This is a genomic window from Pseudomonas sp. GW823-FHT02C02, assembly GCF_058797635.1.
Genome location: NZ_JBXAJV010000009.1, coordinates 57672 through 115342, shown reverse-complemented (window position 1 = coordinate 115342; position 57671 = coordinate 57672). Strand labels below are relative to the sequence as shown.

Below are 57671 nucleotides of genomic sequence, written 5' to 3'. Positions count from 1 at the left end.
GCCTTTGAGCCAGGCTTCAACGGCAGCGCGTTGTTCGGCGCTGACCGAACCACGCTTCTGTAGGCAAACCAGACCGTAGTCGTCGCCGCCAACATAGCCCAGACCGTTAGCTTCCATGGCTTCTTTCAGGAACGCGTCGAGGAATGCATCGATTGCCTCGTCAGCCAAATCTTCCTTGAAGTCCAGGTTCAGCTCGAAGCCCAATTCCTGGAACTCGTCTACACAGAGCTTTTTGCGCAGACGCTGGGAACGGTTAGTGGCCATTGAAACAATCCTCTTAAGTAATAACGCCGCGCATCTTACCAGCTAAGCGGCACCTCTGCCTGATTGAGTGAGGCGCTGGCCAAGCGAAGCAGTTGCTCCATCGAATTTAAGCTTCCCAATTTTAGAGGATGGCCAGTTGCCGTCGCCGCAGATGCTCATGGTCACCTGCGCAAAGACCGCGTTGGCAACGGTTTTCGAAGTGAGCTATGAAAGCGCAACTCAGCTCAGTCCAGATGATTCAGTGGGTGCAATCGAATTAGCTCCCGCAGGGGATGCGGGGAGAATACTCAATTCTGCGTTTTGTACGGTGGGCGGCCCCTCCTATCATTTTCAGCGGTACCGCATAGCTGAAATCAGTTAGAACCCTATTTCAGCTAGCTCCATTCGAATCCTTTCAAACAAATGATCCTTGTTGGCATGCTCGTTTGAAGTGAGATAGCCGGCGAAGATTATGCTCATTGGATGAACCCCGAGCACATCTGCCATCTGCTCGATTTTGTCAATTGAAGCACTACCTCTTCCTGCTTCGAGGTTGCTTATGTAGGGCTGGCTTGGACCTAAGCTTTCCTGGGGAATGTCTCTCTTAAGTCGAAATGACTTGATGGAGGTACCAATAGCCCGCTTGAGTTCCAATCGCATAAGTACTTCTCGCAAAAGGAACGATAAGGCCGGTCAAAGCAATTTTGTTCTATACTCTTCACAGTATAATTTGGCGTCTTATGGTGTTTTTTGACCGGGCTGGGCGTTATTTTCTACAGAGACTGCGAGATTTATACGTCTATGGAAACGAAATCATCATGCATGCCCGTCTGCATCGATTTGCCGGAGCGCACGTTGCTTGAAGACAGTACTTTTTTTGTCCGCTTGCGAACGCTGGATGAGCTGGATGCATTTTGGAGTAACCATCGGCACAGATTTCTCTACGCCTGTGAGGGGAAAAGCTTCAGCAATCCGACCTTTTTACGCGAGTATGAATGGGTGTTTAGCTCTACAAAGGCAGCAGTGGTTCGCACGGTTTTGCGGTGGGGACAGTCAGGAATCGACTGCGAGTTCTATGAATGGGCTAAACATGATCCTCAAATGCACGAAATTTTTTTCGTGGACCGCGATGCCAACCGCGACTCCATGATCGAAAAGGGCATTTGGTTGGAAAAGAATGAGAAGGATTTTCGCGCTGATTGCATTCGTCGAACTGCCGAGACATACCGCGGATGGTGGCGCTTTTGCAATCTGCCCAAGGGGTACAGCCCTAACGAATGGCTTGCTAGCGGCCGGGGTTATGAGGAGTTTATTGACCCTCAGATGCCTTGTCAGGAGGTTGCGACCGCACTACAGGAGCAGACTTTCGATGATTGGCGGCAATCCGATTTTTGGGAACTCGAAACCCATAATAGTGAAAGCATCGATCAGCTTATCCAGTATTGGAAGAATGAGCGTGCGAAAGGCGAGGGCTATTATGGTGACGAAAACGAGCCCCTTTAGACCCATGAGCTAAGCACGACTGCACGTTTTGATGCGCACTAGAACGCTTCAAACATGAACGCACGCTCTGGGGTAGCACGACTCCCCTTACAGTGAGCACTTTTCCCGAAGACGTCTTTGCAGCCCTTTTTGGGTAAGAGCGGAGCTGAGGCCAAGGACGAGCGCACCATGAATTAGATACAGCGCTGAGTCCTCGGGCACAACGGGAGCACGTCATGTGACTGCTGGGGCCCAATCCAAGGGCGTCGGAAAGATGCATTGAGGTCAGCAACAACTTGCGCGCGCACAAGAATTCCGCTGATGTCATTTGCATGAGGCTGCAGTATTTTGGAGCTTATTACTGCCTGAAAGGGCGCCACGTCAACTGTAAAGGTGTTGGCCGGAATTTGTGAGCGGTCCGGTGAATCACTGAGCTCCATTCCTGACGGGTACCGCAAGATGACTGATCAGCCTTTAAAGTTCGGGACCTACCAGTGGTTTGAAGAAACCTCAGAGGAGCTTCCACTCAATGCGAGTGAGATCGAAGTGCGTTTGGCCATCGCCGAATTCGTAATTCGACGGGTTGCCGGAACTCCGGCAGGGGAAGAAGTTTTCAAGGGGTTGTTAAAGCTTTTTGAGAATCGGTATCCCCATCACAAACTGCTTTCGCATTATTTGCTCAGCCCTGGCTACTCAGCGTCGAACACGGATGACGTTGAGCCAGAGGCAGAGAAAGTCACTTTGGGGTTCGGCGCTCTGGATGAGAGGCTGGTCAATAACCTGCGCCATCGTGATGGAAGCCTGGAGCCACCCGGCCCGCTGGCGGGAGTAGGTACAGATCGCCCGTCTAGTGGCAATCGCCGTCGAAAACCATAGAATTCGCAGTATTGACAGTGACATATACAGATCGATAGACGATGAACTCTCGTTTCAGGCTGTTTTGAATGAGTAAGTCACGCACCCATTGTGGCGTTTTGTGGAGAGGCACAGGTCGCTTCCGATCCTCACTCCGGCATCATCATTACCGCGAGGGTCATCTTGATGAATTCTCCATCTCGGTCGATCACCACCAGGGCGCTGCGTACGATACGCATCAATTATGATCAGCCGCAGCTCCTTGAAGTGTAAAGCGGGAAGGTTGGCGCCATGACTGCCATAGAGCAAGCTGTAGACGCACTGCAGAAGGCCAGGAAGGTGGTCTTTTTCACCGGCGCTGGCATCTCCGCGGATAGCGGCATTCCCACGTACCGCGAAAAACTTTCTGGAATCTGGGCAGGATACGATCCGAGGGACTTAGATACGGCCAAGGCCTTTCGGGAAAACCCAGCGTTGGTATGGGGATGGTATCTGTGGCGGCGTCTCCGTGTTGCTCAAGCAAAGCCCAATGCTGCACATCTTGTGATACCGCGCATGATTAATTCAGAACGCCAAGTGTCTGTTATCACTCAAAATATTGATGATCTCCATGAGCGAGCAGGCTCGCTAAATGTGGTGCATTTGCATGGCAGTTTGGCAATGCCCAAGTGCTTCGCCTGCCATCGGCCAGCGGTTGTGTCACCCAGTCAATCAGTAGTGCCGGATGAAGGCGCTCTGATCGACCCTCCTAGATGTCAGCGGTGTAACGGGAAACTGCGTCCTGCAGTGGTCTGGTACGGAGAGGATTTACCAGCTCAGGCTTGGAAAACTGCAGTGCAGTTGGTGAAGGATTGCGATCTGCTGGTCTCAGTCGGCACCTCCGGAATCGTCATGCCTGCCGCAGGCCTTCCCGATCTTGCGTTGGCGTCGGGAGCTTCGGTCATTCATGTGAACAAGGTCGACGTTGCAATGGGTGAACCGAGGGAGTTCATGCTGATGGGGGCTGCCGCTGAAGTACTGTCGATGCTGCTCGAAAGGATAGAGACGGGGGGGGGCCAGGAAGCTTGAGCTTTGAAGCCGCGTTTCGAACACGTGTTCCTGGTCTGTCCATTAGCCCCTTCAGGCGTCAGAAGGATGTTTTGGTGGCCGCTTACGACGCAGGTTTATAGGGAATTATAGAGCGATTATAGAGCGATTATAGGTGACTGAACCTGGTCGTCTTGTGTTGGACTGACGACCTCAACGCGTGGAGCCTTAAATGACGATGCCATTTGAACGGAGCAGGTCCGTCGCACAAACTCATGCTTTCCTGACGGAACTTGCTCGCGACACAGAAGTGCCCGAGCGCATTAGACAAAACGCTCATTTCCTTTTACGCCACTTTCCCACTAAGCACGATGTGCTGCAGGCTGGTCGAATTGAAGAGCAAGCGAAAAAAATAGGGGTAGGTACATTTGGCCCCGTTTTTTGCTCTTCAACTGAAGACTGGTAGGTATGCGAAGCCAGCTGGCTACGACTTCCGATTAGTTGCAAATATGCCTGGAGCATAAAATGTTCCAGGTATTCCCGATGGCGGTCACTTCCCGAGCTTCTTCGGTGATCGGTTAAAAGGAATGATCGACGACTGGTTTAAGGCTCATGAGTGACAATCCCAAGTCAGCATAAGGCTGTCCAATTAAGCCAAGGACTTCAAGATACTATTGTGCTGGGTACGTGAATGGCGGTAGGGACATTGCTTGGGCTCTCTGGACTAACACCAAACACTGACTCTTAGCGCGTGTGATCGCATTGTAGAGCAATCGCCGCTTCTGCATCTCATCTCCACTTATGGCCGCAGGCCAAAGGACGAGGACTAAATCAAATTCTCGATTTTTGGCGCCATGAATGGTCAAAAGGCGAACCCCAGCCCCGTCGTTCCCAACAAACCGTCGTTGATTTGAGAAAACCTGGAGAATCGCCGATTCCATCTCTTCACGTGAAAAAATCGCCTGACCTTTGGTCCTTCGCTGCCTATCAAGCAGGTTTATGAAGTCTAGTTTGATACTACGAGGTTGATCTGCAATCAATGCTCGGGCTTCGGCCAAGCTAGCTTGGGCAGGTAAAGCGAGCGTATCGATAAGCGCTCTAGAACGTACTGATTCTGGTTGTTCTAAGCTCACACGGTGGGGACCATTCTGTCTGCTAGTCGTCCGAGACTCCACCCATTGGCGAACTTGATTAGCAAACGTACCCATTGTCGGGGTTATGATAGCGACTCTGTTTCCCGCTCTATTCCAGCTGATAGCGTTAGAAATCCAAGTACCTGCCATTCCCGCATTCGGAGTGGCTACCACTTTGAAATTGCCCGCGCTTAACGGAGCCTGCCCGGATCGAACCGCTCTGGCGGCTGCGAGCAGGTACCGGTCGTTTGTTCGCTGCGCCTGCTCCAACACCACTTCATTCCCCACAGCTGCAAGCCATTCGCACGCCGCATTCGGGCGCAACTCTTCCACAAGACACTGAAATTCGTCCGATGCAACAAGCAGCGCTACGTGCGGCGCTAGACTTTGGACGATGGCTAGACGGCTCGGCGTTAGATCCTGTGCTTCGTCCACCACAACCACCGGAAACGTCGCTGCTACCCAGCGAGCAACTTCGTCTCGTGCGATCAGAGTCGACGCTAATTCGCAGACTCGTTCATAGGCTCCTACATCTGGAAACTCCTCCCCCAGATGGGCTAGTAGAGCTCTCCACCTACAAACAATCCGCCAGGCGAAGCTATCAAGCGTAGTGCAGTCATAGCGGCAATTGAGTCTGGCAATTCCTGCGAGTCGGTCATCAAGACGTCGCCTAGACCCATGCATGAATGTGAGGGCAAGGACTTTCTGGCCGTCTTGCAACGGCCGATCTTCCAAATGTGCGGAAAGCGTAGCCATTAGCTGGTACGTCTTTCCACAGCCGGCGGCTCCTGAAAATGATCTTATGTTCATTCGTGGAACACCCACGCACCATCGGCGGCTCTGGCAAAATGCTGATTAGGGACAGCAGAACAGGTATGTGCTAAAGCACTAAATAGGTCGGAAGCTCTCCTTCGACATAGCTCAGAGTTTACGATCGCGTCCGCCACCGCTTCGTAGCAGATCACGTCCATTTTCTTGAGTTTCAAGTGAGCCACAATATCGTCAACATCGGCCGGCGGCTCGTTGGGGATGTCGCGTAGAGCCAAAAGAATATGTTCGTCATCGGCTCGCAGAATCCAGCCGATGACGTCCTCGATCATCTCGTTCTCTTTCCACCGAATTATTACTGGCGGAGGGGACGCACTTGCCTGCAAACCTACTGTATATCGTTGGCCGTCGCCGTCCCCGTCTACTAGGCAGCAGACACGATTGTGCGAGCGAGACAATAGCTCATAGATTTCGACTACTTTTGCGTCCTCGGTAGGTACCACGCCAACCTGCAGACCGAACATAGCATCCATGCTGGAGGACCAACCTTCCGTCAGCATCAGAGGGCGAAGCACTGTCTTCAAAAGTTGGAAATCTGCGCGTCCCTCAGGAACCAGGACGCACGGATGCATGAGCGCAGAGAGCACGTCTACACGGCTTTGCTGAAAGAATCTGCGCTGCCAATTTTGCGCTTGCGGCGGTAGCCGCTCAGGCAAAAACGGTAGCGCCGACAGCTGGCCATTTTCGTTTCGTAGAATCAAGACAGATGTCGGATCGGACACCGCTGCAATCATTGGTGAGTGGGTGGTGATGAACGTTTGAGTAGATAAAGCCTGCACTCGTTGGACAAGCTGTTGCTGGCCTGCAGGCGGGAGGTGCAGCTCAGGCTCCTCCAGAGCCATCAAAAACCCTTCGCCAGCTTCTGCCCGACCTCTGCCTAGTTCCAGTAGCAAGAGTAGGCCTTGCAGCGATATCAAACCACTTCCTTGCCTGGCTGCGGGAACACCCAAGCCATCTCCAACTGCAAAGTGTGCTGCCACCGAATCCAGCAACGAACGGCTATCAGTGCTGGTGACCCTTAGCTGTACTGCAGGTGCGTTGGGTATGCATTTCGAGAGTTCAGTATTTACGTTACTGATCAACGCGCTAATCTGCTCATCTTCTTCGATGGGCGATCCTGGTCTTCTAAGGCGATCCCTCTCCGCGATTATTGCAGATGAAGGCTGCGCAGCAGCTGCCTGCAGTGTGCGCCGGAATAGTTCACTTCCCCAAGAAAATACCTTGTCCCAAGTTCGACTAGCCCTAACAAGGTAAAACCCCATCTCCTTGATGAGTTTCGAGGGCACCCCGACCGGAGCATCGTCTGCAAATGGATCTATTGGATGATCATGGTCATGAAAGTATCTGACCATCTCAACCGAAAGCGAATCTTGATCAAAATAGGCTTGTGCGCCGATCTGGCAGCACAACTGCGTTGCTCGTGCAGTTCGTACTGGGCTCACTTCGCCAGTGCTTTCGTCAAGCCATTTCGGGACCCCTCGACCGTCTCGGAACCACTCCATGTGGTCAACTGGGTCCTGAGATGCAAAACCGGTGACAGTCCCTACGAGTTTAATTCGGTCTGCCGGCTGTGGATCCGATCCGTAGAAATCATGCTCCGTTAACTCTCGCACCATACGCTCGCGCCCGAATAGCAATGTCAAAGCTTCGATGACAGTGGTTTTGCCGGTATTGTTCGCTCCAATTAGGACAGGATGTTGCTTAAACTGAATCCTGCCTTGACGAATTCCACGGAAGTTTTGGATCTCCAATACTGCGACTTTCATTCAAAATCCTTTTTTTGGGCGGGCCTGATTACCGAATTAGGGTGAGCATCATCTTCAGCACGTATGAGTCTAGATTGCTTCCCTTGCCACCCGCTGTTTGCGCCGTATGATTTCTCCATCATTTGGAATAGGAAAAAGCGTTGTGCGCGGCAAGAGCGACGTTCAGTCCAAACCTGAGCTGGCGCAGACCATGAGTCTTTTCGCAGGAGCGTTATCTGTGTTTGTGATAGCACACACCAGCATTGTGGTGGCTGAAGTCGCTTTACGACACTGCTAGGCCGACTCTTTCTGAATGCTCACAACAGCTAAACGGATAGCGTAGTGGATTGCTAGTGACTTCCCTCAACAGCTAGCTGGCGCGAGCTGTTGAGACTATTCCCTTGCTCATTCGTCGATATCAATTTCGAGAGCTCTTAACACAGCAACAAGGGTATGGTCACAACCTTCGGCCAGGTGGAAGAAGTGGGTGCGGAAATTTCCATGGGTGGTGCGGGCTTCCCGAATAGCGACAGCTTTCTTTTCGTTGGTTGCATGTCCCCGGATCTCATTACGAAGCTCATGGAGCTTTCTCATCGGCGCCAAGATTTGCTTAGCGTCCTCTGCGCTGATTGAGCTTCCCACAAGAATTTCGTACAACAACTTGAGCGAGCGCCAGGTTGGCTCCAGGACGCGGCCTTTAGTTTCAGCCACCTTGCGCAGGGGCTTGTCGAGAAAGCCTTCTAACAGACATTGATCGAGAGCCATGATTTCGTCACCCCATTCCTTAGGCGAGTCTGTGGCTGGAGCAAGTACGCTATCGATCAGTTCCTCACCGCGAGGGTTCCACCAGGCAGGCTTTTTCTTGTCGAGTGTTCGGATCTTGTGCTTGAGTGCATCCAATGGGTGATATTCGGTGTACCAGTCGCCCTCGATGTCCGTTCGATGCGCCCGCTCGGAGATGGGAGCCTTAGGCCATTCGTTGAAGGCTTTCCAGTACAGTTGTTCATCGTAAGGGAGCTTCGATAGATCCCAGATGTACGCATGAACCTGGCCGGCCTCATTTATATCGTAAGATTTAAGGTACCAAGTCCCTCTGCACGAAATGCTCCGGTCTTCTAGCGTGTACTTCTCAGGATCGCCCTTGAAGCGATTAAGAACCTCAACCCTGAAAAAAGCGGGAGATATCTGCCAGGGAAGATCGCTGTCCTCAAAATAGCTGACGATGTGCTCGGGGCTGCAAGAGGCCTCGACCTGGAGGTCATTCTTACGGTCATAGATTTTGAAGACCACGTACTCACGATCTGGATCACCGTCGAAATCTTTGCGCCACGCCTCTTCTTGTTCTTCAACCGTGGCCTTAGTCCTAACCACCATGGCTCCATGCGCGAAGCTCGCCTTCCCGGTCGATCCACCATGGTAAAACAGGTCTGGCTCGTCTCGGTTGTATCGAGTAGCGCCCTGCCAGCCGTTGAAACTACCCGTCACGTAACGAGTAAAATCAAATTTCATGACCAACGCCATGTCTGCTAGGGCCATGTAATTGTCCAAGTCCTTACGAAGGATCGTGACAACTTCCCGGTCCTCCACCTGGTCGGGAATTTGGAGAGTCAGGATTCTGATGACATCTTCGATGTCGCCATTATCATTCAGGCGGCAATATGCCTTTCGTTCATTCACATAATGAATGTCGAGGCAATGTACGAGCTTTTGGCTAATTTCGATCGGTGTTGGCCCGGTATGAACCCCCTCAAGACGTCGCCGAATGACCAGAGGTTCACCGCCTGCTAAAGCAGACCCGCTGTCCTCTGGAAAGGGTGCCTCAATGTAGACACGATGTCCTTCCGCGGAACACCAGGACCTCTGGATGCACCAGGTAACATCGGTAAACAGTGAGAGATTTTGAAGCGCGTCCCCATCGGGGGGAGTGACATTAGCGGTCGGTGCGAGTGCCCCGACGATGAGAAGGAAAGGGGCGCTAACGTAAATCACAATCTCGTCTGATTCCGAATTTGCTGTCATGTACTGCACAGCTTGCTCGGCACTGTTGTACCAAGGGTCACCTTGGTCCTCTGGAGCCGTCGCCAATGCAATCAGAGGTTTGGTATCGAAACGACGCATTTCCACTCCCGCAAGCCTAATTGAAGAGTTCAGGGGTTGGCCCGGTAAGCCTGATCGTGCAAAAAAATGATCGCAGATGCCGTCATATTCAGCGTGTACTTCGCCACGTGCTCGGGCACTACCTTCTGCACCTCACCCGCACCATGCGAAGTGCTCAGTTTGTTGCGAAGCGTGCCGACGGTCATCAGTGGCTGCTCCCAGAAGGTATCCATCTCAGTTTTCTGCATGATGGTTCGAATGAGTTTTGAGGTTGTGTCTCCTTGGGCATACCCGAAGCCTTTCTGTCCGCAGATCACCTTCATGACGCTTTCGTAGCTGCTGTTGCACTTGGTGACGCAGTCGCCGAATTTTCCATGCCGAAAGTCTTCCAGAGCTGCCATGAATTCGGAGTTCGCATTGAGGAATGCAGGCTGACGCAATAGCTTCAGAGCGGGCTCGATAGCCGTCTCGTGTATAGCTTGGCTTTCCTTTGGAATGACCTTCGCCTGTTCACGGATTCCGGTGAACTGCGTAAGGGCGCCTCGGTACATTTGTTCCCGGGTTTCCCATACCGGTTTGGTAACGAAGTAGGGAAGATCATCAATGCTCAAAAATTCGTTCAAACGATCAATCACTGGCTCGTGGTGACCGCCTAAGTAATGCCATCCTTCCTTATGGACTAGGTATTCAATGGCATCAAGGAAGTGGGGGTCGCTGCAGGTATGCAGAAACTCGAAAGCGTCATCGGCGTAGGAAAGATTGTTCTTTTCAGAGAGTTTTTGGCGTCCGAGCAGGTAGGAAAGCCGGTCATGAAGAAACTCTAGGGTTTCGACCATGCCCGGACCAACGTCCCGAATGAGCATGAACGTCCTTTGCCGGAACTGCTGAGTGAGCTGTTTTTTCGGCTTAATCTGGTTTTCCCTTCGTCGAGAAAAAACGCTGAAGATATTCCCTATCACTACGACACCTCGAGGCCGCTCAAATTATGGAATCATAGACACTAAGGCTGTCGTATGGCCATCACCTGCTCATCGTCGTCAACCGTTGGCTTGTTTTTTTCCGAAGTAGGCCGAAAGGAGGTCCAGCGGTCTGTCGGTGACGTCTCATCATCTTTAGATCATTTTCCAGCCATATGGGGAGGGAACAGAAAGCATCTGTTTTTGACTGATCACCGCCTTTCACGAAGGGCTTCTAAAGCCTCAGAAGCGACACGTCGAGCATGGTTTTTAGGCGTCGCCAACTAGCTCACCAGTTCCTGTCTTCAATCTGATGCAGGCTGTTAATCACCACCTGAGCTGCATCCAGTGCGCCTTCCATGTAGCCATTGTGCTCCAACGAAGCCTCGGTACCTGATAGCGGGACTGGCGTTCTCAATTTCATAAAAAATACCAAGAAACCTTGGCGGGGAATTATTGATTAAAAATTCTTACAGCAGAATCAAATACTGTATAAAGAATTATGCAGGGTGAGTCGCCTGCCCATTCATGCCCTATAAAAACAAAAATGGTACCCACGATGTCATTCTTGAAAGGCTTCTCAATCGGCGCCAAGCTCCTTGTGCTTCCCGGTTTATTTGTGCTCGCTCTACTGGTCGTCTCGGTGCTGGCCTACCGCGGGCTGGCCAAGCAACAAGCGGTGATCGAGGAGATCGACCAGTTGCGTTTTCAGCAGTACCGCCAAGTACTGGAAACCGCTGCGGCATCGCAGGCAGCGATGGTCGGCGCTTATGCCGCCGGCGCACGCATCCTCGAATCTAATGGGCGAGCGTCCGCGGAGGACCTTGAGTCGTATCTTGAAGATATGCAGGCCAGTGTCGACGACATGCGCGCAGGGCTAGACAAGGTAGCCCTTGAAACCCGTTTGGGTGACGAGGAGAAAGCGCTCTACCAAGCCGTACAGGAACAGGCCGCCGTAGTCGGTGAGGGCCTTGCCGATTTCAAGCGCACTGCCATAAATGACCAGATCCAGGCGGCATCGCTGTTGGGGCGGGTACGCGCTGACAACAATGGTCTACAAGGTCAATTCAACCGTCTGTTGGGCCTGCAGGCGGAGCTGACCTCCGGGGCATTCGCCGAGGCGGGCGCCACCCAACGGCAGGTCTCACGGATGCTCGTTGTGGTCTTGCTGGGTGGCAGCGTACTGGCGGTGTTGGTGAGTCTACTGTTGCGTGCGCAGATCATTCGGCCCATCCGGGAAATCGAGCAAGCGTCGATCGACATGCGCGATGGCGATCTGACCCGACGGGTGCGGGTCATGGGGCGAGATGAGGTTGGTCACACTGCGCTGGCATTCAACGAACTCATTGATAGCTTCCAGCAGGCCATGCGCAAGGTGGCTGGCGTCGCGGCATCGGTCGGCTTTTCCGCGGAGGAGTTAGTGGGCGCTTCGGCGCGTGTGGCGCAAAGCTCTACGGCACAGGCCGGTGCGGTGGGCGCAGTGTCGACGACCATTGAGAAGATGAGCGACGGGATTGCGGCTATCTCCAGTCATGCCGAGAGCCTGCGCAGTTGCGCCGAAGCCAGCTTGCGCGGTGCGCAGGACGGGCATTTGGCGCTCGCGCGACTGCTCGAGAAAATCGACAGCGTGCGGCATGCATTCTCGGCTATCCGCGGCTCGGTGGGCGATTTCGTCGAGAGCACTACGGCGATCACCGCCAGCATCGGCCAGGTCAAGGACCTCTCCGCGCAGACCAGCATGTTGGCGCTCAACGCAGCGATCGAGGCGGCGCGGGCCGGCGAGAGCGGGCGCGGCTTCAGCGTGGTCGCCGACGAGGTGCGCAACCTGGCGCAACGCTCTGCGCTGGCAGCAAACTCGATCAACCAGTTGACGGTGAAATTGGAGAGTCAGTCCGGGGTTGTTGACGAAGCCCTGCGTGCCGGTACGGTGGCATTGGACGACAGCGGCCGGCTGCTGAGTGAATTGGAAAGTACCCTGCAACAGGCGACGGAACTGGTCGGCGACTCAACGCGCGGGGTGGACAGAATTGCCGATGCGGTGAGCGTGCAAAGCGAAGGCGGGCGGGGCATCGTCGCCAACGTCGAGCACATTGCGCGGATGGCCGGCGAGGGCGATGCAATCACCCATCAGGTGTCCGGCGCCGTGGTGTCTTTGCGCGAGCTGTCCGATGAGCTGAATCTGGCGGTGGGACGTTTTCGCTTCGAAGTCTGACGGCGATTATGAGGGTTTGCTGGCTTGAAGCTTCGGCGTTCTGAAGATCAGCAACAGCGGCATGATCGCGATGGACAACAGCATCAAGAGCTTGAAGTCATCCAGATAAGCGACCCAACTGGCCTGTACGGTGACCATGCTGTCGAGCGCTGCGCGGCCGGCGGCGCTTGCTGGATTGAGCTGGCTGCTGGCGGGCCAGACATTGAGCAGGTGGTTGAACGGCGTCACATAGGCACCGATTTCGGCATGGTTGATTTGGGTGTTTTGCGCCAGCAGTACCGTCACTATCGAGATGCCGACGCTGGAGCCAACATTGCGTGAAAGGTTGTAGAGGCCGGTGGCTTCGCCGCGCAATTGTGGGGGCAAGGTGGTGAAGGCAATGGTGGTCAGGGGAACGAATAACAGGCCGAGGCTCGCGCCCTGGATAAAGCCGACGTAGATGATGGTGTCGATGGACACTGCCGGGGTCCAGCCGGTCATCATGTACATCGACCAGGCAGACAGCGCCAGGCCGCAAAACAAGATCCAGCGGATATCCATCTTGCCCATGATTTTCCCGGCCAGGAACATGCTGAGCATCGTACCCAGGCCCCGCGGACCCATCACCAGTCCGGCGGTGAGCACCGGGTAGCCCATCAAGGTTTGCAGGTAGGGTGTCATCAATGCCAGTGACGCCAGATACGTAATGCCGATGATGAAGATAAACACGACAGACACCGAGTAATTGCGGTCCTTGAACAGTTTCAAGCTGATAAAGGGCTTGTCGTGGGTAAACGTGTGGACGATGAAAATGTACGAAGCGATGGCGGCCACCAGCGCCTCCAGGATTATTTCCCCTGAGTCGAACCAGCCCAGTTGTTCCCCGCGGTCGAGAAACAATTGAAACGACAGGATAGCCACGCTGAGAGAACCAAAGCCCAGCCAGTCCAGGCGTGCGGTTTTGTCGACCGGGGTTTCCTGGATGAAACGCATCATGCCAATAAAGGCGAGCAACCCGATAGGCAAGTTGATGAAGAACACCCAACGCCAGCTGAGATGTTCCGTCAGCCAGCCGCCGAGCATCGGACCCAGCACGGGACCGACCATGACCGATACTCCGAACAAGGCCACTGCCGCGCCTCGGTCTTTGAGCGGGTAAATGTCCAGCAGTATGCCTTGCGACAGCGGCACTAACGCCGCACCGGCCAGCCCCTGCAGCAGACGAAACAGGATGATCTCCTCCAGGGAACGGGCGACGCCGCAGAGCACTGACGCCAGTACAAAACCAAAGATCGACCACAGCAAGACGCGCTTGCGACCAAAGCGTCTGGCCAGGAATGCCGAAGGCGGGGTCATGATGGCGGTGGCGACGATGTAGGAGGTCAGCACCCAGTTAATCTGATCGGCACTGGCCGACACGCTGCCTTGCATATAGGGCAGGGCGACGTTGGCGATGGTGGTGTCCAGGGCTTGCATCACCACTGCCAGCACCACGCAAAGTGTGATCAATACGCGCAGCGGCGAAGGCGGCAGAGGCCCGGTCACTTCACTCATGATGGCGGGCGAGCAAGTCGGCCAATGGTTTCGGCAGGCCGCGGGCGGTGCCGGTGTCGATCTCTACCACGGCACTCATGCCGTGGCGCAACGCAGGTTTTCCCGCCGCGTCGTCAATCCGGATCCGCACCGGAATACGCTGCACGACCTTCACCCAGTTGCCGGTTGTGTTCTGCGCCGGCAGTAGCGAGAAGCTGGAGCTTGACGCCGGGCTGATGCTTTCGACGGTGCCATGCCACGTGACTCCGGGGTAGGTGTCTACTTCGATGGTTGCACCTTGGCCGGGATGAGCATGGGTCAGTTCGGTTTCTTTTGGCGAGGTGGCAACCCATAAGTGTTCGCTGGATACCAGACTGAAGCCCGATTGCGGTGGTTGCAGGTAAGCGCCCACTTGTAACGAGTCAACGTTGGTGACTACGCCGTCGAACGCAGCGGTCACCACGGAGTTGCGCAGGTTACGTTCGGCCTCATTCAGTGCCGATTGTGCTTGCAGGTAGGCGGGGTGTTGCTCCAGAGGCCTGTCCAGCCTTCCACCCAGTTGGGCCAGAGCCGTCGCAGCCAGGGCCTTGGCTACCGCAACCTGTTGACGGGTATTGTCGAGGTCCTGACGGGCATCGTCGTAGATTGTTTTTGATACGGCGGCAACACTGACCAGCTTTTCCAGGCGTTGAAGATTGGTCTGGTAGTAGGGCAGGCGTGCTTCAGCCTGGGCGATTTCGGCCAGTGACTGGTTGTAGCTGGCCTTGAGGTAAAGGATCTGGTTACGCGCGCTTTCCAGTTGCGCGCGGGCACTGGCCAAGGCGATTTCAAAGGGTTCTGGCTTCAAGCGAAACAACACTTGGCCCTTGCTCACGACTTGGTTGTCGCTGACCTCAATGGCCGCCACGATCCCGGCCACATCGGTCGAAACGCCCACCCGTTCGGCCTGAACGTAGGCGTTGTCGGTACTGACCACTTGGCCACCCAACACATACCAGGCGCCACAGGCCACGACGATGATCGGCGCCAGCAAAAACAGGCCGACGCGCCAGCGTTGCCGTGCCGCGCCGGAGGTTTCTGGCCCATGACGATCAAGAGCTGGAGCTTCAGGCGTCTGTGCTTCGGGTTTCGCCAGTGGGTCGAGTGGTCGGGTTTCTGCCCGTACCGCATGGCGCTGCACTGTGGACTCAGCCATGGGTCACCTCGCCCGCCTCGAGGTCAGCGAACTCATCCACCGGCTGACAGCAAGCCGTCAGCAAATGTTCACGCATGCGGTCGAGGTACTGCAGCAATTGATCGTGCTCCTGAGAGGAAAAATCGGCCATGGTTTCCACTCGGGTCTGCTCGCCAATGGTGCGCATGAATTGCAGCAGCGGGTGGGCTTGCGGGGTGAGAAATAACAAGGAAAAACGGCGGTCGGTGGGGTGGTTGCGACGTTCGATCAAACCGCGCTCCTGCATTTTGTCCAGCAAGCGCACCAGCGTGACCGACTCGATTTCCAGCAAGTCGGCCAGGCCTTTCTGATGAATGCCCTCATGCGTGGACAGTTTCGCCAGAACTTGCCATTGAGAGCGCGTGAGTCCGGCTGCGCGGGCCCATTGTTCGAAGCGTTTACGCATCAAGCGGGCAACGTCATGGAGGACAAAACCGAGGGTGGATTGGGTCATCGTCAGCGCACCTGAAGTAAATGAGCATGCTCATGGTGATCAGGCTTATAGGTTTTCTGTCGAACCTTTTCAAGAAATAAATGTGCATAAAATTAAATAATGTTCATATTTATGTGGGTAAATTGATTTATCTGGCTCCATATTCATTTGTTTGTAGCGTTTTGAGTGTTTTCTGGGCTGTTAATACGGTTCTGCGATGATGAACATAAAATGTTTAACTGTTTATTTTATGGTTGCCATCACAGCGTTGTGGCGCTACCGTTGGCGTTGCTTGCATGACAAACAACTGCCCAAAAAACACAACAACAATGAGGCAAACCGATGACAACCCCTGGCTGGTGGGCCATGGCGCTTTCCGAGGCTGTGAATGATCAAAAGCCATTGGCCGTGGCCTTTGGTGGCGAGGAACTGGTCCTGTTCCGCAACGCAGCCGGGCAGGCGTTTGCTCTGGAAGACCGTTGTCCACATCGGCGTGTGCCGTTGGCGCTGGGACGAGTGGTCGAGTCTGGTTTGCAATGTGGTTACCACGGCTGGACCTTTGATGGTGCCAGTGGCGGTTGTACAAAAATTCCCAACCTGCACGATGATGAACGCGTGCCGCCGCGTTATGCCGCACGGGCTTTCCAAGTGAGCGAAGCCAATGGTTTCGTCCATGTGTGGTTGGGAGAGGGCGCACCGCAAGGGGAGCTGCCCAGCAACGATTACCAGCCAAGCGGTCGCGAATTTACCGGTTCCACCATCGTCAACATGAGTCACGATCAGTATCTGGCGGCGATGCTCGACGGCCCGGAATGCTTGCTCGGCTTTACCCATGTGCGGTTCACCGATTTCTTCCTTGGCGATCTGCGCAGCGAGCAGGGGCGCGTAGTGTTGGAGCGCGGCGCGGTATGGTCCACACAATTTCTGCCGTCGCAGTTTGTAGTGGATTACCCTTTGATTGTGCGCACCGCCGTACCCCTGAGCGGCGGCAGTATTCGGGTGGATTTGCTCAACGAAGAAGAGTTGCCGCTCATTACCCTGGTGATCGCAACCGGGGCTAACCGCCGTGGCACCACCAGCCTATGCTGGCGTGGTTTTGTGCATGAGCAGGTGCCGGCCCGTGCACCGTTGCGTTGGCGTTTTGCCCGCGCGCGCAAACAGGCGCCGTTCCAGGTGAAAAACCTGATTGACGGCGTAGCCGTCGCGGCCCTGCTGCAAGCCCCATCCCGCGACCTGCGAGCCTTGCGCCAGCCGCATTTGATTCCCGCAAGCGCGGTCGTCTGAGCACAGGAGAACTAACTATGCATGCCGTGCCTTACTCTACCGAAACTCCGTCGCGCAAAGTGCGGGGTGACTGGACACCGATCAACTACGACCTGCGTGACACCTGGTTTCCGGTATCCCACAGTCGTGACCTTAGTGCACAGCCAATCCGCCGGATCATTCATGCCCAGCCCTATTACCTGTGGCGGGAGAACGGGCGGCCGATAGCTGCCGAATTTCATCCCTATCGCCTGCGTGAAAATACGCGCGTGCTTACGGAATTCACCGGCGGCAGCGGGTTTTATCCGCTGGTGGAACGCTACGGCTATATCTGGGTCTGGTACGGCAATCCGGAGGCTGCCGATGCGCTGTTGCTGCCGCACATCCCGTTTCTACCGCGAGACGGCAGCCTTCCCGGCTACACCCAGCGTACCGTGCGGTTTGATGCAACTTCGGCGCTCTCGGTCGAAAACCTGATTGACCTGACCCACGCCGATTTCCTGCACGCCAATACCATCGGCGACGGCATCAGTGAGTCGGATGAGGTCGAGGTGCAATGGACCTCTGAAACGGTGACCCGCACCCGCACCGTCGCACAAAAATCAGTGGCACCGATCATGCGTTGGGTGGGCGGAGTGCGCGCCAAATACCAGGATTTTCGCGCGGTGTTGCACATCCATTTGCGCAGTAATGTATGCATCTCCTACCCGCGATTTCGTCCCGGTTATGACGTGCCTAACCTGCAACCGTTCTCGCCGGTGGGCAAGCATCGCTCGCGCTGTGACGTCACTTTCAATACCACCGCAGCGCCGTCCCCGTTTCGCTACGTGATGCCGCGCATCAACTACATCATCCAGCCCCAGGACAACTCGGTGGTGCGTCCACAGAATCAGCGCTATTTCGAGACCGATGAGCGACGTGACCTGCATTCACGTTTCGATACCCCGGGAACTCGTTATCGCTACCAGATGGAGCAATTGGTCGAGCGCCAGCGCACCGGCCAATTCGTCTACGGCAGCGACGCTGAACCCGGGCGCGATATCAGTGCCTTGTTGGGCATGAACGATTGACGGCATCACACAAGGAGTACGGCTATGGATCTGGGCATTGGCGGGCGCATGGCGGTGGTATGCGCGTCCTCACGAGGGCTTGGCAAAGCCTGTGCGCTGGCATTGGCGCAAGAGGGTTGCGAGGTCCTGATCAACGGCCGCGATGCCGATGCCCTGGCGCAAACCGCGCAGGAAATTTTTCTCCACACTGGCCGGCTGCCCCGCACGGTAGTGGCGGATCTTTCCACCTCTGCCGGGCGGGCGACATTGTTGGCCGCGTGCCCGGTAGTCGACATTCTGGTGACCAACAACGGTGGACCCGCGCCTGGTCGCCTGGAGGATTGGGATCACGCGGCCTGGCTGGCCGCGATTGAGGCCAACATGCTCTCGGGCATCCTGCTGATTCAGGCGGTGGTCGGCGGTATGCGTGCGCGAGGTTTTGGCCGCATCGTCAATATCACCTCGGCGATGGTCAAGTCGCCACGCTTGCCCTTGGGTTTGTCCACGGCGGCGCGTGCGGGGCTGACTGCGTTTTGCAAAGCCCTGTCGGTCGAGGTGGCGCGGGACAATGTGACCATCAACAATCTGCTGCCGGAACGTATTGAAACCGATCGCCTGCGCTTCATGACCGAACAGTTGGCCAAGCATCGTCAGCTCAGTGTTGAAGAGGCGCGGGTGGAAATGCTCAAGCCGATCGCCGCACGACGATTTGGCCAGCCGAGCGAATTGGCCGCCGCCTGCGCATTCCTCTGTTCGGCACAGGCTGGCTACATCACCGGGCAAAATCTGCAGATCGACGGCGGCAGTTACGCCGGATTGATTTAGCCGCCCCGGCGATCTTTCCAATCGGCGGGCGGTACTTCGCTGGCGTCGAAGTCCAGCTCTACTTCAACCCCATTGGGGTCCTGCATGAACAGCTGCCACGTGCGCTCGGCGCCGGGAGCACGGATCACCTTGAAGCGCACGCCGAGCTCATCTAGGTGCGTCCACATCCTCTGCAAGCCCCGGGCGTGAAAGGCCATATGGTCGAGCACGCCACGTCGCGGCTCCGGCATTTGTGATACGCCCACCACATGCAGAACGGGCTGACCCTCGGCGTACAGCCAGAATCCGGGAACCGGGAAAGGCGGGCGCGGCCCCTCCACCAACCCCAGTATTCCAATATAGAAATCCCGTGTCGCCTCCAGTTGGTCGGAGACGATGGTGAAGTGGTCCATGCGCAGAATCATCGCAACTCCCCTGATCGGCTTTTTAGTGATATTTAGACGAATTGTTATTTGTTGTTCATATTCATGTTTATGATTCTATATTCGGAATACTAATCTATCTATGGAATTTCGCTTTGATGACTTAGGGTAACGCCATGGATTCGTTCTGCAGCTCTGCTGCAAAACGCTAAGCGCAGAACAAGGCAGGTGCTGAATGAGCCAGGCAATCCTCGAAGGTATTCGCGTCATCAGTCTGTGTTCCGGCATTGCCGGTTCCAGCGCTGGCTTGCAACTGTGCGAAGCGGGTGCCGAAGTGGTGATGATCGAGCCACCCACCAACCACACCAGAGACAAACAGGCGCTGTTTGCTGTGCTTAACCGTGGCAAACGAAGTGTCATCCTCAGCCTGGAAAACGCCGCAGATCGCCAGCAGTTGCAATCCCTGCTGGCGGATGCCGATGTGCTGCTGCACGACTTCACGCCTGAGGTGGCAAACGCGCATGGCCTGGCTGACGCGCAGCTCTGCGCAGACTTCCCTCGATTGGTGATCTCGGCGGTCAGCGGCTGGCCGCAACGGCATGCGCTGGCGAATGCCCTGCCTCGGGAAACATTGATCCTGGCGCGCCTGGGCCTGTTGGACGAGCAACCCGCGCATCGACCCGGTCCGGCCTTCATCCGCATGCCGTTCGCCAATTGGCTGGCGAGCTGGCTGTGTGTGGTCGCGGTCATGGCGCGGTTGCTGGCGCGCGACCGTGATGGCTTCGGCGGCATTGCGCATACGAGCCTGGCTCAGGCAGCCCTTGTACCCATGACCATGCATTGGAACCGCGCGCAAACGCCAACCCCGGCCTTTGCCAAGGGCCTGGATAAACACATTCCGATTCCGTTGCACCAATGCGCCGATGGCCGCTGGTTGCATGTGCATTATTCGCCGGATAAATCACCGTGGATGGCCGCGGCGCTCAGTGAGTTGGGGGAAGTCGAAGTGGCTCGCTTGAATGCGCTGTGGCCACCCAGTCATGTGGCGCCTAACTTCGGCGCCAACAAGGCAATTATTGCTACACGACCGGCGCAGGACTGGGTCGAACATTTCTGGCAGCACGATGTTGCTGCGCAAATTGCCGCTGCGTTCGGTGATATCTACTTCGACGAGCAAACACGCCTGAATGGCTATGTGGTTGAAGTCGACGACGTGCAATTGGGCAGGACCCTGCAACCAGGCCCGGCCTGGCAGGTGCAGCCACCCGCACGAGTTGGCGGTAGTGCACCAGTGGCAGGTGAGGGGAACGCCGGATTGCCAGGCGCCGATGCTGTGAACTCTTCGCAAGTGCCGGGATCGAGCCCGGCGCCCTTGCCGCCGCTGCACGGTCTGAAAGTGCTGGATCTGGGCGCCTATCTTGCCGGACCGTTTGCCTGCATGTTGCTGGCGGACCTGGGTGCGGACGTGATCAAAATCGAAGCGCCCAAAGGCGATGCCATGCGCCGCCTGGAGCGGATTTTCAGCGGTACCCAGCGTGGCAAGTTGGGCGTGGCACTGCAACTGGGCGATCAGCAAACCGAACCGGCCGTAGAAGCGTTGGCCCGTTGGGCCGATGTGGTGCATCACAACATGCGTCTGCCGGCGGCACGCAAACTCAAGGTTGATTACGAAAGCCTGAAAGCGCTGAACCCTCGGTTGGTGTATTGCCATGTCAGTGCCTACGGACCGACCGGCCCGCGCGCGGATTGGCCGGGCTTTGACCAACTGATGCAGGCCTCTTGCGGCTGGGAAGTCGAGCAGGGCGGTGAGGGCCAGGCGCCAATGTGGCTACGCTTCGGCGTGGGTGATTTTTTTGCCGGTCTGTCCTCGCTCTATGCCTTGCTCCTGGGGTTGTATGAGCGCAATCGCAGTGGCGTCGGGCAAATGGTCAGTTCGTCATTGCTGGGCGCCACGATGCTGTCGATGAGCGAGGCGGTGGTGCTGGAGGACGGCAGTCTTACGCCAATCGACCACATGGACGCGCAACAGACCGGTCTGAGTGATGCCCATCGTTTGTATCGGTGTAGCGATGCCTGGCTGGTGGTGGCAGCGCTGCGACCGGATGAGGTGCAACGTTTCGAATCGTTGGTGGGTGATCAGCCCGAAACCTGGTTTGCCAATCACACCCGGCAAGCGGCGCTCGCCTCATTGGCCGCAGCCCAGGTGCCGGCGCAGGCAGTGCTGGAAGCGCAGATGGATGCCTTTCTCGACAGCCCCGAACACGCCGCCGCGGGTCTGCACGCTCATTACTCGCATGCTGTTTACGGCGACCTGCAACAGATCGGCGCGTTCTGGGATTTCGGCAACTTGCCGTTATCGCTGCAGCGACCGCCCCCCGCCCTCGGCCAACATACCCGGCAAGTTCTGGAAGGCCTCGGCTTTACCGGCAGCGAACTCGAACGATTGGCGTCGGTTGGTCTGGTGGCACTGTAATCGTGGGCCTGGTGCCCGGCAGCATTCATCGACAAGCACAAGGATTACCCATGGACGAGTTGGATTTCAGCGGTAAAACCGTGCTGGTCATCGGCGGTTCCAGTGGCATCGGCAATGGCATTGCGCAGAACTTTCGCCAGCGGGGCGCCGAGGTGCATGTCTGGGGCACGCGAGCCTCGGCGGCGGCCTATCAAAATTCGGCGGATTCTAATCTTGAAGGTTTGCACTACACCCAGGTTGACGTCGCGGATGCGTCATTGATCGAGGCCGTCAGCGTGCCATTCACCCGTCTGGACGTGTTGGTACAGGCGCAAGGCACGGTGCTTTACGACCGGCAGGAATTCCTCACTGAAGGCTTCAAGCACGTGCTCGACGTCAACCTCACCAGCCTGATGGTCTGTGCACAGAAATTTCATCCGCTGCTGATGCAGGCCAAGGGGTCGATGATCACGGTCAGTTCGGCAGCAGCGTTCCATTCTACCCGTGGCAACCCTGCCTACAACGCCTCGAAAACCGGCGCTTTCGGGCTGACTCGCACCTTGGCCGAAGCCTGGGCTCGTGATGGTATCCGGGTGAATGGCATTGCCCCGGGGCTGGTGGAAACCAAGCTGACACGGGTGACCACCAGCAACCCGAAACGCCTGGAAGGTGCGCTGCGCGCCATTCCTCAAGGGCGCCTCGGCACGCCTCAGGACATGGCTAATGTGGCCCTGTTTCTCGCCTCGCCGCTGGCCAGCTATGTGCTCGGCCAAACCCTGTTGGTCGACGGCGGCATGCTGCTGGCCTGATCGCTATTTGCTAGGAGAAACACCATGGCCTGGGACTTTCAGACCGACCCCGAGATTCAAGTGGAACTGGATTGGATCGAGCAGTTCGTGCGTGAGGAAGTCGAACCCCTCGATCACGTGTTGGGCAGCCCGTGGAATATCCACGACCCGCTGTTCAAGCAACTGGTCAAACCGCTGCAAGCGCAGGTGAAGGCGCGCAACTTGTGGGCTTGTCACCTGGGCCCGGAACTGGGCGGGGCAGGGTATGGCCAGGTGCGGCTTGCGTTGATCAATGAAATTCTCGGGCGTTCGCTGTTCGGCCCAATTGTGTTTGGCTGTCAGGCACCGGACTCTGGCAACGGTGAAATTCTCGCCCATTACGGCACCCCAGCGCAGAAACAGCGCTACCTGCAACCGTTGCTCGATGGCGATATCGTCTCCTGCTTCGCCATGACCGAACCGCAAGGCGGCGCCGACCCTGCGGTGTTCACCACCGAGGCGGTGCGTGAGGGGGATGACTGGGTGCTGAGCGGCGAAAAATGGTTTGCCTCCAATGCGCGCTACGCCGCGTTCTATATCGTGATGGCGGTGACCGATAAAAGCGTGTCGGTGTATGAAGGCATGTCGATGTTTATTGTTGCTGCCGATGCTCCGGGGGTAAGCATTATCCGCAACGTCGGTATCGCCGATGACCCGGCTGCCACCCATGCTTACCTGTCATTCGACAAAGTGCGAGTGCCCGCGGCCGATATGCTCGGCGCGCCCGGCCAGGCATTTGTCGTCGCCCAGGTACGTTTGGGTGGGGGCCGTGTGCACCACGCCATGCGCGTCATCGGTCAGGCGCAAAAAGCCCTTGATGCGCTGTGTGAACGGTCGTTGTCGCGCAGTACCCAAGGCAGTCGTCTGGCGGACAAGCAGATGGTCCAGGAGAAAATTGCCGATTCGTGGATCGAGCTGGAGCAATTTCGTTTGCTGGTGATGCGCACGGCGTGGCGCATCGACCAGTATCAGGACTACAAACGGGTGCGCAAAGACATCGCCGCAGTGAAAGCCATCATGCCCAAGGTGCTGCATGACATCGCCGCGCGCGCCCTGCATGTGCATGGCTCGCTGGGGGTCAGCGAAGAAATGCCGTTTACCGGCTACATCGTCCGCTCCTTCCAGATGGGACTGGCCGACGGGCCCACCGAAGTGCACAAAATCACCGTCGCCAAACAGCTGCTACGCGATTACCAACCCTGCGACGAACTGTTCCCCGATTACCACCGGCCCACCGCCGCGGCCCGTGCCCGGGAAAAATACACCGATGCCCTGGCCGGCCTTGGCGAGCGCGACGCATGAACGACTGGCAGGATTTGGTCGACCTCGAGCGCCTGGCCCTATGGATGGACACCAGAGGCCTGGAAAGCGGCCCCATCGAGGCACCGCTGCGATTGACCGGAGGCACGCAGAATCTGTTACTGCGCTTTCGCCGTGGTACGCGCGAATTCGTATTAAGGCGGCCTTCCAGAGAACTGCGTGAAGTCGGCAGTAAAACCATTGCCCGTGAAGCTCGGTTGCTAAAAGCGTTGGCCGGATCAGCGGTGCCCTATGCCAGCCTGATAGCCGATTGTGTCGACCAGGACGTTTTGGGCGCCAGTTTCTATTTGATGGAACCCGTGCAGGGTTTTAATCCCAACGGCGCGGCAGGTTTGCCAGCGCCGCACGCGCAGCAGCCGGCAATGCGTAGACGTATGGGGCTGGCCATGGTGGATGCGTTATTGCGTCTGGGCGAAATCGACTACCGGGCGGTGGGTCTCGAGGATTTTGGCCGGCCCGAGGGTTTTCATCAGCGTCAGGTCTCACGTTGGTTGGCACAACTGGACAGCGTCAAAGGCTACGCCGGCTGGCCGGGCGCGAGCGGTCTGCCGGGACTTGCACAGTTGGCCAACTGGTTGAACGAGCATTGCCCGACGCAGTTCCAGGCCGGCATCCAGCATGGCGACTTTCACCTGTCCAACGTCATGTTCCGCCAAGACAGCGCGGAACTGGCCGCAGTTGTCGATTGGGAACTGGCGACCATCGGCGATCCTTTGCTCGACCTCGCCTGGCTGGTGGTCACCTGGCCCGATGCCGAGGGTCATGGTGCCGGCACCATCGAAGTTCACCCCTGGGAAGGCTTTTGCAGCAGCGACGAACTGGTCGCCCATTACCGCGCCGGCAGCTTGCGCTCCTTGGCAGACTTCAACTGGTACCTGGTATTGGCCGGCTTCAAGCTCGGCATCTTTCTCGAAGTCAGTTACGCCCGTGCGTGTGCCGGCAAGGCTTCCCTGATCACGGGTGAAAAACACCATGCCTCGGCTCTGCGGCTGTTCGCTACGGCGTTGCAGCGCATTGATCAAACCGCCTGATAATCAGAGGAACAAGCCATGCAACTGGCCGGTAAACGCATCATCGTCACGGGGGGCGCCAGGGGGATCGGCGCGGCAGTGGTCAAGGCGTTTGTGGAGGAGGGGGCCCATGTCATCAGCCTGGACCTGGGCGAAGGTGCCTCGATAACAGGTGACGGTGGCGGGTGGGCGCATACACGAGTCTGCGATATTGCTGACAGCCAATCCGTGGATGCCGCTTTCGCCTGGGCCAACGAACAGCTCAACGGGCTGGATGTGCTGGTACATGCCGCGGGCATCGCACCGAATGCCAGTGCCGATAGCATCACGCTGGACGAGTGGGAAAAAGTCTTTGCGGTGAATACCCGGGGCACATTCCTGACCAATCGCGCAGCCTATGAACTGCTTAAAGGCAGCGGTGGGCGGATCATCAACTTCGCCTCTGCGGCAGGCGTCATCGGACAGCCTGGCAAAGCCCATTACGCCGCTAGCAAAGGCGCCGTGCTGGCGTGGACACGTACGGTGGCGCGGGAGTGGGGCCCCTTGGGCATTACCGTCAACGCCATCGCCCCGGCCATGTGGACGCCGATGTACGAAGCCACCCGCGCGAGCATGAGCGCCGAACAACTGCAGCAGCACGACGCGTACATGGCCGGGCAAGTGCCCATCGGCGGACAACTGGGCGAACCGGCCCGGGATCTGGCGCCAGTGCTGGTATTTCTTGCCGGAGACGGTTCGCGATTTGTCACCGGGCAGACGCTGATGATTGACGGCGGTATGTTAATGCTCAGTTGAGTGGCTGGCCGCGTGCTTGGGATGAACCAGGCACAGCGCTTAGCGGCTACGGATCAACTGCAAAAATTCCTGACGGGTGTTGTACGACTCGCGGAAGGTGCCGAGCATTACCGAGGTGGTCATGGTCGAGTTCTGCTTCTCCACGCCGCGCATCATCATGCACATGTGTTTCGCCTCGATAACCACGGCCACGCCAGCAGCACGGGAGACTTGGGCAATGGCTTCGGCAATTTGTCGGGTGAGGTTTTCCTGAATCTGCAAGCGGCGGGCAAACATGTCGACGATACGGGCCACCTTCGACAGGCCAAGCACTTTTCCGGTGGGCATGTAAGCAACGTGGGCTTTGCCGATAAACGGCAACAGATGGTGTTCGCACAGTGAGTACAACTCGATGTCCCGGACGATGATCATCTCATCATTATCGGACTCGAACAGTGCACCGTTGACGATTTCTTCCAGTGTTTGCCGGTAGCCGTGGCAGAGGTAGTGCATGGCCTTGGCCGCGCGTTTTGGCGTATCCAGCAAGCCTTCTCGCTGCGGATCTTCGCCCACGGCCTGGAGAATTCCCCGGTAGTTTTTCGCCAGTTCTTCGTTCATTGGTCGACCTTATTGTTTAGCCAACTTCCCGGGCTCACTGCATGCCGCCCGGGTTGCTGCTTACAGTTGAGTCACGGCAATTTTGCCGGTGACCTGGCTGGCATCGTGAAACATGGCACTCGTACCAGTACGCCACTGCCCAAGCAATTGCGCCAGGCGCTGTTCGGCGTGGCCGAGGAAACGCTCTTTAACCGGACCATAACCGCGAACGCTGTCTGGCAACTCCGCCAACTCCTGAGCAAGGCTCAGCTTGTCGGCAGTCAAGCCTGCCAGCACTTCGTCGAGGACGCTTTCGTAACTGGCCAGCCAGTTGCGTTCCACCTTGCGCTCGTGGGTACGGCCGAACGGATCGAGCCAGGTGTTGCGCAAGAACTTGAGCCTCGCCAACAGCTTGAAGCCTTGCAGCATCCACGGGCCGAAGCTGCGCTTTTTCGGTTCGCGGCCGAGGCCGTTATCGTTCAGCAGCGGTGGCGCCAAGTGGAAGCGCAGGCGGTAGTCGCCCTCGAAGCCCGCCTGGATTTTTTCCAGGAACTGGCCATCGGTGAACAGGCGTGCCACTTCGTACTCATCCTTGATCGCCAGCACTTTGAAGTAATAACGGGCGACGCTTGCCGACAGCTTGCCCGGTTGCCCGAGCAGCGCCGTTTCCGCCTTCATGAATTGCTCGACCCGTTGTCGGTAACGTTGGGCATAGGCCTTGTTCTGGTACGCCGTGAGAAACTCCACGCGTCGTTCCATGGTTTCTTCAAGGCTTTGCGACAACAGGCGGTCTGCGTTCTGCACGTTGCCTGCTTCCAGTTTGCGCAAGACCCGTGGCAAGTCTTCGGCGCTGCGCCGGCCCCAGGCAAACGCGGCAAGGTTGAACGGTACCGCGGTGCCATTCAGTTCGATGGCTTGCAGCAGTGCCGCTTCGCCTACTGGCAGCCAGCCTTTCTGATACGCGTAACCGAGCATGAAGGTGTTGGTGGCAATCGAATCGCCCATCAGGGCCGTGGCGATTTTGCTCGCGTCGACAAAGTCAGCCTGGGCATGGCCAACCGCATCGGCGATTTGTGCCGACATGGTTTGGGTATGGAATTTCGGGTCCGGGTGCTTCAGCAAATCTCCGCTTTCCGCCTGTTGGGCGAAGGTCCGCACGAATGCGCTGGTGATGGTTTCTTCGCTGTTGATCAGGGCATGGGTAACGCCTTGGCGCAGCTTGGACAAGGTTTCGGTGTTGGCACTGACCACCAGGTCGCAACCTAACAGCAGGGCCGCTTCACCTTCGGCAATACGGGGTGCGAACAACTGATCCTGGCGCGCGGCAATGCGAATGTGCGACCACACCGCGCCACCTTTTTGCGCCATGCCGGCCATGTCCAGGTTGAGCGTGCCTTTACCTTCGATAAATGCTGCCATTCCCAGCAAAGCGCCGATGGTCACCACGCCGGTGCCACCCACACCGGTCACCAGAATGCTGTAAGGCTCATCCAGTGCAACGGTTGGCGGCGTCGGCAGTTCCCACACTTCATCGGCTTTGGCTGCAAGCGCTTTGGGTTTGCGCAAGGAACCGCCTTCGACCGTGACAAAACTCGGGCAAAAGCCGTTGAGGCAGGTGAAGTCTTTGTTGCAGGAGGACTGGTCGATTTCCCGCTTGCGGCCGTACTCGGTTTCCACCGCCACCACCGACATGCAGTTGGACTTGCTGCTGCAATCGCCGCAGCCTTCACACACCGCTTCGTTGATCACGACCCGGCGTGCCGGATCCGGGAACTTGCCGCGCTTACGGCGCCGACGTTTTTCCGCGGCGCAGGTCTGGTCATAAATGATTGCCGATACGCCTTGGAACTGGCGCAGTTGTTCCTGCACTTCGTCCATCTTGTCGCGACGCAGCACCGGCACGCCGTCGGCCAGATCATGGATGTGTTGGTATTTCTCGACATCGTCGCTGACCACCACGACACGTTGCACGCCTTCGGCAGCCAATTGACGGCTGATTTGCGAGACGCTGAGCGTGCCGTCCACCGGTTGTCCGCCAGTCATGGCCACGGCGTCGTTGTAGAGAATCTTGTAAGTGATCTGCACCTTGGCAGCGATGGCGGCCCGAATCGCGAGAATGCCAGAGTGGAAATAGGTTCCGTCACCGAGGTTGGCGAAGACATGTTGAGTGGTGGTGAACGGTGCCTGGCCGATCCACGCCACGCCTTCGCCGCCCATCTGACTGAACGTCTGGGTCTGCGGGTAGATCCAGGCGGCCATGTAATGGCAGCCTATTCCGGCCAGTGCGCGACTGCCTTGCGGGACTTTGGTCGAGGTGTTGTGCGGGCAACCGGAACAATAGTGGGGCACGCGTTCCATCAGGTTGCTGAACTGGTCTTTACTGGCAAACTGCGCATCCAGCACCGCCAGACGCACTTGCAGCGGTCCGTTTTGATGCAGGCGCAAAATGCGTTTGGCCAGCGCCCGGGCGATCATCGCCGGGGTCAGGTCGTTGATGGCTGGCAGCAACCAACCCGTGTGCGGCAGGCTCCACTCACCCTTGTCGTCAAACTTGCCGACGATGCGCGGGCGTACGTCCTCGCGCCAGTTGTAGAGTTCTTCCTTGAGCTGGTATTCGATCATGTGGCGTTTTTCTTCCACCACCACGATTTCTTCCAGACCCTCGGCAAACTGCCGCACGCCTTCCGCTTCCAGCGGCCAAACCATGCCGACCTTGTACACGCGCAGGCCGATTTGCTGGGCGAGTGTTTCGTCGATGCCGAGGATTTTCAGTGCCTGGCAAACGTCGAGGTACGATTTGCCGGACGTGATGATGCCGATGCGCGCTTTCGGCGAATCCATCACGATGCGGTCAAGGCGATTGGCACGGGCGTAGGCGAGGGCGGCATACAATTTGTGTTCCAGCAGCCGCTGTTCCTGCGCCAGGGGCGGGTCTGGCCAGCGAATATTCAAGCCGCCTTCGGGCAGCGCAATATCGGGAATGATCGGTTGTACGCGATGAATGTCGATGTCGACGACGGCCGCGCTCTCGACCGTATCAGCCACCGCTTTGAGGGCGACCCAGCAGCCGGAATAGCGCGACATGGCCCAACCGTGCATGCCGTAGTCGAGGTATTCCTGCACACCGGATGGCGCCAGCACCGGCATCATCACCGCTTTGAAAATGTGCTCGGTCTGGTGTGGCAGCGAAGAGGAGCGTGCGCCATGGTCATCGCCGGCAATGGCCAGCACACCACCAAATTTCGAGGTGCCGGCGGCATTGGCGTGACGGAACACATCGCCACAGCGATCGACGCCCGGCCCCTTGCCGTACCACATGCCGAACACGCCGTCGTAAGTGGCGCCTTCGAAGAGATTGACCTGTTGCGTGCCCCAGATCGAGGTGGCGGCGAGGTCTTCGTTCATGCCTGGATGGAACACCGTGTGGTGTTCCTTGAGGTAGTCGCGCGCCTTCCACAATGCCTGGTCGAAACCACCCAGCGGCGAGCCACGGTACCCGGAAATAAACCCGGCGGTGTTCAGACCATTGGCCAGATCGCGTTGGCGCTGCATCAGCGGCAGACGCACCAGCGCCTGAATGCCGGTGAGCAAAACGTTGCCGCTGTGCTTGACGTATTTGTCATCCAGAGACGGGGGCGCACTCATGTTCATCCTCCAGGCTTTATTGTCATGGCGACGCCAGGAGAGCGGCGTTGCCTAGTTATTGGCTGGAGTCTAGGGAGCGGTTTTGCCATCGTAAAATCACAAAAACAGGGTATCGGTATCGGTTATTCAAATACCTGGATGCACAATGTTCTTTACGCCGTTGTGGATAAAGCCTGTTAGCGGTCTGGTGTCACTTTCACCTTGTTTCGGGCTTGATATCGCCACAGAAAATATCAACGTTGCCATCGGCTGGTGTGGTCCTTACCACTAAGTAGTATCCACCGGAAAGCAGCTCTGACAGCGCCACTGGCGCACTTCGTGAATAGGTCCAGCCGCGCGTTGCAGAAATGCGATTGGTGTTGATCCGGTCATTCATTGCATAGGCGACAGGCCCGGGCCGCACGCAGCTGCCTTTGTTGATAAACGTGTAGAGATTCAAGGGCCGAAGGGTGCCGCTTGGAACTCCACTGACGACGAAGGAAAACGCTGTCTCATTGCCCTGAACGGCCAGCGTTGTATTGGCGATCTGACCGCCGTTGCGCGGTGTAGCGTTCAACGGAACGGTCACTGTCTGGCTTGATGAAGTCGTACAGCCGACGATCATCGCAGCGGCTACGAATGCCGCTGTCTGGGTTCCCGATTTCATGGTCACCTCCTCTACTCAAAAAGTACGATCCAGGACCTTTGAGTATAGGTCGGGAGTATTTGACCAATACCGAAATGCATTTCAGCAATACTCCCAATCGTTGTCTCAAACCTCCCCGTCCCGTCTACTTCAGTCCATACCGAAAGCCCACGGATCAGCGCTCATAGGCGCGGTCCAGACGGCCCAAAGCTTCGGCTGCCAACAACAATAAAAAAGTAATGGGAGTGTCGATGATCGACGCAAAGCTAAAGCCGTTAAGCCTGGCTGTCTGGTTCAGCGTGACCGGGTGTGCCTTAACCGTTGGCGCTGTGCAGGCCGCCGAGTTTGATACCGGTAATCCGGACTGGACCGCGCGCTGGGACAACACCGTGCGTTACAACCTCGGGATCAGGGCCGAAGGGCGCGACAGCGCATTGGCCAACAACGCCAGCTACGACGAGTCCGATGCCAAGTTTGATCGCGGCGATGTGGTGACCAATCGGGTCGATGTGATGAGCGAAATGGAGGTCGCGTACAAGCAGTACAACGGCTTTCGCATCAGCGGCGCGGGCTGGTACGACCAGGCTTACGAAAACACCGAAGTCGAAACCAGCCCGGGGAATGTTTACTACCCCGGTGCGTTTCCCGGTACCAGCACGCCGAGCTACACCAATGGTAAATACTCCAGCTTCACCAAACGCTATCACCGTGGCCCGAGCGGCGAGTTACTGGACGCCTTTGCGTTTACCCGTTTCGATCTCGGCGAGATTCCGGTTAGCGTACGTGCCGGCCGCCACACTGTGTACTGGGGCAACGGCCTGCTGATTGCCGGGCATGCGGTGTCCTACTCGCAAGCACCGCTGGATGGGCGCAAGGCGGTGAGCAACCCCGGTACCGAAACCCGCGAAATCTTCCTGCCGCTGACGCAGATTTCAACCCAAGCTCAGGTCACCGACAAGTTATCGCTGGCGGCGCAATATTTCTTCGAATGGGACACCACGCGCGCCCCTGAAGGCGGCACGTATCTGGCCTCCGCCGACGTCGCCCTGGAAGGACCGGACCGTTTGCCGTTGTTCAGCGGTGTTTCGCGGCCTTTGATTGACCCGGTCAAACCCAAGGACAGGGGCAACTGGGGCGTGATGGGCACCTACAGCTTCGACTTCCTGCATTCGGAGGTCAGCGCGTTCTATCGCGAGTTCGATGACTACAACCCGTGGGGCCTGCAAGTGGCGCCGAGCTTTGCCCGTTACGTGTACGCCGAGAACGTCAAGCTCTATGGCCTGGGTTACTCCGCGGGCCCGGTACTGGGCGGCGGCTCCCTCGGCGTCGATCTGTCGTATCGCCAGAACACCTCGCTGGTCTCCAGCAACATCAGCACCACCGATAATCAGGGCGCTCGCGGTGACACCTGGCACATGGTGGTCAATGGTCTGTGGTTGCTGCCGCGCACCGATTACTTCGACACCGGCAGCCTGATCACCGAAATGGCATTCAGTCATGTGCAACGGGTGACCAAGCACGAAGAACTGTTCAAAGGTGAAGGCTATGGCGGCTGCCCGGCGGGGCAGGACAAGCATTACGGCTGCGCCACCAAGAACTATGTCGGCCTGGCCGTGAGCTTTGCGCCGCAATGGCTTGGGGTGTTCCCCGGCTGGAATATTTCCACTCCCATGAGTGTGGATTATGGCGTCAGCGGCAATGCCGCCACGGGCGGTGGCAACGAAGGGAAATACACCTGGAAGGCCGGCGTCAAAGGCACCTACGACGAGCGTGTCGACGTGACCCTGTCGTACATCGGCTACGGCAGCGAACGTAAATATGCAGACGTCGCCGGCGTCGGAAAAACCGTGGTCGGGGGCACCGGCGACGTCGGCCTGACCGACCGCAACTGGGTGTCGCTCACCCTCAGCACAGCGTTCTGAACCGCGCCTGAACTGCAATGCAGTGATCACCGGACTCGGCGATCACCCATCTGAATGGAGAACGTTATGACGGTTAATGCATATGCGATGGGCCTTGTGGCCATTGCTTTGGCGGGGTCGGCCGTGGCCGATGAGGGCGCTACCACCGCCGACCTGGGCGGCAAGCTGACGACCTTTGGTGCGATTCTTGCGGGCAACGCGGCAGGCACTATTCCGGCCTACGACGGTGGCCTGAAAGTGCCCGCAGGGCTGGTGCCCGGCGACGGCAACTGGCCCAACCCGTTTGCCAATGAAAAACCCCGCCTGCGCATTACGGCGGCCAACGCCGACCAGTACGCCGACCAATTGGCGGCCGGGCAGCTGCAACTGCTCAAGCAGAACCCCGACACTTATTATCTTGAGGTGTACCCTACCCACAGGACGGCGACCTTTCCGGCGAATTTCCTAGCAGCCACCCAGCGCAACGCCAGCCGCAAGGACTGCAAAACCGAGAACGACGGCCTGTCGATCAGCGAAGGCTGCCGGGGCGGTCTGCCATTCCCGCTGCCGCGAGATGGCCGGGAGTTGATGTGGAACTACATCCTCAACTATCAGGGCGTGAATGGCTGGGACTGGAACCACAGTGCCTATGTGGTCAACGAGGGCCACGCGACGCTGACCAACACCAACCGGTCCACCGGCGAAAAACCTTTCTACCAGATGGATGTTCCCGGGCGTGATCCGAAAATCGCCCAGCGCATCTGGTCGCGCATCGTCGCGCCGGCCCGTACGGCCGGGCAGGCATCCGGGTATTGGGATTATCTCGACCCGGTCGCCGACTCCCGCTACGCCTGGAGCTACAGCACCGGTCAGCGCCGCGTCCGCAAGGCCCCGGAATTCAACTACGACACCCCCAACTCGGCGTTCGGCGGGGTGGCGTTCTACGACGAAATCTTCCTGTTTTCCGGAAAGATGGACCGCTTCGACTGGAAACTGGTGGGCAAGAAGGAAATGTTCATCCCCTACAGCAACTACACGCTGAAATGGGGTTGCGACATGGACAAGAAACTCATGCCAAAACACATCAACCCCGCGTGTGAGCGCTGGGAGCTGCACCGTGTCTGGGTGGTGGAAGCGACGCGCAAGGACGGCGTACGTCATGCGCAGAAAAAACGTCGCTACTACATCGACGAAGACACCTTCGGCGCTGCGGTCTACGACGCCTGGGACGACAGCGGCGCGCTGTTCCGTACCGGCTCGCAATACAACATCGAGGCGTACGGCATTCCCAATAATCCGCAACAGGATTCCTACTCGTTGTACGACTTCACCCGTGACCAATACGGCATGTTCGGCAACGGCCCGACGCGCTACCGGCAGGAACCGGTCGCTGAGCGTGAAGCCAATCCGCAGACCATCGCCGGTGGCCAGACCCGCTGACCGCATGCTCCTTTTCGGCGCTCGCCACGGGCGCCGTTTTTTTTCCGTCCCGAGACCCTTTTATGAGCGAGATACTGCAACGTTTAGAAGGCAAGGTCTGCGTGATCACCGGCGCCGGCAGTGGCATCGGCCGCGCCTCGGCCCTGCGTTTTGCCCGGGAGGGCGCCAAGGTGGTGGTCACCGACCTTTTCGCCGAATCGGCGCAGGCCGTGGCGACTGAAATCGGCACCAGGGCACTGGCCATGCAAGTGGATGTCGGCGATGAAGACGCTTTGCGGCAGATGGTCGAGCAGACCGTCGAGACCTTCGGGCGTATCGATGTGTTGTTCAATAACGCCGTGTACAGAAACCCGGCCACCACCCGCGATATCGACTTCATCAACTTCAACACCGAGCTGTTCCACAACTGCATGCGGGTCAATGTGCTGGGCGGTGTGTTGGCGTGCAAGTACGCCTTGCCGCACATGCTGGCCCAGGGCAGCGGTTCGATTCTGTTCACCTCGTCCACCAGCTCGATTGCCGGGGAAATTTCTCAGTTCAGCTACGGCGCCTCCAAGGCCGCACTCAACTGGTACGTGCAAAGCATTGCCGCCACCTTTGGTAAACGCGGCATTCGTTGCAACGGGATTTTGCCGGGGGTGATTCGCACGCCGGCCATGGAAAGCTGGGCTAACGAGGCGATGAAGGCGGCCTTTCTCGACCTGCAAAACGTGCCGCAACTGGGCGAGCCGGAGGACATCGCGGCCATGGCCGCTTTCCTCGCCAGCGATGACGCCGCCTACGTCAACGGCACGCTGATGCGCGTGGACGGCGGCATGAGTTGCGGCACGCCGATGGTGCCGGTGGTGCGCAATTTCCTGTTGCCCCAGGCCTCGGTCTGATCCCGATCCATTCACTGCACTGGAGCCCGTTTTATGGCACTCGAACAGGAACGCTTCATCCTCGACATGCTCGCCGCCTGGGGCGACGGCAGCGATGGCAACCGGCCGGACCTCGAACGCATCATGGCCACCTTCGCAGACGACGCCGTCTGGCAACTGTGGGTACCCGGTGGCCCGGTGATTCGTGGGCGAGATGCGTTGCGCCGCGAAATCGAGCGGCAGATGAGTTATGTCACACACAACCGCTGTACCACGCGTCACATCGTCTCTTCGGAGCGCGTGGTGATGACCGAACGCGACGATTATTGCGTCAGCAATGGCGTACCCATGCCGCACTCAATGGTGGCGGTGTATGAGCTGGACGAACACGGCCTGATCTGTGCGTGGCGCGAGTACCTGGACACTGCCGATCTGGCGAAGAAAAAGGGCGTGCCGCTGGAGCAGGTAGGCGGGCCGAACGCTGGTAGCACCAGCACCCATTAAGAGCGGCGCTGGACATCAGCGCCTGAGGAAGACCCCGTATGCCAACAACAATAAATGCGACTGTTGATCCGGTCGAAGAAAAGCTGCGCAACTTTGTCGAAGGGCTGCTGGGTGGGAACATCACGGCGATGCAACGTCTGCTGCGCTGGCGTCCGGCGTGGAACCTTGAACTGCAACGCGATGGCGAAACCCTCCAATTGCATATTCGTGGCGAGCGAGGTGGTGATGTCAGTCCATTCCCGGAGCTGCGTCGGGAGGCGGATATTCTCACCTTGCTTGGTCAGCAGGGCGTACCGGTGCCGCGTATCTACGGCTTCTGCGAAGACCCGCAAGCCATCTTGATGGAGTTGGTGCCGGGGAGTCGTGATGTCAGCACGGCGAACACTGATACCGAGCGCCATGCCGTCGCACGTCAGTGGGTCGACGCCATGGCGCGCATGCACCAACTGCCGTTGCAACCCTTCATTGAACAGGGCATTCATCTGCCGACCAGTGCCGAGGGCATTACCCTTGCAGGTCTGGAAGCTTATTACCCGCTGTATGCGCGCAATAAAACCAGGCCTCAGCCTCTGGCCGAATTCGCCCTCGGCTGGTTGCGCCGCAATGTGCCGCAGCACCGTACCCGGCCTGCTTTCGTGCAGTACGATTCTGGGCAATACCTGTTCGAGAACGGACAGGTGAAGGGCCTCTACGATTTTGAATTCGCCATGATTGGTGATCCGTTGGCTGACCTGGCGTCGGCGCGGATGCGCGACAATTACGAGCCGCTCGGAGACAGTTTCGCGGACCTGTATCGCTACTATCAGCAAGTGACCGGCGAGCCGGCGGACCCCGATGTCGTGCGTTACCACACCGCGCTGTTTGCCACCGTCAGCACCATGCAGTTCTCGGCATCGGTGGCCACGCCACAACCGGGCGACCCCCACGACACCTACACCGAGTTCGACATCGCCCTGCGCCGGGTGGTGGTGCACGCGCTGGCCGAAGCCATGGGGGTGCCGCTGCAAACGCCAACACTGGAGATAGTCAGCAGCGGCCCGAATGCACAGTTGCTGACCATGCTCGCCGATGCCTTGGCGCAGGTGGAGGTCGGCAGTGACTTCCAGAAAACCAAGCTGCGCGCCGTGAGCAAACTGGTGGAGTACCTGGGCCGTGGCGATGCCATGGAATTGCATTTGCGCGAGTTGGAGCAGCAGGAGGCGCAAGTCCTGCTGGACCGCACCTTCAATGATTACAGCGAGATTGATGCAGCGCTGGAAGCCTTCGTCAAAAGCGCGGGGCCCGAATACGACGAACCCTTGCTGCGCCTGTTCATGGCGCACATCGAGCGGCGCGTGCTGGTTTACGGCAGCACCGCCATTGGCGCCTCCGCCAGCCACATCGACCTGCCACCCGTCGCCTGACAGGGTGAAACCTTTCTCGCCCGGTGGCTGGTCGCCGGGCCTTCGTTTTCGGAGTGTTTATGTCTGTCCCTGATAATGCGTTCCAGCATCGGTATGGCCCGTGGGCGGTGATTGCCGGAGCCTCCCATGGCGTGGGCGCGGCGTTTGCCCACGCCCTCGCCGAGCGTGGCCTCAGCTGCGTGCTGGTGGCGCGCCGTGGCGACGCCCTGGCGCAACTGAAAAGCGAATTGGAGCAACGTTACGCCATCGAGGTGCTGGTGGTGATCCAGGATCTTTCTCAGCCCGATGCCTGTGAGCGCTTGCTCGCAGCTGTCGGTGAACGCCAAATCGGTCTGTTTATCTACAACGCGGGCGGCGACCCTTACATCACGCGCTTTCTCGATACCTCGGTCGAGGGCTGGGGCGCCTTACTGCGCCTCAATTGCTTGACGGTGATGCAATGCAGCCACGCCTTTGGCGCTGCAATGCTGGAGCGCGGGCAGGGCGGCTTGCTGTTGGTGGGTTCACAGGCAGCCTTGGGGGGAATTCGCAAACTGGCGATGTACACCGCGACCAAGGGCTTTGCCCTTAACCTCGGTGAATCGCTATGGGCCGAGTGGAAAGACCGTGGCGTCGATGTGCTCAACCTGCTCATCGGCACTGTCGACACACCGACCATGCGCGCTGCCATGGTCAAACTGAACATTGCCGACGCCCTGACCATGACCTTGCCCAAAGCAGAAGACCTCGCGCTTATGGCGCTTGAACAACTGGGTAATGGTCCGACGCTGATTCACCCCGAAGATACCCTTGTCGAGGTCTTGAAAGCACCTGGCCCGGCACGCCGTGCCCAGGTGCTGAGCAAGAGCGCGGAAGCGGCTGTGTTTATCGGAAATAACTGAGGTCACCCACCATGAAAGGATTTGATAACGCAGAATTCAAACGCGGCTGGCGAGTGCTGATTCTGGCGTTGGTCGGCGTTGCCACCAGTTCCAGTTCGTTGCTGCTGTACAGCTTCAGTTCTATGGTGATTCCGCTGGAGCAGGCCATGGGCTGGGGCAGGGCGGAGTTGCAGGCGGCGATCACCGCATTGTCGCTGGGCACCATCGTCGCGTCGCAATTGGCCGGCTGGCTCAACTCACGCTACGGCTTACGCCGGGTCACGTTGCTGTCACTGCTGGCGTTGTCCCTGAGCGTTTTCACCCTGACCTGTATCAATGGCTCGATATGGACGCTTTACCTCGGATTTTTCCTGGTGCCGTTGGCCGGGTTGGGGACGTTGCAGGTGACTTGGTCGCACCTGGTGAACTTGTGGTTCGAGGAAAACCGTGGCCTGGCCTTGGCGATCATTCTCAGTGGCTCCGGACTGGCTGCCATCATGCTGCCGTTGATCACCGCCTGGGCGATCAGCCGCTGGAATTGGCAGGCGGGTTTCCTCGCGCTGGGCGTATTGCCGGTACTGCTGGCGTTGCCCTTGGCTTTACGATGGCTGTTGCCTACCACCGATGTCAGCCAAAACTCGACGCAACTCCACGCCACCAGTGAACAAACCGGCGGGCTACTGCTGCGCGAGGCGCTGCGCTCATGGCGGTTCTGGGTGTGCAACCTGTCGATGACGTTGGTGGTGTCGTGCGTGGTGGGCATGGTCACCAACATTGTGCCGTTGCTGCAGGACCGTGGCCTGAGCGCCCTGCAGGCCAGTCAGATTTTCGCCAGCTTCGGCGTGTCGCTGATCCTTGGCCGACTATTGGTGGGCTACCTGATTGACCGGTTGTGGGCGCCCGGTGTTGCCTCTGTGGCGCTGCTGGTGCCGGCACTTGCCTGCGGCATTTTTGCCTATGGGGATTCCAGTATTGCGATGTACACCCTCGCCACGTTGCTGGTCGGCGTGGGTGCCGGTGCCGAGTTCGATATCGCGGCCTTCCTGATTGCCCGTTACTTCGGTATGCGCGACTACGGCCGGTTGTTCGGCGCGCACCTGGGTTTGATTACCGCAGGAGCGGCGATCTCGCCTTTACTGTTCGCCGGTTTGTTCAAGCTCACCGGTGGCTACTCGGCCATGCTGTTGTTCAGTTTTATCTGCTTTGTCGTCGGCCCTTTGCTGTTGCTGACGTTGGGTGGGTATCCGCGATATCGGTCCGAGCCGTTAGCGGCCAATTGAGTAGGCTGTCGAAGTAAATATGGACAAATAATAGATTAATGTTCAATTATTGCTTCAAGTGCAGCCTGACAATAAAACAGACAAGGAGAATGCCATGCGTGCAGCAATCATTTCCGAGCGCAATGCGCCGCCGGTAGTGGGCGAGTTTCGTGATCCGCAGCCGCAAGACGGCTCGGTGCTGATCGATGTCGATACTGCTGGCCTTGGGGGCTGGGATGTACTCGGCGCCTACCGCCTGGGTGTTGAATATCCCTGTGTCATTCGCGGCGAAGGCGTCGGCCGTGCGCCGGATGGCCGTCGGGTGTATTTCGGCGAGCGCTCGGTGTTGCCGTTTGGTGCCTGGGCAGAGCGCACCCTGGTGCCGCAAGCCGAAGTATGGAATGTGCCGGACGACGTGGACGATAAAACCGCGATCAGCATGGGCATCGCTGCGACCGGCGCCATCGTGCCCCTGGAAAAAGCCGCGATTCAGAAGGGTGAGAAGGTGCTGATCTTGGGCGCCACCGGCACTCTCGGCCAGATCGCCCTGCAACTGGCGCGCGGTCTGGGTGCGGGCAAGGTGGTCGGTGCTGCGCGGTCCGCTGAAGCACTGGGCCGGTTGAAATCGCGAGGCCTTGCCGATGAAGTGGTGACTTTGGGTGGCAGCGATGATGTCGCTGCCCTCAAGGATGCAGCTGATGGCGGATTTGATGTGGTGCTCGACCTCGTTTGCGGTCAACCAATGTTGACGTCCCTGAAAGCCACCAATTGGGGAGCACGGATCATGACCATTGGCACGGGCGCCGGTCGTCAGCTCAATCTGGATATTGCCGATCTGTTGTTTCGCAACTTGTCGTGCATTGGCACTGGCCAGCGCCCGCCTGCAGACCGTGAACAGATCTGGCTGCGTCTGCTGAAAATCGCCAAAGAGCAGCAGATACAGGTGGATTACCTGGATTTCACCCTCGATCAGGCGGCTGAAGCCTGGGCCGCGCAGGTCAATGGGCCACACGCCAAAATCACCGCCACGATTCGTCGTTAAGGCCTGTATTAGAAGATCGGTCCGTGGCGAGGGAGCAAGCTCCCTCGCCACAGGTTCAGTGTCAGCGTTGGCGCTGATGGCGAAATTCCTCGGGTGTGACGCCGAGTTCTTTACGGAAGGCCGCACTGAAAGCGGCGGCGTTGTTGAAGCCGGCCTGATAGGCCACCTGTTTGATCAGCAACCGTGGGTCAGCCAACAGCGCCACGGCTTTTTGCAATCGGGTATGCGCGGCGTACTGGCGCAAGGTCATGCCGGTGGTGTTTTTGCAGCGACTGGACAGTGTCCGCAACGGCAGCTCGCAGGCCCGCGCCAGGTGGCTGAGAGAGCGGCCTTCATCACTGGCGCTGTCGAGCAGTTCACGCAGGATGTTGAGTTGACGAGGGCTGAGTTTTTCTACGTTGTGTGAGGCACTGATTGCCTCGTCGGGCGCATCGATAAATTCGCGGCGCAGGTCCAGGGCAATACTGGTGAGCAGGCACTCGGTGTGCAGTTCGCTGGCAAAGCCGGGGTTGGCGACTTCTTCGGCCAGCCGTTGCAACGAGGCGTGCAGGTAACCGCTTTGCAGATTGAGCATGGCTGCGCTGACGTTGTCCTGCCAGTTCCAGCGATAGCTGCCGAGGACGCCGAGTGATGAGGGATCGAACAGACACACCAGGGCCTTTTGCTCACCGGCATCGTGGCGCAGGTGGAATTCGGTGCCATGGGGAATGAACAACAGCTTGCCCAGAGGCTGGAATTGAGGCGCGCCGTGGCTGGAAAAACCGCCGCAGTTAGGCTTGATCTGCGAACTGGCAGGCAGCATCAGGCGTATCAGGCAACTGTCGCCGGTTTCGATCAAGGCTGTGCCGGTGTTGGACCATTGCGCATGTTCAACCCGGATGTCGAAGCCTTGTCTGGCCAATGAAGCTTCAGTCAGGAAATTGCCCGACGCTTCACAGTCGTACTCGCTGTAGTGGATCGCGTTCATTTTTCAACCTTCAGCCATTTTTATTATTGGCGCTGAAATTCGAAGGATAACGATACGTCAGGGCAGCTACCCGGTCTCGAGTGTAACCAGCGTGAGGACCAAGCTGTTTCATATATTCAGGCGCCAGGTATCGGAAAATCAGATGACAAAAGGCAAAGATATTTCGATGCGTCAACTGCGCTATTTCGTTGCCGCCGCCGACGCAGGCCAGTTTTCCCAGGCGGCGCTGAAGGCGCATGTATCGCAGTCGGCGATTACGGCGGCGGTGTTGCATCTGGAACAGTCCATGGGCGTCAGCCTGTTCGACCGCATGCCCCATGGCGTGACACTGACCGCTGAAGGCAACAAGTTTTCCCAGCATGCCCGCCACATTCTCGACACCCTGCAGGATGCGCTCAGTGAACCGCTGTTCCTCGGCCATGCGATGCAGGGCACCGTGCGGGTAGGCGCCTCCTACACTGTGCTGGGCTATTTTCTGCCCGCGCTGCTGGCACGCTTCAAACGCAGCTACCCTCAGGTCGAGATCGACCTGATCGACATGGACCGCCAGAGCATCGAAGAAGCCCTGAGCAATGGCGATCTCGATCTCGGGCTGGCGATTGTCTCCAATACGCAGAACCTGCACGGTTTTGCTCACCATGTGCTGATTCGTTCGCGCCGCCAGCTCTGGTTAGCTAGTCAGCACCCTTTGATGTCCGCCACTTCGATCAATCTTGAAGACGTCGCCGAGCATGCCTATATCCTTGCTACGGTCGATGAGGGGGAGACCTCGACCTTGCGCTATTGGGAATCCCGCGGACTGGCACCCAAGGTGGCTTTTCGCACCTCATCCATGGAGGCATTGCGCGGGCTGGTGGGGCATGGATTCGGCGTGACCATTCTCTCGGACATGCTGTACCGGGCCTGGTCCCTGGAAGGCAAAAAGATTGAAATCCGTCCGTTGGTGGACGTGATTCCACCCATGGAACTGGGGCTGATCTGGCTGCCGGAGAACTGTTTGTCGGCGCCGGCGCAGGCATTTCGGCAGTTTCTGATCATGGCCTGTGCCTCCTAGCGTCGCTACTGGCGCACGCTGTTCTCAGGCGGCCAGGTGCCGTTGTTCATCAGGCTGTCGAAGGTTTCGGTCATTTCCCTTGCCGGGTTCGGATAATCGTGACGCACCCACCACAGCCACAGCCCCACCAGGGCACCGACGAAACAGCGCACGGCGGCTTCGCCGCGTAGTTGATCGACTTGGTACAGCCCCTGTTTCCGATAATGCTCCCGGACCTGGATGATCAGGATATTTTCCAGGTGCGCGAGAATCACGTTTTGTCCCGGGCCGCTGAAAAACGCCGTCGTCAGTGCCGCATGGCGTTCGGTGGCGCTGAACAGCCAGGCCGAAACATCCAGCAGGACACGGCGGTCGCCATCGACTTCGGTGACCTTGGTCGAGGGGATGCCAATGGCTTCGTACCCGGCAACGATCAGATCCTCCTTGTCGCGAAAGTGCGCGTAGAAGGTGGAGCGCGCCACCCCCGTACTGTCCAGTAATTGCTGGACGGTGATCCCCTCGTAGCCCTTTTCCAGCGCCAGGCGATACATGTGGTCCAGCAGCAGTTCCCGGGTGCGTTGGGAACGCAAGGCGTGGCGTTGGCTGGAGTGGTTTTTATCGGCTGTTTGCACGGAAGCTAAGTGAAACATTCTGAACCTCGGCAGCGCTTTTTATTGGTTTCATGACGTCGGGCACAGGGGCTTCCCGGCGGTGATCGGCACACAATGACAGAGGATGTTTGGCACCAGCAGAATTAGTTTTAGAACATCTTCAACGAAAGTGTTAATGAATTCCGTTTATGCCGTACAGATTTGCGCTTCTGTTCGTTGTGGCTTTGCGCCTGCGGCCTTACCGTTTCTCCAGTCCGATAGAGACCTGGAGAACAATAATGAGTAACGGTCCTGAAACGCCTGCACCTGTTCCTGCGCACATCCCCATGCACCTTGTCCGCGATTTCGATCTGTGGGCGGAGCTCACCGCCCAGGGCGAAAACGCCTATGCCTGGGCCGCCGAACTGCACCGGACAACCCCGCCGATTTTTTGGATTCCACGTTTAAGCTTCTTACCCGGCACCTGGGTACCTCGGCGTGCCGAGGACCTGCGGCGTATTCTGCAAGACCCGCAAACCTTCAGCAGCGTCGGCCTTACACCCTACGCGATGTTGCTCGGTGAAAGCTGGCGCCTGGCGCCACTGGAAATCGATCCGCCTGAACACGCCAAATACCGCGCATTGCTTAATCCGCTGTTCACGCCGAAAAAGGTTGAGGCCCTGGAGCAGAACATCCGCCAGTTGGCCAACCAATTGATAGATGAGGTGCAAGCCGACGGTCGTTGCGATTTCAACGAAGCGTTCGCCAAACCGTTTCCCACGTTGATCTTCTTGACCCTCATGGGCTGGCCGCTGGAAGACCGGCCATTGTTCCAGCACTGGACGCAGACACTGATCAAAAGCGTCGACCTGCAAACGGTGACCGACAACGCACGGGCGATCACCGACTGGATCCGCAACCACATCGCCGAGCGGCGTGCCAATCCCGGTGATGACTTCACCAGCTATCTGCTGACCAGCGAGATTGATGGCCGGCCGCTGACCGACGATGAAATGCTCGGCATCAACTTCCTGATTTTCATTGCCGGCCTGGATACGGTGACCTCTTGCCTGGGTTTGTTTTTCCGGCATCTGGCGCGCAATCCCGAGCAGCAAGCCCAACTGCGGGCCAACCCCGAACTGATTGGCGACGCGGTGGAAGAGCTGCTGCGCTCTTACTCGATCGTCAATATGCGCCGCACGGTGACCTGCGACGTGCAGATCGGCGAAGTCATGATGAAGAAAGGCGACATGGTGCTGATCAGCACCGAGTTGGCCAACCTCGACCCCGAAGTATTCGATGAGGCTGACAAAGTCGACTTCCAGCGCAGTGCCGGTGCATCGCCGCACATGGCGTTTTCCTATGGTGTGCACCGTTGCGTCGGCTCGCACCTGGCGCGCCGTGAACTTCGGATTGCCCTGGAGTTGTGGTTGCAACGGCTGCCGCTCCTGCGCATCGCTGACGACACCACGCCCAAATTCAACGCCTTCGGCGTATTCGGCATGGAAGACTTGCACCTGCAATGGGACCAGCCGGGCACCACGGCAACCGCCTCGAACAAACAGGCGGCCAACGCATGAAAGTGTTGATCAATCAATCCGGCTGTGTGGGTCATGCCCGCTGCAACAACGTCGCGCCCACGCTCTATCCCCTCGGTGACAACGGCTACATCGCCAGCAGCGGCTTCAGTGTACCGATTGGGGAAGAGGGGCTGGCGAAACGGGGCGCCCGGGCCTGCCCGGAACGGGTGATCGAGGTTCGCGAGACATCCGACGAACCCCGGTGAGTGCCGCCCTGTTGATGGAAGACTTTCAGCAACCCGCAAAAGAAGAACAACAATGAGCAAAACCTACGACTACATCATCATCGGTGCGGGGTCATCTGGCTGCGTTTTGGCCAATCGCTTGTCCGCCGACTCGACCGTTTCGGTGCTGCTGATCGAGAGCGGCCCGGATCACACCAGCCCGTTGATTGCCATGCCCCGTGGCATTGGCAAACTGCTCAGCCCCGGCAATCCGCATGTGTGGAGCTACAAGGCGGCACGCGGTGAGGGCATGAGCGACGAGCAATGGCTCAAGGGCAAAACGATTGGTGGCTCCAGTTCGGTCAACGGCATGGTCTACGTACGGGGAGCACCCGCCGATTATGACCATTGGGAAGCGCAAGGCTGCGCCGGTTGGGGCTGGAAAGACATGGGCCGGCAGTTTGTCGCCCTCGAAGACCACCAGTTGGGCAAGAGCCAATGGCGCGGAGTCGGTGGTCCGCTCAAAGTCACCGTGCACCCGTCGGGCCACGCCCTGTGCGATGCCGTCATCAGCGCGGCCGGTGAGCTGGGTGTGGCGCGCACTGAAGACACCAATCATATCGACTCGGTCACTCAGGGTGGCTTCGGCTATCAGCCGCAAACCACCTGGAAAGGCAAGCGATTCAGCGCCGCCAAGGCCTTTCTCGACCCGGTGCGCGCACGTCCGAATTTGACGGTAATGACCGGCACGGATGTGCAACGCATCGAGTTCAGCAAGCACCGTGCCTGTGCCGTGCAGGTCAACAACAGCGCCGGCAAGGGACGCTTCGAAGTGCGCCGCGAGGTGTTGTTGTGCGCCGGTGCCATTGAATCGCCGAAGCTGTTGCAACTGTCTGGCATCGGCCCCGCCGCACTGTTGAACTCGCTGGGTATCAGTGTGCTGCACGACGCCCCCGAGGTCGGGCGCAACCTGCGTGAGCACGTGTACATGGCCATGCAGTACCGGGTCACCCGTGGCAGCTTCAATCATTGCTTCCATGGGATTGGGTTACTCGGTGCAGTGGCCCAATACTTTTTGCGCAAGAAAGGACCGATGACCCACGCCGCCCACGAGGCCGGCGGCTTTATCAAGACCCGCCCCGAACTGGAGCGACCGGACGCGCAAATTGGCGTCAGCCTCTATTCCATGGACGGTGACGGCAACAAGGTCGAAATCGACAAGCAGCCCGGCCTGACCATCGGCGGCTATTTCCTGCGTCCACAGAGCCAGGGTGAGGTGCGCATTCAATCGGCAGACGCCACGGTTCCACCCCGGATTAACGCCAATTATTTGAGCGCCGAGATCGATCGCACCTCCGCAATTGCCTTGTTTCGCTGGTTCCGCCGTCTGGCTGCGCAGCCGGTGCTCAAGCCATTCATTGTCGGCGAGCTGACACCGGGGCCGAAGGTTGAAAGCGACGCGCAAATTCTTGCCGCGTTCCGCCGCTTCGGCCAGACCGCCTATCACGTTTCCGGAACCTGTCGCATGGGTGCCGACAGCGCCTCGGTGCTCGACCCTGAACTGCGAGTGCGTGGCGTCGAGGGCCTGCGTGTGGTCGACACCTCGGTGATGCCGTGCCTGGTTTCTGGCAACACCAATGCCCCGGCCATGGCCATTGCCATGCGCGCTGCAGAAATCATTACCGGCAAAGTCTCAGGAGATCCAACACCATGAGTGTTCCCTTTACCCAGCTGGACAAGCTGTACATCGATGGGGCGTGGGTGGGTGTCGACGGTCCGCGCGAAGCGGTGCTCAACCCCGCCACCGAAGCGGTCATCGGTCATGCACCGAGCGGTGATCTGCACAGCGCCGACGCGGCCATTGCCGCCGCTCGCAACGCCTTTGATAACGGCCCCTGGCCGTGGTTGAGCATGACCGAACGAGCCGGGTACATGCGGCGGATGCACGCCGCTTTGGTGGCCAAAAGGGAGCAGATTGCCGCGCTGATCATCGCTGAAGTCGGCTGCTCGCAAGGCGTGACTTACGCCATGCAGGTGGATATGCCGCTGGGCCATGTGCTGACCGCGATCGCGCAGTCTCTGCACGGCGACAGCCTGCAGATTCCAGTGCAGGCCAATCCCAATCCGTTCAACCCGACCGGGCCGATGATCCTCGGCAGCGGCACGGTGGAGCGTGAGGCGATTGGGGTGGTGGCCGGTATCACCGGCTACAACTTTCCGTTTCTGCTCAATCTGGCCAAGGTGTTTCCCGCCTTGCTGGCCGGCAACACCCTGATGCTCAAACCTTCGCCATTTACCCCGTACTCGGCGCTGTTGTTTGGTCAGATCGCTGAAGAAATCGGCTTGCCCAAAGGCGTGCTCAACATTGTCACCGGCGGTATTGAAGTGGGCAGCCTGCTGAGCAGCGACCCGCGTGTGGACATGGTCTCGTTCACCGGTTCGGAAACGGTGGGGATGAGCATCATGAGTCAGGCAGCGCCGACCCTGAAGCGCGTGCATCTGGAACTGGGCGGCAAATCGGCATTGATCGTGCGCGCCGATGCCGACATTCAGGCCACCGCCTTGGGGGCCGTTGCCGGGCTGGCGGTCAACGCGGGGCAGGGCTGTGCGCTGCTGACGCGCTTCGTGGTGCATCACTCGGTACGCGAGCAATTCGTGCAGTGCGCCAAAGCCATTGCCGGGCAGTGGAAGGTCGGTGACCCGGCGGATCCCAGCGTGATGATGGGCCCGCTGATCCGCGAGTCGCAGCGCGCCAAGGTCGAGCATTTCATCGCCAGCGGCCGCGATGCCGGGGCCGCGCTGGTGTGTGGTGGTGGCCGACCTGCGCACCTGCGCCAGGGCTTCTTCAGCGACATCACCCTGTTCGATGACGTGCGCAACGACATGCTGATTGCCCAAGAGGAAATCTTCGGGCCGGTGGGGGTGGTGATCGGTTTCGACAGCGATGACGAAGCCGTGGCCATCGCCAATGATTCGCGCTTTGGCCTCAACGCTGCCGTGGCTTCGGCCGATGCCGCCACCGCCTACGCCCTGGCCAGACGCATCCGTGCGGGCAGCGTGTACCTCAATGGCGGCAGCGGCAGCCTGCCTTATGCGCCGATTGGCGGCTTCAAGCGTTCAGGCCTGGGCCGCGAATTCGGGCCGAACTGGCTCAAAGAGTTCACCCAGGAAAAATCCATCATTTACCCCATCGGGCGCTAGCCATGCAGCCCTGCGACCGGGGTGCAGACAAAACGACTGACAATAAAAACAAAAGGTGGTTTGCATGAAAAAGATCAGTAAACAGGGGCGCATGCGAGCCCAGCGGGCGATGGTACTGCTGGCGGTCGGGGAAATGGCGTTGGGTTTCGGTGGTGCGGTGTTGGCGGCACCGATCGAACTGTCCAACCCGGACTTTCACCTGCGTTGGGACAACACCCTGCGCTACAACCTGGGGATGCGCATGGAGGACCAGGACCGGCGCATCATGAACAACCCCAACTACGATGAATCCGACGGTAAGTTCGACAAGGGCGACATCGTCACCAACCGTATCGACTTGCTCACCGAACTCGATTTTGCCTACCGCAAGGACTGGGGAGCGCGGCTCAGCGCTGCCGGCTGGTATGACCAGGCGTACCACGATAACGATGTGCGCAGTCATGTTGCCGGATTCCAGACCAGCTATGACAACGATCATTACAGTTCGGAAGTGAAGCGCTACGTCGAAGGCCCCTCGGGGGAAATACTCGACGCCTTCGTCTGGAAGAACTTTCGCCTGGGCGATGCATCGGTGAACGTCAAGATTGGCCGCCATACCAACTTCTGGGGCGAAGGATTACTGTTCGGCGCCCATGCGATTTCCTACTCGCAAGCGCCGCTCGATGGCGCCAAGGCGGTGACCAGTCCTGGCATTGAAACCAAGGAAGTGTTCTTGCCCATCGGACAGATATCCGTCAAGGCTCAGGCCACCGATAACCTGACCCTGGCCGCGCAGTATTTCTACGAGTGGGACTACACGCGCATCCCGTACGGCGGCACCTACTTTGGCGCGGCGGACCCGTTTTTCGAAGGCCCGGACCGCTTGCCGGTAGCCCCGGGTTTTTCCTTCAATCGGGAGAAATCGAAATACGGTCGCGACTCCGCCAACTGGGGTCTGATGGCCAAGTACGACGTTGAAGCGATTCAATCGACGTTGGGTGCGTACTACCGCCAGTTCGATGATTACCAGCCCTGGCTGGCGCCAGAAATTTCGGCTGCCACCGGCAGCTACCGCCTGGTATACCCACGCAGCGTCAAACTGGTCGGCCTGAGTCTTTCGACTGTGCTCGACACGGTGTCGATCGGTAGCGAGATCTCGTATCGCAAGGGCGGTGCCTTGAACGCGGTCGGCGTCGACCCCTCCGACAACGAAGGGCCGCGTGGCGATACGTTCCACTTCGTCGCCAACGCCGTGTACGGCGTGCCGCGTAACTTTATCGCCAACAACGCCACCCTGGTGGGCGAGTTCGCCTACAGCCATCTGCGCAAAGTGACCGAGCACGAAGAGCTTTATCTGGGTGAGAACAGCAGTAACTGCGTCGATCCACGAGTGGGCACGCCCGGCTCAGGTGGCAAACGCGACGGCTGTTCGACCCGGGATTACGCGGCCATCGCGGTCAATTACACCCCGCAATACCTGTCGGTATTCCCGTCCTGGGACATGACCGTACCGCTGACCGTCAATTATGGTCTGTCGGGCAACGCCGCCAGCGCCGGCGGCGGTAACGAAGGCGCGCTGACCTGGTCTGCGGGCGTGCAACTGACCTATGCCCAACGTTACGAATTTGGCTTGCGTTACTCCGACACGGACGCCCAATCGAAAAATATCCCCGGGGACACCGTCGGGGGGAACGGCGCCGTGGGCGGAACCGACCGTGGCTGGCTGGCCTTTACCTTCAAAACCTCCATCTAAAAGAGCCAAGAAGCGGAGTACCTGTTTATGAAAGGACAATTTGCATGGGCATTGGCGCTGTTGAGCATCGCTACTTGCAGCCAGGGGGCGGCACCGGCCGACCAGGTGGCACAAATCGGTAAAACTGTGACGCCGTTCGGCGCGATCATCGCGGGTAATGCCGATGGCAGCATTCCCCCGTACACGGGTGGCCTGACGCAGAGCCCGCCAGGCTTCAAGCCGGACAGCGGATTCTGGGCCGACCCCTTCAAGGATGAAAAACCGCTGCTGCGGATCAACTCGAAAAACATGGAGCAGTACGCCGACCGCTTGAGCGGCGGGCAAAAAATGCTGCTGAGTAAATTCCCCGACTACTATCTGGATATTTACCCCACCCACCGCACCGCGGCGTACCCGCAAGCGTTGCTCGATGCCTCGCTGCGCAACGCCAGCAACTGCCGCACGACCAAGGACAACCTCGCGGTCGATCCGGCGTGCCGAGGGGGGCTGCCGTTCCCGCTGCCGCAAAACGGCAACGAGGTCATCTGGAATCAGCAACTGCGCTACAAGGGCACGGGGTACACCACCACGGCATCGTCCAACAGTTGGGTAGTCGATTCCCAGGGTTCGGTGACCAAGACCGCCGAGTCCGCGACCATGGAAGAGGCGCCGTACTACCAGACTCAGCAGGCCGATCGCGATCCGCAGTTGTATTACCGCGCCTGGGCGTTGGACAGTTACCCGGCCCGCAGCGCCGGGCAACTGATCATCCTCGCCGACTACCTCGACCCGCAAAGCCAGCCACGGCGTGCCTGGAGTTACACTCCAGGGATGCGCCGCATCAAGTTGGCGCCGGAGTTCGCCTACGACACGCCAGTGCCCAACCAGGGCGGTGTGAACCTGTTCGACGAATTGCAGATGTTCTCCGGCAGCCAGGACCGCTTCGACTACAAACTATTGGGCCGCAAGGAGATGTACATTCCGTACAACGCCTACAAGTTCTACTTCAGTTGCGGCCAGGAAGAACAGTTCAAGCCGCATCATGCCAACCCGGTTTGCGAGCGCTGGGAACTGCACCGGGTGTGGGTGGTGGAAGCGACCCTGAAACCGGGTAAACGCCACGTCTACAGCAAGCGCACTTACTACCTCGACGAAGACACCTTTGGTGCCGGCCTGTATGACGCCTGGGACCAGGGCGGGGTGATGTATCGCGCACTGTTCCAGAGCGGCGTGCAGCTGTACGACAAAAACCTGCCGTACACGGTGAAAAACGTCAGCTATGACTTCAACAAAGGCATGTGGTCATTGCTCAACGATGGGCTCAAGGGCGGGTATCGGGTACACGATGCGCCATTATCGGAGCGCGATATGAAACCTGAGTCGATTGTTTCACAGGAGACACAACGCTGATTTCATCGAGTGGACACGCATTTGCGGCCTGAGAGGGCCGCTTTTTTTGTCCGGATTTTATAAAAAGGCAGCCCTGCGACTCATATTTAAATGAACACATATTGGAAATGTGTTTATATTATTAGAGGTGCAGTTATCCCTTAAATTGATCCGAATGCCCTGCGAGCGGGTCGTTCGGTCTGCTGGCTAATTACAACAAGGAGAACGCCATGCTGATTGATGTCCACGCCCACTTGCTGACTGAGGGCATGCTGAACCGCCACGAGTTTTGGGGGCCATTCATGAAAGTGCAGGGGCTGACCGTGGGGCATTTTTCCCTCGGCACCAAGCAACCGGCCAAAGCCGCGACGGATGCCGAAGCGCAGGCCAATATCCTCGCGCGCATGAGCCACGCCAGCCGTCGCAAGCTGATGGCCGAGCGGGGTGTCGACAAACTGGTGATGTCGACGCCGTCTCACTGCTTTATGTATTGGGCGGGTGATTTCGCTAATGAATACGCACGCATTTGCAACGACGAGTTGTCGGCATTTTGCCGGGCTGATCCCGACCACTTCGATTTCTGGTGCCACGCCAACCTCGCGGATCCGCTGAATGCGGCCAAGGAAATCGAACGCGCGGTGACTCAGTTGGGCGCCAAGGGTGTGTGCGTCGGCGGGGCCAACTTCAATGGTCTGGAGGCTCACGACGAACGCCTGTTCCCCGTCTGGGAAAAACTCACCCAGCTGGATGTACCGATCATGGTGCACGGCTTCAACCAGTCGATTTACTGGGGTGAAAAACACACGGACGACAAGTTCGAAACCACGTCCATCGTTGGTGACTGCGTCGATGAAACGCTGTTCTTCTGGTACCTGATCTGCGGCGGCGCGCTGGATGTTTTCCCGACGTTGAAAACCTACATCACTCACGCCGGTGGCATGGCGGTGTTCCAGTTGGGGCGCCTGAGCGAACTGAATCGGGCCATGGCACCGGACTCGCGCAATCAGCGGCCGTTGATGGATTACCTGCAGAATTTTTACTTCGACCTCGACGTTCATGCGCCCGGCTTGCGTCGCGGTGTTGCCGAGGTGGTGGGGGCGGAGCGTCTGCTGTACGGCACCAACTTTGGCGGGGCCTATGACCATGGCGATCTGACCGAAGGCATCGGCTTGTCTGCTGAAGACCGCGAGAGGATTCGCAGCGGTAACGCGATTGAACTGCTCAAGCTGAAGGTGCCGGCCAACGCTGGTCGGGTGCTGACACCGTGACGGATAGTCCGCTGGGGCGGCCTTACCCGCAGCGCAGTGGACGCCTGCCTCGACACCTGAGCGAGATCGACGCCGCCTGGCTTACGCAATTATTGCAGCCACGCTACCCAGGCATCGAGGTGCTGGCGTTGACGGCGGTGGAGGTACGTAACGGGCACACCACCAAATTCCGCGTCAGACTTGAGTTGAATGAGGTCGGTCAGCGCGCGGGTATTCCTGCGCACGTGTGCCTGAAGTCGAATTGGTCCGAAGGTTTCGAGAGCGGCGATATCTGTGAGCTGGAAGCGCGCTTTTATCAGTTGGCGAGCGGCTGGCCCGACGCGCCACTGCCAGAAATCTATTTCACCGACTGGGACGCCGATGGAGGCGGCCGAGGCGTGGTGATGATGGAAGACCTCGGCCTGGCCGCGGGGCAATTTGGCCATAGCACCGATCACCTGGGCGTGGACGGTGTGGCTCGGGGGCTGGAATCACTGGCGACCTTGCATGCTGCCACCTGGAACAGTCCGCAGCTACGGGGCCAGGGCTGGCTGCCGGTGTCGATGGCCAACCCGGTGGACAGCGACGGCCTGCTGCGCATGTACAACTACATCAAGGTCAATCTGCGCAAACCGGAATACCACCGACTGTTGCCAAAGTGGATGTACCAGACACCGGAGTTATTCAGCCATGCCTTTGACGAATTGGCAGCCTTCGAACGGGAGCAGACGTCACCCGGCTGTCTGATCCATGGCGATTCACATCAGGGCAATAGTTTTTTACGCAGCGACGGTCAGCGCATCTGGCTGGATTGGCAGCTCGCCCGGTATGGCCGGCCATGGCGCGATGTCGCGTACTTCATGCTGGGTGCGTTGACCGTGGCGGAGCGTCGCGCCGATGCGCAGCGATTGCTGGCGATCTACCGCGACAAATTGATCAGCCTCGGTGCCGAGGGTGTGCTCGACCAGGATGCGGCCTGGGAGCAATTGCGGCGTTGGCCGGTTTGGGGGATGCAGACCTGGATGTCGAACATGGATGAATGGGGGCAGGCGGGAATGCCGATGGTGGAACGTTTCTTCGCCGCCGCAGAAGACTTCGATACCGTACGCTTGCTGACCCATGGTCGTAAGCCTCGGCGGACGCCTTTACTTGGGCAGGATGCGCGGCCACTGACGCTAGCCTACCAGCACCTGTTGGAAAAATGAGCGAGACCAACCAGCAAGAGTGTGGACTCGCTCGATAATGCAAAACCACGGGCAAGTCAGTCACTTAGCGGCTTCGGTCAGGACCCGTGCGGGTTTCCATTGCGCCAATCCAATCCCCAGCAAAATCAATCCGCCGCCGACCGCGTGGTACAGGTGCAATGTTTCCCCCAGCAACACAATCGCCAACACCGCGGTAAATAACGGGACCAGGTTCATCAGCACGGCGGTTTTTTCCGGCCCCAGGGTTTGCAGGCCTCGCATCCATAAGCCGGGTGCCAGCGCCGAGGCAAACAGACCCGCGAACAACACCAGCGGGACATTACTGGTTGTCAGGGCTATCGAAGGGGCCAGCAAAAAGGGCGGCACCAACAGCAGAGTGCCGCAGATTATTTGCACGTAAAGGCTTTCCCAGGTCGGCAATGGAATCTGCCAGCGCTTGACCAGCACGCAGTACAACGCGTACGACAGCGAGGCCAGCAACATCATCAATTCCCCTCGGCCAACCCCGTGTGCCCAGAGCGAGGGCAGGTTGCCTGCGGCCAGCAACCACGTCAGCCCGGCAAACGACACCAGAGCGCCGACCAATAACGTCACGGTCGGTCGGGTATTGAGCAGGGGAAAGGCGAGCAGCACGGTGAGCAGGGGCATTGTCGCCAGGATCAGACCCATGGAAGTGGCGCTGACAGTGTGCGCAGCGAAATACGCCAGCGACTGGTACAGCGACATGCCGAGCAAGCCCAGCAACCACAGCTTGGGCAGGTGCGGCCGAATCTGCCGCCGCAACCGCCAGACCCTGGGCAACAACACCGGTGACAACACCAGCAGCGCGACCAGCCAGCGGTAAAAGGAAATGGCGGCGGGGTCAATCACCCCAACCGACAGGCGATTGACCACGGTACTGGCGGCCCAGATCAGTGTGGCAAGAACAGGGAACAGCAAGTTCATCACGGGTGCGCCAACGTTGAGGGTGCGCAGTGCGCAGTGCGCACCGGAGCGGTTATCGATGTGTAATCGCGTTATTCGCTGGCAGCGTTACGTGCGGCGATCGTCGCGGCAAAATCGCGTTTAAGGGTTGGGAAGTAGGCGATCTGTCCGCCCATGCCGCCGGCAATGTCGATCGAGGCGGCGCTGATGAAACTGGCATATTCGCTGGCGAGAAACAGTGCCATGCCGGCAACGTCTTCTGGTTTACCGTAGCGGCCGAGCGGTACGACCTTCATCACCATGGCATCGAATTCCTCGCGACTGACGCCCGGTCCCATTTCCTTGTAATGACGGTCCCACTGGCCGGTATCGATCCAGCCCATGTTCAGGCTGTTGACCAGGATATTGTCCTTGGGCAGCGACATGCCCAGCGAGCGGGAGAGGGCGATGCACGATGCGCGGTTAATCACCGAAGGGATGCCGTCGGGCGTTGGAATCACCCCGGCCAGGGCGTTGATTTCGATGATCCGCCCCCAGCGCTGTTCACGCATGAACGGCACCACCGCCTGGACGAAGCGGAAATGCCCCATTTGCAGAATGTTGGCATGTTCGAGGATAACTTCCGGGGTCAGGGTGTCGAGGTTGCCGCCACGGCCTTGACCGGCGTTGTTCACCAATACATCGACCCCGCCCCACGCGTGTGCAACTTCAGCAACAAACGCCTTGACCCCCTCACTGTCCGTCACGTCGACAGCCCGGGCAATCACCGCCTGAGCGTGTTCCGCGAGTTGCGCGCCGACTTCGCGGACGTCTGCCTCGCTACGTGCGCATATCGCTACCCGTGCCCCTTCAGCGGCGAATGCCCGGGCGATGGCCAGACCAATGCCTCGGGAAGCGCCTGTGATGATCACGCGCTTGGCCCTCAAATCAATATTCATGGTGGCTCCTCTTGTTTTTTTTCTGCCGGTTCAACTGCCGTTTTTCCTGCGCAACGCCACGAGTTCTGTGGGTATGACAGGGCTATTGAAAGCCTAAAGCCGAATAGCGTCAAAGTTTATTTGAACGTTTATTAGTTTTGTGTGCAGTATTTACCGGTTGGAGCACCTTTGCTGGAACGATTCTTCACTTTGACGGGTGTACAATTCTATATAGAGAATTGAAATCTTTATGTGGAATTTTATTTTGCGATCCGTTACGGTGACTTCAGCTGAGGAGGAAAGCGGTTCTGGATGCGTGCCAGACCTCTTGAGCGGACTGTCCAGGCGAGACATTCAACGATATTGTGGGGTTGCGCAAATCGCTGGAAGGACCGTTTGAACGCACATAGCGACTGAAAATAACAATAAAAGGTAGTGTGTATGAATCATAAGACCAAGCAGAGTCGGCTGGTACTGGCTCAAGGTGCGCTTACGCTGATGATGGTTGGGGGCGCTCAAGGCGTCATGGCGCTCTCGTTCGATCTGCCGAACCCCGACTATCGCCTGCGCTGGGACAACACAGTCCGCTACAACCTGGGCATGCGGACTGACAGTCAGGACAGTCGCATCATGAACACGCCGAACTTCGACGAGTCCGACGGCAAATTCGATAAAGGCGATATTGTTACAAATCGTCTCGATGTGTTGAGTGAACTCGACTTTTCCTACCTCAACGAGTGGGGCGGACGCCTCAGTGGTGCAGGCTGGTTCGACCAGGCATATAACGATCACGATGTGAAAAGTAACGTGCCCGGCTACGCCACCAGCTATCACAACAACCGCTACAGCGATGAAGTGAAACGCTACATGAACGGCCCTTCGGGAGAGATTCTCGATGCCTTCGTCTGGCGCAACTTCAACATCGGCGAGACACCGGTCAACCTGAAAGTCGGTCGGCATACCAACTACTGGGGTGAGAGCTTGCTGTTCGGCGCACACGCCGTTTCCTACTCCCAGGCACCCAGCGATGGTGTGAAAGCCTCGACCAGTCCGGGTATCGAAACCAAGGAAGTGTTCCTGCCGGTCGGGCAGATCTCGGCCAAGGCCCAGGTCACTGATCACCTCTCTGTTGCCGGTCAATACTTCTATGAATGGGAGCCCACTCGCATTCCTTATGGTGGTACCTATTTTGGCGCGGCCGACCCATTGTTTGAAGGGCCGGACCAACTTCCAGTGGCGGCTAACGGAGCGACGTTGCAGCGTCAGGATTCGCGCTTCGGTCGCGATGGCAAAAACTGGGGTGTGATGGCCAAACTCAACGTTGAAGAAGTCGAATCGACGTTCGGCGCCTACTATCGCCAGTTCGACGACTACCAGCCTTGGCTGGCCCCGCAGGTCAAAGCCGCACTCGGCTCGTATCGCGTGGTTTACCCACGAGGCGTGAAGCTGGCGGGTGTCAGTTTCGCTCGCGTATTCAACACGGTGGCGGTCGGCTCTGAACTGTCCTACCGCATGAACGGTGCCTTGAATGCCACCGGCGTCAGCGCGCTGGACGACGAAGGCCCGCGCGGCGACACCATTCACTTTATTGCCAACGCTGTTTACGGCGTGCCGCGTAACTTCATTTCGAACAACGGGACCCTCGTCGGTGAGTTCGCCTACAGCCACTTGCAGCGCGTGACCGAACACGAAGAGCTCTATAAAGGTGTCGGAAAAGCCGCCTGCACCAACGCCAGAACCCCAGGCATCGCCGGGTCCGGCAGTGAGTCGGATGGCTGCTCCTCGAAAGATTATTACGCGGTCGCGGTCAACTACACTCCGCAATACATCTCGATCTTCCCTTCCTGGGACATGGATGTACCTCTCACTGTCAATTACGGCCTGCATGGCAACGCACCAACAGCCGGTGGCGGCAGCGAAGGTGCGCTGTCTTACTCCGTTGGCGTCAAACTCACTTATGCCCAGTTGTATGAATTCGGCCTGCGTTATGCCGATACAGCGGCCCAACCGAAGAACCTGGCCAATGGCACCGTCGCCGGTAACGGTAACGTAGGTGGTGAAGACCGCGGCTGGCTGGCTTTTACCTTCAAGACCTCCTTCTGATAAATCAAACAAGAATCGGAGAACGTGTTCATGAAACGTCCACTTGCATTAACTGCCGTCCTGATGAGTTTTGCGACCTGTAGCCTCACAGCCGCCGCTGCTGGCGACGCCTCGGACCTGGGTAAGAGCCTGACGCAGTTCGGAGCGATTCAGGCCGGTAACGCCGATGGCACGATCCCCGCTTACGAGGGCGGCCTGACCACCGCACCAGCGGGTTTCAAGCCCGACAGCGGGTTTTGGGTTGATCCGTTCAAGGATGAAAAACCCCTGTTTCGCATTGACGCCAAAAATGTCGACAAGTATGCGGACAAGCTCAGCGAAGGGCAGAAAACCCTGATCAAGAAATACCCGACTTACTACATCGACATTTACCCAAGCCATCGCACCACCGCCTATCCCAAAGCGGTGCTCGATGCCACCGTGCGTAACGCCGGCAGCTGCACGATCCAGAAAGACGGCCTAGCCGTTGATCCATCCTGCCGTGGCGGCCTGCCGTTTCCGATTCCGAAGACCGGCAACGAAGTGATGTGGAACCAGCAGGTGCGCTACAAGATCGGCACCGGCTACTCGACCACGTCTTCGTCCAACAGCTGGGTAGTCGACGCCAACGGCTCGATCACCAAGACCGCCGAACAGGCGACATTCGAAGAAACCCCGTACTACCAGGTGACTCAAGCGGATCGCGATCCACTGATGTACGCCCGGGTGTTCTCGCGCAATGACTATCCGGCCCGGCGCTCCGGTGAAGTGGTGGTGCTCACTGACTTCCTCGATCCGTTGGCAAAGGCCCGTCGTTCGTTCAGTTATTCCCCAGGCCAGCGCCGGGTAAAACTGGCACCGGAATTTGCATTCGATACGCCCGTGGCCAGCCAGGGCGGTGTGACGCT

49 protein-coding genes and 1 pseudogene (2 of these 50 cut by a window edge) are annotated in these 57671 nt (G+C 58.3%); 33 read left to right on the top strand and 17 right to left on the bottom strand.

Translation table 11 applies throughout. From position 1 onward, the window contains the following. On the bottom strand, positions 1 to 264 hold the 5' portion of the coding sequence (locus AC1ROI_RS17810; protein WP_007971486.1) for a YggL family protein. The gene continues 81 nt to the left of window position 1, outside the view; the window shows 264 of its 345 coding nt (coding positions 1-264); its start codon is at positions 262 to 264; the stop codon falls past the left edge of the window. 357 nt (positions 265 to 621) lie between these two features. Then, positions 622 to 903 carry a helix-turn-helix domain-containing protein gene (locus AC1ROI_RS17805; RefSeq protein ID WP_020302641.1) on the bottom strand — a complete coding sequence of 94 codons (282 nt, stop codon included), beginning with the start codon at positions 901 to 903 and terminating at the stop codon, positions 622 to 624. A 162-nt stretch (positions 904 to 1065) separates the two neighbouring features. Between AC1ROI_RS17805 and AC1ROI_RS17800 the strand changes: the two genes are divergently transcribed. The 4 genes from AC1ROI_RS17800 to AC1ROI_RS17785 all read left to right on the top strand — a co-directional run bounded on the left by AC1ROI_RS17800 (position 1066) and on the right by AC1ROI_RS17785 (position 4072). Next, positions 1066 to 1746 (top strand): hypothetical protein, encoded by a 681-nt coding sequence (locus AC1ROI_RS17800; protein ID WP_083376064.1) that lies wholly within the window; start codon positions 1066 to 1068, stop codon positions 1744 to 1746. 438 nt (positions 1747 to 2184) lie between these two features. Beyond that, entirely contained in the window at positions 2185 to 2601 is a 417-nt protein-coding gene (locus AC1ROI_RS17795) for a hypothetical protein (protein WP_083376065.1), read from the top strand. Positions 2602 to 2871: 270 nt separating this feature from the next. Continuing rightward, entirely contained in the window at positions 2872 to 3648 is a 777-nt protein-coding gene (locus AC1ROI_RS17790) for an SIR2 family NAD-dependent protein deacylase (protein WP_102594096.1), read from the top strand. A 190-nt stretch (positions 3649 to 3838) separates the two neighbouring features. After that, a complete protein-coding gene (locus AC1ROI_RS17785; protein ID WP_102594095.1) occupies positions 3839 to 4072 on the top strand; it encodes a BPSL0761 family protein in 234 nt (77 codons plus the stop codon). Between the two features lie 205 nt (positions 4073 to 4277). On the opposite strand, the gene AC1ROI_RS17780 is transcribed toward AC1ROI_RS17785, so the two are convergent. From AC1ROI_RS17780 to AC1ROI_RS17765, 4 genes are all read right to left on the bottom strand, one after another. After that, the gene (locus tag AC1ROI_RS17780) at positions 4278 to 5549 is read right to left on the bottom strand and encodes an ATP-binding domain-containing protein (protein ID WP_102594094.1); all 1272 of its coding nucleotides are present in this window, start codon (positions 5547 to 5549) and stop codon (positions 4278 to 4280) included. After that, the gene (locus AC1ROI_RS17775) at positions 5546 to 7333 is read right to left on the bottom strand and encodes an ATP-dependent nuclease (RefSeq protein WP_083376073.1); all 1788 of its coding nucleotides are present in this window, start codon (positions 7331 to 7333) and stop codon (positions 5546 to 5548) included. The genes AC1ROI_RS17780 and AC1ROI_RS17775 overlap by 4 nt, the downstream gene beginning before the upstream one ends. Positions 7334 to 7717: 384 nt before the next feature. Beyond that, complete coding sequence (locus AC1ROI_RS17770; protein ID WP_083376074.1) at positions 7718 to 9430, bottom strand: hypothetical protein; 1713 nt, start codon at positions 9428 to 9430, stop codon at positions 7718 to 7720. Positions 9431 to 9459: 29 nt separating this feature from the next. Continuing rightward, complete coding sequence (locus AC1ROI_RS17765) at positions 9460 to 10272, bottom strand: abortive infection family protein (RefSeq protein ID WP_154501346.1); 813 nt, start codon at positions 10270 to 10272, stop codon at positions 9460 to 9462. Between the two features lie 595 nt (positions 10273 to 10867). Here AC1ROI_RS17765 and AC1ROI_RS17760 point away from each other — a divergent pair. Together AC1ROI_RS17760 and AC1ROI_RS17755 are read left to right on the top strand one after the other, a co-directional pair. After that, a pseudogene (locus tag AC1ROI_RS17760) lies at positions 10868 to 11713 on the top strand (HAMP domain-containing protein); the annotation flags it as partial. Between the two features lie 18 nt (positions 11714 to 11731). Then, a complete protein-coding gene (locus AC1ROI_RS17755) occupies positions 11732 to 12577 on the top strand; it encodes a methyl-accepting chemotaxis protein (RefSeq protein WP_371857858.1) in 846 nt (281 codons plus the stop codon). A gap of 6 nt (positions 12578 to 12583) precedes the next feature. Here AC1ROI_RS17755 and AC1ROI_RS17750 read toward each other — a convergent pair whose 3' ends face one another. The 3 genes from AC1ROI_RS17750 to AC1ROI_RS17740 are packed head-to-tail and all read right to left on the bottom strand — an operon-like array spanning position 12584 to position 15756. Next, entirely contained in the window at positions 12584 to 14110 is a 1527-nt protein-coding gene (locus AC1ROI_RS17750) for a DHA2 family efflux MFS transporter permease subunit (protein ID WP_083376077.1), read from the bottom strand. Beyond that, positions 14103 to 15284 (bottom strand): HlyD family secretion protein, encoded by a 1182-nt coding sequence (locus tag AC1ROI_RS17745; protein WP_083376078.1) that lies wholly within the window; start codon positions 15282 to 15284, stop codon positions 14103 to 14105. Before AC1ROI_RS17745 ends, AC1ROI_RS17750 begins: the two co-directional genes overlap by 8 nt. After that, positions 15277 to 15756 carry a MarR family winged helix-turn-helix transcriptional regulator gene (locus tag AC1ROI_RS17740; RefSeq protein ID WP_083376079.1) on the bottom strand — a complete coding sequence of 160 codons (480 nt, stop codon included), beginning with the start codon at positions 15754 to 15756 and terminating at the stop codon, positions 15277 to 15279. The genes AC1ROI_RS17745 and AC1ROI_RS17740 overlap by 8 nt, the downstream gene beginning before the upstream one ends. A 321-nt stretch (positions 15757 to 16077) precedes the next feature. Between AC1ROI_RS17740 and AC1ROI_RS17735 the strand changes: the two genes are divergently transcribed. Genes AC1ROI_RS17735 through AC1ROI_RS17725 form a run of 3 tightly spaced genes read left to right on the top strand, consistent with a single transcriptional unit; the run spans position 16078 to position 18872 of the window. Beyond that, positions 16078 to 17019 (top strand): Rieske 2Fe-2S domain-containing protein, encoded by a 942-nt coding sequence (locus tag AC1ROI_RS17735; protein WP_083376080.1) that lies wholly within the window; start codon positions 16078 to 16080, stop codon positions 17017 to 17019. A 17-nt stretch (positions 17020 to 17036) separates the two neighbouring features. Continuing rightward, positions 17037 to 18068 (top strand): oxygenase, encoded by a 1032-nt coding sequence (locus tag AC1ROI_RS17730; protein WP_083376081.1) that lies wholly within the window; start codon positions 17037 to 17039, stop codon positions 18066 to 18068. A gap of 24 nt (positions 18069 to 18092) precedes the next feature. Next, positions 18093 to 18872, top strand: coding sequence for an SDR family oxidoreductase (locus AC1ROI_RS17725; RefSeq protein ID WP_083376082.1), 780 nt, complete (start codon positions 18093 to 18095; stop codon positions 18870 to 18872). Here the strand turns inward: AC1ROI_RS17725 and AC1ROI_RS17720 are convergent. Beyond that, entirely contained in the window at positions 18869 to 19276 is a 408-nt protein-coding gene (locus tag AC1ROI_RS17720) for a VOC family protein (RefSeq protein ID WP_083376083.1), read from the bottom strand. The two genes, AC1ROI_RS17725 and AC1ROI_RS17720, sit on opposite strands and share 4 nt — an antisense overlap. A gap of 193 nt (positions 19277 to 19469) precedes the next feature. Between AC1ROI_RS17720 and AC1ROI_RS17715 the strand changes: the two genes are divergently transcribed. From AC1ROI_RS17715 to AC1ROI_RS17695, 5 genes are read left to right on the top strand one after another with little or no spacing between them, the layout of a single operon-like run. After that, positions 19470 to 21707: a CoA transferase gene (locus AC1ROI_RS17715; RefSeq protein ID WP_083376084.1), complete on the top strand. Its 2238-nt coding sequence runs from the start codon at positions 19470 to 19472 to the stop codon at positions 21705 to 21707. Between the two features lie 50 nt (positions 21708 to 21757). Then, positions 21758 to 22495 (top strand): SDR family NAD(P)-dependent oxidoreductase, encoded by a 738-nt coding sequence (locus tag AC1ROI_RS17710; RefSeq protein WP_083376085.1) that lies wholly within the window; start codon positions 21758 to 21760, stop codon positions 22493 to 22495. 24 nt (positions 22496 to 22519) lie between these two features. Then, positions 22520 to 23815: an acyl-CoA dehydrogenase family protein gene (locus AC1ROI_RS17705; RefSeq protein ID WP_083376086.1), complete on the top strand. Its 1296-nt coding sequence runs from the start codon at positions 22520 to 22522 to the stop codon at positions 23813 to 23815. Next, entirely contained in the window at positions 23812 to 24864 is a 1053-nt protein-coding gene (locus tag AC1ROI_RS17700; RefSeq protein WP_083376087.1) for a phosphotransferase family protein, read from the top strand. The genes AC1ROI_RS17705 and AC1ROI_RS17700 overlap by 4 nt, the downstream gene beginning before the upstream one ends. Before the next feature lie 18 nt (positions 24865 to 24882). Next, complete coding sequence (locus AC1ROI_RS17695) at positions 24883 to 25638, top strand: SDR family NAD(P)-dependent oxidoreductase (RefSeq protein WP_083376088.1); 756 nt, start codon at positions 24883 to 24885, stop codon at positions 25636 to 25638. Positions 25639 to 25677: 39 nt separating this feature from the next. On the opposite strand, the gene folE is transcribed toward AC1ROI_RS17695, so the two are convergent. From folE to AC1ROI_RS17680, 3 genes are all read right to left on the bottom strand, one after another. Further along, complete coding sequence (folE, locus tag AC1ROI_RS17690) at positions 25678 to 26235, bottom strand: GTP cyclohydrolase I FolE (RefSeq protein WP_083376089.1); 558 nt, start codon at positions 26233 to 26235, stop codon at positions 25678 to 25680. A 60-nt stretch (positions 26236 to 26295) separates the two neighbouring features. Beyond that, a complete protein-coding gene (locus AC1ROI_RS17685; RefSeq protein WP_102594092.1) occupies positions 26296 to 29859 on the bottom strand; it encodes an indolepyruvate ferredoxin oxidoreductase family protein in 3564 nt (1187 codons plus the stop codon). A 196-nt stretch (positions 29860 to 30055) separates the two neighbouring features. Then, entirely contained in the window at positions 30056 to 30505 is a 450-nt protein-coding gene (locus tag AC1ROI_RS17680; protein WP_083376091.1) for a hypothetical protein, read from the bottom strand. Between the two features lie 230 nt (positions 30506 to 30735). Here AC1ROI_RS17680 and AC1ROI_RS17675 point away from each other — a divergent pair, with 230 nt between their 5' ends. From AC1ROI_RS17675 to AC1ROI_RS17640, 8 genes are all read left to right on the top strand, one after another. Continuing rightward, entirely contained in the window at positions 30736 to 32406 is a 1671-nt protein-coding gene (locus AC1ROI_RS17675) for a DUF1302 domain-containing protein (protein WP_102594091.1), read from the top strand. Between the two features lie 66 nt (positions 32407 to 32472). Then, positions 32473 to 33825 (top strand): DUF1329 domain-containing protein, encoded by a 1353-nt coding sequence (locus AC1ROI_RS17670; RefSeq protein WP_083376092.1) that lies wholly within the window; start codon positions 32473 to 32475, stop codon positions 33823 to 33825. Positions 33826 to 33887: 62 nt separating this feature from the next. Further along, positions 33888 to 34706 carry an SDR family NAD(P)-dependent oxidoreductase gene (locus AC1ROI_RS17665; protein ID WP_102594090.1) on the top strand — a complete coding sequence of 273 codons (819 nt, stop codon included), beginning with the start codon at positions 33888 to 33890 and terminating at the stop codon, positions 34704 to 34706. A 33-nt stretch (positions 34707 to 34739) separates the two neighbouring features. Beyond that, complete coding sequence (locus AC1ROI_RS17660; RefSeq protein WP_083376094.1) at positions 34740 to 35189, top strand: nuclear transport factor 2 family protein; 450 nt, start codon at positions 34740 to 34742, stop codon at positions 35187 to 35189. 38 nt (positions 35190 to 35227) lie between these two features. Next, entirely contained in the window at positions 35228 to 36592 is a 1365-nt protein-coding gene (locus AC1ROI_RS17655; protein ID WP_083376095.1) for a phosphotransferase family protein, read from the top strand. A 59-nt stretch (positions 36593 to 36651) separates the two neighbouring features. Continuing rightward, on the top strand, positions 36652 to 37473 hold the full coding sequence (locus tag AC1ROI_RS17650) for an SDR family NAD(P)-dependent oxidoreductase (RefSeq protein WP_083376096.1): 822 nt from the start codon (positions 36652 to 36654) through the stop codon (positions 37471 to 37473). 11 nt (positions 37474 to 37484) lie between these two features. Further along, positions 37485 to 38732: an MFS transporter gene (locus tag AC1ROI_RS17645; protein WP_083376097.1), complete on the top strand. Its 1248-nt coding sequence runs from the start codon at positions 37485 to 37487 to the stop codon at positions 38730 to 38732. Positions 38733 to 38826: 94 nt separating this feature from the next. Further along, positions 38827 to 39753: a quinone oxidoreductase family protein gene (locus AC1ROI_RS17640; RefSeq protein ID WP_083376098.1), complete on the top strand. Its 927-nt coding sequence runs from the start codon at positions 38827 to 38829 to the stop codon at positions 39751 to 39753. Positions 39754 to 39814: 61 nt separating this feature from the next. Here the strand turns inward: AC1ROI_RS17640 and AC1ROI_RS17635 are convergent, their stop codons facing one another. Continuing rightward, complete coding sequence (locus AC1ROI_RS17635) at positions 39815 to 40720, bottom strand: helix-turn-helix domain-containing protein (protein WP_083376099.1); 906 nt, start codon at positions 40718 to 40720, stop codon at positions 39815 to 39817. Positions 40721 to 40862: 142 nt separating this feature from the next. Between AC1ROI_RS17635 and AC1ROI_RS17630 the strand changes: the two genes are divergently transcribed. Next, positions 40863 to 41774 carry a LysR family transcriptional regulator gene (locus tag AC1ROI_RS17630; protein WP_083376100.1) on the top strand — a complete coding sequence of 304 codons (912 nt, stop codon included), beginning with the start codon at positions 40863 to 40865 and terminating at the stop codon, positions 41772 to 41774. Between the two features lie 5 nt (positions 41775 to 41779). Here the strand turns inward: AC1ROI_RS17630 and AC1ROI_RS17625 are convergent, their stop codons facing one another. Beyond that, positions 41780 to 42403: a TetR/AcrR family transcriptional regulator gene (locus tag AC1ROI_RS17625; protein ID WP_083376101.1), complete on the bottom strand. Its 624-nt coding sequence runs from the start codon at positions 42401 to 42403 to the stop codon at positions 41780 to 41782. A 239-nt stretch (positions 42404 to 42642) separates the two neighbouring features. Here AC1ROI_RS17625 and AC1ROI_RS17620 point away from each other — a divergent pair, with 239 nt between their 5' ends. The 8 genes from AC1ROI_RS17620 (at position 42643) to AC1ROI_RS17585 (ending at position 52840) form a co-directional block, all read left to right on the top strand. Next, entirely contained in the window at positions 42643 to 43923 is a 1281-nt protein-coding gene (locus AC1ROI_RS17620) for a cytochrome P450 (protein WP_102594089.1), read from the top strand. Beyond that, positions 43920 to 44129: a ferredoxin gene (locus AC1ROI_RS17615; RefSeq protein WP_083376103.1), complete on the top strand. Its 210-nt coding sequence runs from the start codon at positions 43920 to 43922 to the stop codon at positions 44127 to 44129. Before AC1ROI_RS17620 ends, AC1ROI_RS17615 begins: the two co-directional genes overlap by 4 nt. Before the next feature lie 52 nt (positions 44130 to 44181). After that, positions 44182 to 45801: a GMC family oxidoreductase gene (locus AC1ROI_RS17610; protein WP_083376104.1), complete on the top strand. Its 1620-nt coding sequence runs from the start codon at positions 44182 to 44184 to the stop codon at positions 45799 to 45801. Then, positions 45798 to 47288: an aldehyde dehydrogenase family protein gene (locus tag AC1ROI_RS17605; RefSeq protein WP_083376105.1), complete on the top strand. Its 1491-nt coding sequence runs from the start codon at positions 45798 to 45800 to the stop codon at positions 47286 to 47288. Before AC1ROI_RS17610 ends, AC1ROI_RS17605 begins: the two co-directional genes overlap by 4 nt. 64 nt (positions 47289 to 47352) lie before the next feature. Then, entirely contained in the window at positions 47353 to 49020 is a 1668-nt protein-coding gene (locus AC1ROI_RS17600) for a DUF1302 domain-containing protein (RefSeq protein WP_083376106.1), read from the top strand. Between the two features lie 27 nt (positions 49021 to 49047). Then, positions 49048 to 50409, top strand: a complete 1362-nt coding sequence (locus AC1ROI_RS17595; protein WP_083376107.1) for a DUF1329 domain-containing protein — start codon at positions 49048 to 49050, stop codon at positions 50407 to 50409. Positions 50410 to 50618: 209 nt separating this feature from the next. Further along, positions 50619 to 51656 (top strand): amidohydrolase family protein, encoded by a 1038-nt coding sequence (locus tag AC1ROI_RS17590; protein ID WP_083376108.1) that lies wholly within the window; start codon positions 50619 to 50621, stop codon positions 51654 to 51656. Next, positions 51653 to 52840 carry a phosphotransferase family protein gene (locus AC1ROI_RS17585; protein WP_102594486.1) on the top strand — a complete coding sequence of 396 codons (1188 nt, stop codon included), beginning with the start codon at positions 51653 to 51655 and terminating at the stop codon, positions 52838 to 52840. The genes AC1ROI_RS17590 and AC1ROI_RS17585 overlap by 4 nt, the downstream gene beginning before the upstream one ends. Before the next feature lie 60 nt (positions 52841 to 52900). Here AC1ROI_RS17585 and AC1ROI_RS17580 read toward each other — a convergent pair whose 3' ends face one another. Beyond that, a complete protein-coding gene (locus AC1ROI_RS17580) occupies positions 52901 to 53785 on the bottom strand; it encodes a DMT family transporter (RefSeq protein WP_083376109.1) in 885 nt (294 codons plus the stop codon). Positions 53786 to 53856: 71 nt separating this feature from the next. After that, a complete protein-coding gene (locus AC1ROI_RS17575; RefSeq protein ID WP_083376110.1) occupies positions 53857 to 54702 on the bottom strand; it encodes an SDR family oxidoreductase in 846 nt (281 codons plus the stop codon). A gap of 420 nt (positions 54703 to 55122) precedes the next feature. On the opposite strand from AC1ROI_RS17575, the gene AC1ROI_RS17570 reads away from it, so the two are divergent. Continuing rightward, complete coding sequence (locus tag AC1ROI_RS17570) at positions 55123 to 56784, top strand: DUF1302 domain-containing protein (protein WP_083376111.1); 1662 nt, start codon at positions 55123 to 55125, stop codon at positions 56782 to 56784. Positions 56785 to 56814: 30 nt separating this feature from the next. Further along, positions 56815 to 57671 carry the 5' portion of a DUF1329 domain-containing protein gene (locus AC1ROI_RS17565; RefSeq protein ID WP_083376112.1) on the top strand. It continues 511 nt past the right edge of the window, so the window shows 857 of its 1368 coding nt (coding positions 1-857); its start codon is at positions 56815 to 56817; the stop codon falls past the right edge of the window.

Coding starts and splice junctions, on each gene's coding strand:
- AC1ROI_RS17805 (WP_020302641.1), bottom strand. CDS start 903: ATGCGATTGGAACTCAAGCGGGCTATTGGTACCTCCATCAAGTCATTT.
- AC1ROI_RS17800 (WP_083376064.1), top strand. CDS start 1,066: ATGCCCGTCTGCATCGATTTGCCGGAGCGCACGTTGCTTGAAGACAGT.
- AC1ROI_RS17795 (WP_083376065.1), top strand. CDS start 2,185: ATGACTGATCAGCCTTTAAAGTTCGGGACCTACCAGTGGTTTGAAGAA.
- AC1ROI_RS17790 (WP_102594096.1), top strand. CDS start 2,872: ATGACTGCCATAGAGCAAGCTGTAGACGCACTGCAGAAGGCCAGGAAG.
- AC1ROI_RS17785 (WP_102594095.1), top strand. CDS start 3,839: ATGACGATGCCATTTGAACGGAGCAGGTCCGTCGCACAAACTCATGCT.
- AC1ROI_RS17780 (WP_102594094.1), bottom strand. CDS start 5,549: ATGAACATAAGATCATTTTCAGGAGCCGCCGGCTGTGGAAAGACGTAC.
- AC1ROI_RS17775 (WP_083376073.1), bottom strand. CDS start 7,333: ATGAAAGTCGCAGTATTGGAGATCCAAAACTTCCGTGGAATTCGTCAA.
- AC1ROI_RS17770 (WP_083376074.1), bottom strand. CDS start 9,430: ATGCGTCGTTTCGATACCAAACCTCTGATTGCATTGGCGACGGCTCCA.
- AC1ROI_RS17765 (WP_154501346.1), bottom strand. CDS start 10,272: ATGCTCATTCGGGACGTTGGTCCGGGCATGGTCGAAACCCTAGAGTTT.
- AC1ROI_RS17755 (WP_371857858.1), top strand. CDS start 11,732: ATGCGCAAGGTGGCTGGCGTCGCGGCATCGGTCGGCTTTTCCGCGGAG.
- AC1ROI_RS17750 (WP_083376077.1), bottom strand. CDS start 14,110: ATGAGTGAAGTGACCGGGCCTCTGCCGCCTTCGCCGCTGCGCGTATTG.
- AC1ROI_RS17745 (WP_083376078.1), bottom strand. CDS start 15,284: ATGGCTGAGTCCACAGTGCAGCGCCATGCGGTACGGGCAGAAACCCGA.
- AC1ROI_RS17740 (WP_083376079.1), bottom strand. CDS start 15,756: ATGACCCAATCCACCCTCGGTTTTGTCCTCCATGACGTTGCCCGCTTG.
- AC1ROI_RS17735 (WP_083376080.1), top strand. CDS start 16,078: ATGACAACCCCTGGCTGGTGGGCCATGGCGCTTTCCGAGGCTGTGAAT.
- AC1ROI_RS17730 (WP_083376081.1), top strand. CDS start 17,037: ATGCATGCCGTGCCTTACTCTACCGAAACTCCGTCGCGCAAAGTGCGG.
- AC1ROI_RS17725 (WP_083376082.1), top strand. CDS start 18,093: ATGGATCTGGGCATTGGCGGGCGCATGGCGGTGGTATGCGCGTCCTCA.
- AC1ROI_RS17720 (WP_083376083.1), bottom strand. CDS start 19,276: ATGATTCTGCGCATGGACCACTTCACCATCGTCTCCGACCAACTGGAG.
- AC1ROI_RS17715 (WP_083376084.1), top strand. CDS start 19,470: ATGAGCCAGGCAATCCTCGAAGGTATTCGCGTCATCAGTCTGTGTTCC.
- AC1ROI_RS17710 (WP_083376085.1), top strand. CDS start 21,758: ATGGACGAGTTGGATTTCAGCGGTAAAACCGTGCTGGTCATCGGCGGT.
- AC1ROI_RS17705 (WP_083376086.1), top strand. CDS start 22,520: ATGGCCTGGGACTTTCAGACCGACCCCGAGATTCAAGTGGAACTGGAT.
- AC1ROI_RS17700 (WP_083376087.1), top strand. CDS start 23,812: ATGAACGACTGGCAGGATTTGGTCGACCTCGAGCGCCTGGCCCTATGG.
- AC1ROI_RS17695 (WP_083376088.1), top strand. CDS start 24,883: ATGCAACTGGCCGGTAAACGCATCATCGTCACGGGGGGCGCCAGGGGG.
- folE (WP_083376089.1), bottom strand. CDS start 26,235: ATGAACGAAGAACTGGCGAAAAACTACCGGGGAATTCTCCAGGCCGTG.
- AC1ROI_RS17685 (WP_102594092.1), bottom strand. CDS start 29,859: ATGAGTGCGCCCCCGTCTCTGGATGACAAATACGTCAAGCACAGCGGC.
- AC1ROI_RS17680 (WP_083376091.1), bottom strand. CDS start 30,505: ATGAAATCGGGAACCCAGACAGCGGCATTCGTAGCCGCTGCGATGATC.
- AC1ROI_RS17675 (WP_102594091.1), top strand. CDS start 30,736: ATGATCGACGCAAAGCTAAAGCCGTTAAGCCTGGCTGTCTGGTTCAGC.
- AC1ROI_RS17670 (WP_083376092.1), top strand. CDS start 32,473: ATGACGGTTAATGCATATGCGATGGGCCTTGTGGCCATTGCTTTGGCG.
- AC1ROI_RS17665 (WP_102594090.1), top strand. CDS start 33,888: ATGAGCGAGATACTGCAACGTTTAGAAGGCAAGGTCTGCGTGATCACC.
- AC1ROI_RS17660 (WP_083376094.1), top strand. CDS start 34,740: ATGGCACTCGAACAGGAACGCTTCATCCTCGACATGCTCGCCGCCTGG.
- AC1ROI_RS17655 (WP_083376095.1), top strand. CDS start 35,228: ATGCCAACAACAATAAATGCGACTGTTGATCCGGTCGAAGAAAAGCTG.
- AC1ROI_RS17650 (WP_083376096.1), top strand. CDS start 36,652: ATGTCTGTCCCTGATAATGCGTTCCAGCATCGGTATGGCCCGTGGGCG.
- AC1ROI_RS17645 (WP_083376097.1), top strand. CDS start 37,485: ATGAAAGGATTTGATAACGCAGAATTCAAACGCGGCTGGCGAGTGCTG.
- AC1ROI_RS17640 (WP_083376098.1), top strand. CDS start 38,827: ATGCGTGCAGCAATCATTTCCGAGCGCAATGCGCCGCCGGTAGTGGGC.
- AC1ROI_RS17635 (WP_083376099.1), bottom strand. CDS start 40,720: ATGAACGCGATCCACTACAGCGAGTACGACTGTGAAGCGTCGGGCAAT.
- AC1ROI_RS17630 (WP_083376100.1), top strand. CDS start 40,863: ATGACAAAAGGCAAAGATATTTCGATGCGTCAACTGCGCTATTTCGTT.
- AC1ROI_RS17625 (WP_083376101.1), bottom strand. CDS start 42,403: ATGTTTCACTTAGCTTCCGTGCAAACAGCCGATAAAAACCACTCCAGC.
- AC1ROI_RS17620 (WP_102594089.1), top strand. CDS start 42,643: ATGAGTAACGGTCCTGAAACGCCTGCACCTGTTCCTGCGCACATCCCC.
- AC1ROI_RS17615 (WP_083376103.1), top strand. CDS start 43,920: ATGAAAGTGTTGATCAATCAATCCGGCTGTGTGGGTCATGCCCGCTGC.
- AC1ROI_RS17610 (WP_083376104.1), top strand. CDS start 44,182: ATGAGCAAAACCTACGACTACATCATCATCGGTGCGGGGTCATCTGGC.
- AC1ROI_RS17605 (WP_083376105.1), top strand. CDS start 45,798: ATGAGTGTTCCCTTTACCCAGCTGGACAAGCTGTACATCGATGGGGCG.
- AC1ROI_RS17600 (WP_083376106.1), top strand. CDS start 47,353: ATGAAAAAGATCAGTAAACAGGGGCGCATGCGAGCCCAGCGGGCGATG.
- AC1ROI_RS17595 (WP_083376107.1), top strand. CDS start 49,048: ATGAAAGGACAATTTGCATGGGCATTGGCGCTGTTGAGCATCGCTACT.
- AC1ROI_RS17590 (WP_083376108.1), top strand. CDS start 50,619: ATGCTGATTGATGTCCACGCCCACTTGCTGACTGAGGGCATGCTGAAC.
- AC1ROI_RS17580 (WP_083376109.1), bottom strand. CDS start 53,785: ATGAACTTGCTGTTCCCTGTTCTTGCCACACTGATCTGGGCCGCCAGT.
- AC1ROI_RS17575 (WP_083376110.1), bottom strand. CDS start 54,702: ATGAATATTGATTTGAGGGCCAAGCGCGTGATCATCACAGGCGCTTCC.
- AC1ROI_RS17570 (WP_083376111.1), top strand. CDS start 55,123: ATGAATCATAAGACCAAGCAGAGTCGGCTGGTACTGGCTCAAGGTGCG.